Here is a 56793-nt window from a genome sequence, read left to right on the forward strand (position 1 = left end):
GGGTGAGGGTGGGAGTTGCGGGACCCGGCACTACGGGTGCGAGAGGCGCGGGTGCGACGGGCGCGGCTGCTGGTGGAGCGGGTGCGACGGGCGCGGGTTCCGGGGTTTGGCGTTCCGGGGTTTGGGGTTCCGGGGTTTGGGGTTCCGGGGTTGGTGGTCGCTCGTCCGGTTGGAGTTGCGGGGGTGCGTTGCCGGCGAGGAAGTGGTGCCACCAGGTGTCGTCGCGGGCGGTGCGGGTGAAGTACGTGCGGTAGACCCACTGGGAGCGGCCGCTGCCGACGGTTTCCTGGACGCGGCGCAGGTGGCCGGCTGTGGAGAGGTGGGTGAGGGCCGAGCGTACGGCTTGCTGGCCGTAGCGGGGCTGGGCGGCGGCGAGGGTTTTCACGTCCATGGCGGCGCCGTCGGGGAGCCGGTCGATGAAGCCGGCGAGGTACGCCTCGCGTTCCGGGAGGTGGGAGAAGTGCCCTGGGCGGCGGCGATTCTGGTCCGGCGCGGAGCGTTTGCCGTAGCCGGGGGCCGCGCGGCGAGGAGGGCGGGGGTGGGAGTCGGTGGGCGCGCAAGGCGCCGTAGTAAGTTGGGCGTCAGCCATTGAGATCGTCCTTGTTCCGATCTTGGAGGTTAGGCCCCGGTTTGGTGTTGGCGCACCTGCCGGGGTCGTTTGTTGTGCGTGTGCTACTTGCTGCGGCGAACGCTAGAGGTTGGCGACGGTCGGTTGCAAGCCGGTCGCGGAAAGTCATGTGCGCTGGTACGCGCGAGGGTTGGGAGGGTGGGTGGGTTGTGCCAACCCACCCGTTCCTTGGATAAGGGGCTCGGCGTTCGCCGCCCGACGCCCGGAGCTCAAGCCCCGGAGGGAAAAGGGCTGGCAGGCCGCACAGGCATGTACGGGTAGGCCGAGTCGGGAGGCCCGGACTCGCCAGGCGGCCTACAGCTCCTCCATCACCCTGCGGATGAACTCGTCACTGTCCTCCATCCCCAGCGCCTGCATGCGGATCGTGCCGAAGGCCCTGCACTGGCGACTCACGTCACCCGAATCGGATTGCAGTGTGCTGACTCCCTGGCCAGGCAGGTATGCGTACGTCTCGTGTTCTTCGGTCTCGACAAGGATGATCGGACCGGCCAACGCCACGTAGGGGGCGCGGTCAGCCGGCAGCACCTGCACGCAGACATTGCGCATCCGCTGCACCTCCAGCAGTCGCCCCAGTTGACGCCGCATCACGTCGGCGCCACCCACCATCGTGCGCAACGCAGCTTCGTAGACGATGAAGTTGAACGCCGTGTCGGACTTGCCGTCCAACAGAGCCTGCCGCCGGAGACGCTTGGTGATGCGCTCTTCCACTGTCTCGTCGTCCAGCGGCGGAAGGCCGCGGTTCATCAGCTCGTGCACATACTCCTCGGTTTGCAGCAAGCCCGGCATGTAGAGGGTTTCGTACCAGTACAGCCCGATTGCAGTTTCTTCGAGTTCCATGAACTCACCGATGGGCCGTACGGACTTCTCGGGCTTCAGGTATTGGTCCGCCGCCTCCAACATGCCGTGCGCGCGACACACCTGATCAGCGATGCGGAGCATCCGCAGCGTCGGCCTCCGACGCCCCTGCTCCATGGACTTGACGTACTCCGCGTCGTAGTCCGATTCCTTCGCGATTTCCTCGCGGGAGATACCCGCGTACATGCGCCACAGCTTGAGTTGGTCGCCACAGTAGCGCCACGTCATAGGCAGTTGGGTTGGTTCTTTCGGCACCGGCCCCCCATTTCACTGGCACGACCGGTACACCCTGACGCGTACCCTCGTCGCGGCTGATGACCGTACGCTCGCGCCGACATGCTCGGATTGTGAACGACGGAAATTCCCCCCTTACGAACGAATGGTGGCTGCCGCTCCGCCCTCGGAGCGCGCGGCGGGCCCGTGCGTACCTGCGCGTCCTGGCGGACGTGTGGCGGTTGCAGGACGAGGTGACGGAGACGGCCGTGCTGATTCTCAGTGAGCTGACGGCCAACGCCTGTGTGCACGCGCGGGTTCCGCGTGGGCGGTATGTGCGGACGCGGTGCCTGCTGTTCGCGGGGCGGCTGCGAATCGAGGTGGCCGACGCGAACGACTCGATGCCCGAGCCCCGGGTGGCGGGGCCCGACGACGAGGGCGGGCGCGGGCTGGCGCTGGTCGCGGCGCTGGCGGACGACTGGGGTACGTACCCGCGCCCGTACGGGATCGGGAAGGTCGTGTGGTTCGAGTTGAAGGTGGCGTCCAGCCACCCCAGCACCGAGGCGCCTTTTCTTGAACGATCGGTCACGTAACCCGTAGGGTGCTCGCATGGGCAGAACCAAGGAGTTCGACCCGGGCGCGACACTTCAGGCTGCCCTGGAGCTGTTCTGGCGCAAGGGGTACGAAGCCACGTCGATGCAGGACCTGGTCGATCACCTCGGCATCAACCGGGGCAGCATCTACGCGACGTACGGCAGCAAGCACGAGCTGTACCTGCGCGCGCTCGACCGGTACTGCGAGAACGAAGGGACGGCGGCGCTGGAGTGGCTGAACCGGCCGGGGCCGGCGCTGCCCGCCGTACGGGAGTTCCTGCGCGCGTTCGCCGACGAAGCACTGGCGGACGCGGACCGCAAGGGCTGCCTGGTCACGAACACCGCCGTGGAGCTGCTGCCGGAGGACGAGAAGGCACAGCGGCGGGTCGAGACGGCCTTTCACGAGGTGGAGTCGGCGATCACGGGTGCCCTGATCAGGGCGAAGGCACAGGGGGAGCTGACGGAAGGGGCGGACGTACGCGCGCAGGCCCGGTTCCTGGTCACCTTCATCCAGGGGCTGCGCGTCATCGGCAAGACGGGTGATGAGCGGCGGATCAATGACGCCGTGGAGCAGGCGATGACGATCCTGCGCTGACCCCTGCACGCCTTCCCTCCCCCGCTACGGCGGGGGTTTCTTTCGGGTAATTACTGGAACGATCGGTTAGGAAAAGAGGGGGATCATGCGCGTACCACGCGCCGTGTACGTCCTGGCCCTGGGCATCTTCGCCATGGTGACCAGCGAATTCGCCGTCGCCGGGCTGATGCCGCAGATGGCGGACGGGCTGGGTGCCACCGTGCCGGAGATCGGCTACCTGATCACGGCCTTCGCGGTGGCCATGGCCGTCGGCGGGCCGTTCCTGACGGTCGGCGTGCTGCGGCTGCAGCAGAAGCGGGCGCTGGGAGTGCTGTTCGGGGTGTTCCTGGCCGGGAACGTGCTGGCGGCCGTCGCGCCGGATTACTGGACGATGGTGGTCGCGCGCGTCGTCACCGGGGTCGCCTCGCAGGCCTTCTTCGGCGTGGCGCTCTCCGTATGCGCCCAGCTGACGCGGCCGGAAGCGCGCGGCCGGGCGGTCGCGGTGGCCATGAACGGGCTGATGCTCGGCACGCTGCTCGGCCTGCCGCTGTCCACGCTGATCGGTGAACACCTGGGCTGGCGGGCCGCGTTCTGGGCCGTGGCCGTCCTGACGGTGGGCGCGGCGGTGTGCACGGCCGTCGGCGTACCGCGGCTGGAGCAGGCGGACGCGGGCGGCGGCATACGGGAGGAGCTGGGCGCGTTCCGCAATCCGCGGCTGTGGCTGGCGCTGGCCACCAGCACGCTGATCATCGGAGCGACCTTCGCCGTCTTCAGCTACTTCAACCCGATCCTGACCGAGGTCACCGGGTTCGGTACCGGGACCGTACCCCTGCTGCTCGTGGCGTACGGGGCCGCGACCGTCGTCGGGAACACCGTGGTCGGCCGCCTCGCCGACCGGCACACGGTCGCTGTTCTGTTCTGCGGGCTGGCGCTGAACCTGGGGTTTCTGGTCGGGTTCGCGCTGTTCGCGCAGCTGCCCGTGCCCGCTGTGGTGTTCATGATGGGGATCGGGCTGGTCGGGGTGACGATGAACCCGGCGATGGTGACCCGCGTCCAGCGGGCCGGGAACGCGCGGGCGCTGGTGAACACCGTGCACTCGTCGTTCATCACGCTCGGCGTGATCGTGGGGTCGCTGGTCGGCGGCATGGCCATCAGCGCGTACGGGCTGCGGGCGACGATCTGGCTGGGGGCCGGGCTGGCGGCGCTGGGGATCGTGTCGCTGGTGCCGGAGCTCGGGGGGCGGGAGGGGCGTCGCCGTACGAGTCGGATCGTCGCGAGCGGGCCTGTGGAACCCGCCCCCGCCACCCCCTGCGTCACACCAACCGCCGAGCCGTAGCCCAGCGCGTCAGCTCGTGCCGGTTGGAGAGCTGGAGCTTGCGCAGCACCGCCGAGACGTGGGACTCGACCGTCTTGACCGAGATGAAGAGCTGCTTGGCGATCTCCTTGTAGGCGTAGCCGCGGGCGATCAGGCGCAGTACCTCGCGCTCGCGCTGGGTGAGGCGGTCCAGGTCCTCGTCGACCGGCGGGGCGTCGGTGGAGGCGAAGGCGTCCAGGACGAAGCCGGCCAGGCGCGGGGAGAAGACCGCGTCGCCCTCGGAGACCCGGAAGATCGCGTCGACCAGGTCCGTACCGGTGATCGTCTTGGTGACGTAACCACGGGCGCCGCCGCGGATGACACCGATGACGTCCTCGGCGGCGTCCGACACGGACAGCGCGAGGAAGCGGACCGGGCGTTCGGGGTCGGCCATCATCGAGGCGGAGCGGCGCAGCACCTCGACCCCGCCGCCGCCCGGGAGGTGCACGTCCAGCAGGACCACCTCGGGGCGGGTGGCGGTGATGACCGTGACGGCCTGGTCCACGTCGGCGGCCTCGCCGACGACCTCCACGCCCGTCTCGTCGGTGCGGCCGATCTCGGCCTGGACGCCCGTACGGAACATGCGGTGGTCGTCGACGAGGACGACCCGTACCGTGCGGGCGGGGCCGCCGGCCTGGGCGTCCTGTGCGGCGTCACTGTTCATCTCGTCCGTCCGTCCCTCGTTGACGTTGCCAGTTGCCTCTGGCGTGGTTCCCCATCATCCGGCATCCGGCTCATCCGCCGTCATCCGGCAGGCGCTCCGCCTCCAGCTCGACCACGGTGCCGCCGTCCGGCGCGGAGCGCAGCCGGGCCGTGCCGCCGTTGCGCTGCATGCGTCCGATGATGGACTCGCGTACGCCCATCCGGTCGCCGGGGACCGCGTCCAGGTCGAAGCCGGGACCCCGGTCGCGTACGGAGACGAAGACCGTACGGCCCTCGACCTCGGCGTACACCTGCACGGCACCGCCCTCGCCACCGTACTTGGCGGCGTTGACCATCGCCTCGCGCGCGGCCTGCATCTGCGCGCCCAGCCGTTCGTCCAGCGGGCAGTCGCCGACGACCACGACCTCGATGGGTACGCCGTGGTGGTCCTCGACCTCGGCGGCGGCCTTGCGTACCGCCTCGGCGAGGGTGTCCGGCTCCTGCTCCTCGTCCTTGCCGCGCCCCTCCGGCTTGTAGAGCCAGGCGCGCAGTTCGCGCTCCTGGGCGCGGGCGAGGCGGGCCACCTCGCGCGGGTCCTCGGCGTTGCGCTGGATCAGGGTGAGGGTGTGCAGGACGGAGTCGTGGACGTGCGCGGCGACTTCGGCGCGTTCCTGCGCGCGGATGCGCATCAGGCGCTCCTCGGACAGGTCCTGCGTCAGGCGGACGAGGTAGGGGCCCGCGAGCAGCGCGATGCCGACCAGGACGGCGAGGGCAGCCTGGAGCACCGAGCCGAGGTGCCGGACGGAGCTTTGCAGTACGACGATGCCGGTGACGCCGACGCCGACCAGCACCACCCCGGCCGCGCCGCGCAGGACCGGCAGCAGGCCCTTGCGGCGGCCCATCTCCCGCCACTGCGCGCGGCGCGCGTTGTCCGCCTGGCGCCAGACCAGCGCGACGCCCGCGCCGATCAGCAGGACCGGCCAGACGTACGCGTTGGCGCGGCCCAGCTGGAACTTCGAGGCGACGACGGCCGCGCCGGCGAGCAGCGTGAGCAGGGCGAGTATCTGGCCCTTGTCGGCCTTGCGGCCCGTACGGCCGCGGGCCTTGCCGAGGAGGCCGGGGGCGGGGGCGGAGGCGTTCGCGCGCGCCGCGTCCACGCCGCCGACGCCCAGCGGGACGATGAACCAGAACGCCGCGTACAGCAGCGCGCCCATGCCCTCGGCCATGAACAGCGCGACGAACACCACCCGTACCCAGGAGACCGGCAGGCCGAGATGCCCGGCGAGCCCGCGTGCGACGCCTCCGAGCATCCGGCCGTCGGCACTGCGGTAGAGCTTGCGCAGGGGCGGATCATCGGGGTCGGGCGCCGGGGCGTAGCTCGCCTCGGGCCGGGGCGGTGCGGTGGTCATGGCACCGATCGTCACACGGGAGGTGGGGTCGGGGCATCAGGGTGGACCCTTAGGGCGGCCCTGAAGTGCGTCTCTGGGGGCGGTCCTGGGGTGCGTCTCCGGGGTGGCCCTGCGATGCGTCTCTGGGGCGGTCCTGGGGTGCGGTTTCTGGGGCAGCCCTGCGGTACGTCTTTGAGGCGGCCCTGGGGTGTGCCTCGTACCCGCGTTAGCCGGGTGTTAGCGGAGCGGCAGCCGGGCGCTAAGACCCTCGGACAGATTGGGTGACGTACCGAGCAGACAACGACACCAACTGTCCCGGGGGGACCGGAAATGAACTCCAGCACCGTCGTGCGCACCGCTCGCCGCCGCACTCTCCGTATCGCCGCCGCGGCCCTGACCGCCGCCGCCGGTCTGACCCTGACCGCCTGCTCAGGTTCGGACGCGGGCGGCAGCAAGGCCGCGGCCCACCTGGACACGGAGGCGGCTGCCGCGGACACGTCCAGCGGTGCGGGGTCCTCCGGGGACGGACAGGGCTCCGACGCGAAGGCCGGGTCCGACGGCAAGACCGGGTCCGACGGCAAGGCCGGGGGCGCGGCGGGAACCGAGGGCAAGGCGGGCGCCACGGGTCAGAAGTCGTCCCGCTCGCACTCCGGGGGCGGCGGCAAGGCTAGCGGCTCCGGCAGTCAGCGCTGCCACACCTCCGACCTCAAGGCAGCCTTCGCCACCGGCGAGGACGCGACCCCCGACCCCAACGCCGGCGGCGGGACGACCACCAGCATCGTGCTCACGAACAAGAGCAGCCGCACCTGCAAGATCGGCGGCTTTGCGGGCGTGGACCTCAAGCCGGATGCCGGCGGCCCCGGCTGGTCGCTGGCCCGCTCCTCCGCCAAGCACGGCTCGATCACTCTCGGCCCCGGGGACAGCACCGACTTCACCATCAACCTGGGCATGGCCAAGGAGAACGAGGAAGGCTCCTGGAAGCCCGCCACCGTGGCCGTCACCCCGCCCAACGAGACCACCTCGCTGACGCTGAAGTGGCCTTGGGGTCCGCTCGTCCACCAGGACGGCGCCACCCACCCCGCCACCTTCGTCAACCCCATCGGCTGACGTTCCGCGACGGTTACTGCCCGTTCTGCCCGTTCTGCTCGCCCTGTCGGCCCTGTCCGCCCTGCCCGCCTTGGTCGCGGTCCTCGGGCAGGCGGAGGCCGGCCAGGACGTTGTCGAAGACCTTCTTGTAGCGATCCCACTCGGCGGACGGCGCGGAGAGGTAGATGGCGTACTCCTTCTCGCCGGGACGGCCGAAGCCCAGGTCTATGGCGCGGAAGTCGCGCTTGCTGCCCGACCACTTCCACTCCCACAGCGCCGCGGGCCGGTCCCGGAAGACCGTGCTCTGCATCCGCAGTTGCTGGTAACCGGGGAACTTGCCCTCGTTGAGGGCGGCGCGCTCGTTGTCCTTCCAGCGCCGCAGTGGGTCCACGCCCGCGAAGTCGAGCGTCTCGATGCGCAGACCGACCAGTTGGTTCGGGTTGAGGTAGGTGTAGCCGTTCGACTGCTTCTGGCGGGTCCAGCCGTCCGGGAGGGGGAATTCGACATCGGCCGCCGGGTCCTTGACCCGGTGGTAGCCCGCGGGGACCGGGCGCGGGGTGGGCTTGGCCTTGGGCTTCGACGGGGAGAGCGACGGTTCCTCGGACCGGGGCGTGCGGCCGTCGGACGCCTGCGCGTTCCCGTCCGGCCGCAAGCCGAGGGCGTACAGGGTGCCGCCCACGAGGACCAGTGCGGCGACCACGGAGACGGTGGTGAGCAGGACCGTGCGGCGGCGTCTGCCGGGCTTCTTCTCGGAGGGGGGCGCGGTGGCGGCCGGGGCGGTGGTCGAGGCGGTGGTCGAGGCAGCGGCCGGGTGGCTGACCGGTGCGGTGGGGCCGGTGGGGCCGGTGGCGAATCCGCCGGTGGCGGCCAGGTTGCCGGTGGTGGCCGTACCACCCGTAACACCCGTACTGCTCCTAGCCGGACTCGTACCGCTCGTACCGCTCGTGGTCGGAGGTGCCAGGTGGTACGAGCCGGTGGCCGAAGGGGGAGCCGGAGCAGGGGCCTGGGCCGGGGCCGGGGCGGACATACGGTCGCCCTGGGCCGGTGGCGTCGTACCGGCTGTGGTGGTGGCGGTGCCGTTGTCCGCCGTCGCCCCGTACGTGCTTGCACCGCTCAGCCATGCCGTGTCCGTGTGCGCGGCGGGTGCGCGCAGGGCCTGTTCCACGGCCTGGGCCGAGGGGCGGTCCGCGGGCTCCTTGGCCAGGAGGGCTTCGATCAGCCCGGTCAGCGCACCGGCCTTGCGCGGCGGGTCCAGCGGGTCCACGGCGATGGAGTACGCCGTCTCGACCGCCGTGAGCTTGCGGAACGGGGGCCGCCCCTCCAGCGCCTGGTAGAGCGTGGCGCCCAGCGCCCACAGGTCGGAGGCCGGTCCGGGGGTGCCGCCCCGAACCCGTTCGGGGGCCAGGTAGTCGATGGAGCCGATCAGCTCGCCGGTCTTGGTGAGGGTGGAGGTACCGGTGGCGACCGCGATGCCGAAGTCCGTGAGGACGACCCGGCCGTCCTCACCGAGCAGGACGTTGCCGGGCTTCACGTCACGGTGCAGGACGCCGGCGGAGTGTGCCGCCCGCAGCGCGGCGACCATGCCGCGGCCGATCCGGGCCACCTCGCCCAGCGGCACCGCCTCGTCCGAGAGCGTGGCCTCCTTGATCAGGTCGCCGAGCGTCACCGACGGCACGTACTCCATGACGATGCACGGCAGCCCGGCGTCGTCCACGACGTCGTGGACGCTGACCACGTTGGGGTGGTTGATACGGGCGGCGGACTGGGCCTCGCGGCGGGTGCGCTCGTTGCGGCGGGCCAGCTCGTCGGCCTCCAGCCCCGGGGAGACGTGCAGCCGCTTGACCGCGACCTGCCGGCCGAGCAGTTCGTCGTAGGACCGCCAGACGGTCCCCATCCCGCCCCGGCCTATCTCCTCGACCAGGCGGTACCGCCCGGCGACCAGTCGCCCGTCGTCCACCGCCGCCTCCGTCACCGCGCCGTGCCCCTTGCCCCTTCGGTTCCCCCGTACAGGTGTCCGGCGCAACGATAGTCGTCCGGCGGGCGTCGGCGGGGGACCGGGGCGCGGTCTCCGGGCGTGTGCCGCGCACGACCCGGAGGTCGGCGCTCACACGGAAGACTCTGCGACCCGCGCACGGTCGCTCTCGCCCTCCGAGAGGAACGCCGCCAGCTCCTGTCCCTGCTCGGTCACGGCGGTGCGCTCGGCCCGGGAGAAAGGGCGCAGCGGGGTGGCCGTCACGGTGCCGTCCTCGACGGTCCAGGTCGCGGCGACCCGGCCGTCGACCAGGACGACGCGGGCGCCGGCGACCGAGAGGCCGCGGTGGGCGTCGTCGATGATCCGGCCGCGGTCCTGGTAGCCGAGGATCGCGTTGTCGAACGCGGGCAGGAACCGTACCGGCGCGGGCGTATCGGGATCGGGGCGCGGAGCGTCGGGGAGGTCGAGCAGTTCCCGGCCGCGCTCGTCGCGGAAGGTGATCAGCTCCTCGCGTACGGCGGCGACCGCGGCCGGCAGTCCGGCGAGGCCGCACCAGGCGCGCAGGTCGGCGGAGGCGGCGGGGCCGTAGGCAGCGAGGTAGCGGCGTATCAGGGCCGCGCCCACCGGGTCGGGGCCGTCCGGGGTGTCCGGGGTGTCCGGGTCGATGCCGTTCCGGGCGGCCGGCGGGTCGATGTCGCGGCCGAGCCAGGTGGCGAGCGGCAGGTACCGGGCGCCCGCCCTCGCCCGCCACACTCCGCGCGGCGGCAGCTGCACCATCGGGATCAGGGCGGCGACCAGCATCTCCCCCAGCGGCCGCAGCCCGGGCTCGGGCCAGCGGTCGGCGACCGCCCGTGCCAGCTCGGGCATCGAGCGGGGCTCGCCGTCGGCCATGACCGCGCGGCCCGCGGCGGCGAGTTCGTCGAAGTCCACCCCGTCGAGTTCGCGGCGGTAGGCGCCTTGTGCGCGTTGGCGCAGCATGGCGTCGTGGCGGGCGCGCCAGGCCAGTGCGTCGTCAGCGGTGACGAGGTGGACGGTGCGGCGCATGAGGTGCGTACGGACGACGCGCCGTCCGGTCAGCAGGTCGGAGAGCGACGACGGGTCGAAGGCGCGCAGCCGCGACCAGAGCCCGATGAACGGTTCCTGCGGTTCCTGCGCCTGGAGGCCGCAGAGGTGCCCGACGGCGTCGAGGACCGGCAGATCGGCGCGGTCGAGGAGCAACTGACGGGCGAGGGTGGCGCGGTTGAGGGCCCGGTTGTCGAGAACGGTCATGTGCGTCCTTGCCTTGTGCCTGCTGCTCGGTGGCCTTGTGGCCCAGTCATGTCGTGATGTTGCGGCCAGGTGGCCTGGTGATGGCCAGGCGGCCTGGTGGTGGCCCGGCGGTGCGATGGTGGTCATCTTGCCGGACGTAGCGGACAGGTTGTGTCCTCTATGGCAGGCAGCATGGGGCCATGCAGAAGACTTCAGCGCGGCTGCTCGCCCTGCTCTCGCTGCTCCAGACGCGCCGGGACTGGCCGGGAGCACTGCTGGCCGAGCGGCTGGACATCAGCGCGCGCACCGTACGCCGTGACGTCGACCGCTTGCGGGAACTCGGCTACCCCATCGCCTCGACCAAGGGCCCCGACGGCGGCTACCGGCTCGGGGCCGGGTCGGAGCTGCCCCCGTTGCTCTTCGATGACGAGCAGGCCGTCGCCCTGGTCGTGGCGCTGCGGAACGCCACCACCACCGGGGCCGGTGTCGAGGAGGCCGCGGCGCGCGCTCTGCACACCGTCCGGCAGGTCATGCCCGCGCGCTTGCGCCACCGGATCGACACCTTCCAGGTCACTGCTGTCGAGCGACCGATGGCGCGGCCGCATCCGCGCGTGGAGAGTGGTGTGCTGATGGCGCTCAGCGCTGCGGTGCACGCCCGGGAGGTACTGCGGTTCGATTACGCGCGGGTGTCCTCACCGGACGCTTCGGCGCCCCCGCCAGACACTCCGGCGTCCTCACCGGCCACTTCGGCGTCCCCGCCGGTCACTCCGGCGCCCCCGCCGCGCCGGGTGGAGCCCCATCACCTGGTCACCTGGGGAGGCCGCTGGTACCTCGTCGCCTGGGATCTCGACCGGGCGGACTGGCGTACGTTCCGGGCGGACCGGATCGGCGCGCCACGTACGCCTACGGGGCCACGCTTCGCCCCGCGCGACCTGCCGGGAGGGGATATCGCCGCCTTCGTCGCCGGGCGTTTTCAGGGATCCGACGGGCCGGGCGGATGGCCCTGCCGGGGCGAGGTGGTCCTCGGGCTGCCCGCCGCTGCCGTGTCCCCGTACCTCCGTGACGGTGTCGTGGAGGAGCTGGGACCGGACCGGTGCCGGCTGGTGTCGGGGTCCTGGTCGTGGGCTGCCCTGGCCGCCGATATCGGCAGGTTCGACGCGGACATCGAGGTGGTGGGGCCGGGCGAGCTGCGGGAGGCGTTCGGGCGGTTGGCCCGGCGGTACGCCGATGCCGCGGGCGGTCCATCGGCGTAGTCGCCGGGGGTCGGGGACGGCCCCGGATGATCTCAGGGACCAACCAGGGTTCCCACGGATGCCGTCCGTCCGCGCGGCTTGCCACCATGGGCGCATGAACGATGCCGCCCCCGCCGACAACACGACGGGCCCCGCCGGGGACGCGTCCGGCCCCACGGGCACCCCGCCGGCCCCCGACGCCACCCGCCCGGCGCCGCAGACGCACCCGCGCCGCAGCCGGCGGCACAAGGTGATCGCCGGGGTGTGCGGGGGCCTGGGCCGGCACTGGGACCTGGACCCGGTGATCTTCCGGATCGTGCTGGCCGTGCTGGCGGCCTCCGGCGGCATCGGCCTGATCGTGTACGGCTTCGCCTGGCTGCTGATCCCGCAGGAGGGCGAGGACGAGAACGAGGGGCGCCGGCTGCTGTCCGGCCGGGTCGAGGGCACGGCGCTGACCGCCCTGCTGTTCGCGCTGGTCGGCTGCGGCTTCTTCCTCACCTCCCTCGCCAACCGCGGCGTGCTGGCTTTCACCGTCATGCTCGCGCTGGCGGTGGGCGGTTCGGCGTACTGGTCGCGGCAGCGCCGTACGGCCGGGCCGGACGGGCCCGGAGCGATGGACCCGGCGACCGCCCAGGCCGTCGCGGACGCGCCGCCCGAGACGATGGCGCCGCCCACCCGTAACGGCCCGTCCTGGTGGCGGGACCCGCTCTCCAAGGAAGGGACGGCCGGCGTGGGCTATCTGTGGGGGCCGGACGGCGCTTCGCACGGGGCCTCGTACGGGTCTTCGTACGGAGCTTCGTATGGGCATGAGCAGGCGTACGGCGACAAGGCCGGAGCGGGTGGCCGCCCGTCCGGCGCGACGGCGTGGGGCGGTCCCGGGGGGCCGCGTACCGGCGTACCCGCCAAGCGCCGCCGGGCGGGCCGGCCGATCGGTGGCTGGACGTTCCTGCTGGCGGTGATCGCGGCCATGGCGGCGGGCGGGGCCGCGGCGGAGCACCACCAGCCGTCCACCGTCCTCGTCGCCGGTCTCTCCGCGGCGCTCGTGGTCTTCGGGCTCGGACTGGTGATCAGCGCCTGGTGGGGGCGGACCGGCGGCGGCACGGTCTTCATGGTGATCCTGACGTCCCTGCTGCTGGCGGGCGCCGCCGTGCTGCCCCCGAACGTCACCACCGACTGGCACAACCGGGTATGGGCGCCGATGGACGCCGCTTCCGTACGGGAGAGTTACGACATCGGGGCCGGGCGCGGGGAGCTGGACCTGTCCAACATCCCGTTCAAGAACGGGCAGACGGTACGGACGCGGGCCTCGGTCGGCGCCGGGCAGCTCCAGGTGACCATGCCCGAAGGCGTCACGGCGCGGCTGCGCATCGACGTGGGGCTGGGCGACGTACGGCTGCCGGGCGAAACATCGAAGGACTTTGACCTCACGGCCGACCAGGAGCAGACCATCACCCTGCCGGCCACGGGGCTGAAGGACGGCGAGAAGCCGCACGGCACGCTCGATCTCGACCTGAAGGTGGGGGCGGGGCAGGTGTCGGTGGAGCGGAAGGCTCCTACGGGGGCGTCGGCGTCCGCCACTCCGTCGCCGTCGCCATCGGCCTCGGCCTCGGCCGGGGACGCGCCCGCAGCGGCCGACACTCCCGAGGCGGCCGCGGTTCCCGCGGGAGCCTCGGTTCCCGCGGCGGCCGACGCCCCCGCCGTGCCCACAGCGGCCTCGCCCGCCGTCCCGTCCCGAGGAGAGCACCAGTGAAGCGCCATCGTTTCGAGCCCGCCCGGCTCATCACCGGTCTGACCGCGCTCGGCGTGGGCGGGGCCTACGCGTGCGAAGCGGCCGGGGTGGTGGACCTGCCGGGCGCGCTGCCCGTACTGGCCGTACCGGCGGGACTGTGCCTGGCCGGTGCGACGGCGGCCGTCTGGAGCGTGGTCCGGCGGCAGCGTTCGGCGTCATCCGCGGCGCGCGACTGAGATCCGCGACCGGCGTCTCCGCGACCGGCGTCTTCGCGATTGGCGTGTCCGCGACCGACGTGTCCAAGACCAGCGCCGCTCAGCCGAACAGCTGCCGACCCTGCCTACTGCGCCGTGCCGCCAGCGCCGCGTCCACGGACAGCATCGGTGCCCCGGCGAGCACCAGCGGCAGCCACGCCATCAGGTAGGCCAGGTCGTTGCCGTAGTAGTAGGGCTCGGTCGACCAGCTCACGGTGAGCCACAGGCTCAGCGAGATCAGCGCGCCGCCAAGCGCGGCGACGCGCGCGAACAGCCCGGCCAGCGTGCCGATGCCGACCGCCAGCTCCCCTGCCGCGATGGCGTACCCGAAGCTCGCCGGGTCCTTGAGCGCCAGGTCCACCAGCTGGGGCACGGCCGAGGTGCCCCGTATCTGCTGCATCAGCGCGCCGATCGACCCGCTGCCGCTCGCCGCGAAGAACGCCGGGTCGGTCAGCTTGTCCAGGCCCGCGTAGACGAAGGTGACGCCGAGGAAGATCCGCAGCGGCAGCAGCGCGTAGCGCGCCATCGCGTCGCGCGGCCCGCCGCCCCTGCCCGTTCCGGGCCCCACCGGGCCGGCACCGACCGCACGATCCGCGTGAGCCATGGCATCCGCCTCTCCGTCACCGCCGGACGCAGACGATTGTGCCTGCGCCGGTGCGTTCCGCAAGGGATACGGATGTGTTCGGGCGGGGCGTTCAGTCGTATGCGAAGACCCGCCCGGTCAGTCCTGTACGTCGATGGCGTAGCTGTTCGTCTCCACGCCCGCGGCCGTGACGACCCGGACCTCCACCCGGCCCGGCTCCACGTCCGCCGGTACGGGCACGGTCAGCAGCCCGTCCGTGGGGTTCCCGAAGCCGCCGGCGACCGGCACGAGCGGTACGTGCACGTGCACCGGGCCGATCCGTACGACGGTGCGCGCCAGCAGGTCCGGGGCCTGGGCGCCGGGCGGTACGAAGCCGGTGCCGCGGATCTCGATGTCGTCGCCGGTACGGATCGGCGCGGCCAGGTCGCCCGGCTCCCGGGCCCGTACGACGGACAGGACGACCGGACGGCCGCCCTCCGCGTACTTGCCCGCCACGTACATGAGCGCCCCGATGACCACGATGACGCCGAACGTCCACGGCAGGTCCGGCAGCCGGGACGGGTCGCGGGCCAGGCGTACCAGGGCGAAGGAGAGGGCCGCGACGTTCAGCAGCAGGTACTGGGTGTCGGTGAGGCTCGCGCGCCCCGCGTCGTCCGTGAGCAGGTCGCCCGCGCGCGGCCGTTCCGCGCGCACCTTCTGGAGGCGGCGCCCCTGGATGCGTACGACGACGACCCGGCGGACGAGCACCGCCACCGCGCAGGTGACGGCCAGTACGGCCAGCAGTGCGGCACCGTCGGGGAGTTGCAGCCCGTCGACGAGTGCGGCGCGGGTGTCCGCGTCCGTCACCACGGCCAGCTGGACGGCCTGTACGAGGACGGCGTACGCGACGAGCAGCAGCCAGCCCGCGGCCACCGTGCGCGAGGTCGAGAGCCGGTTGTCCTCGCCGATCAGCGGCGCGAGCAGGCCGCCGCGGGCGCGGTGGCGCCACGCCGCGCCGGTCAGGGCGAGCGTGAGGGCCGCCGCGGCGGCCAGTCCCGCCGTACGCTGCACCGTCCAGCCGGTGCCGATCGCGGTCAGGGCCTGGACGAGCAGGAGCACGCCGAGGCCGCCCCACATCACCAGCAGCGAGCACCGCCATACGGCGTCCAGCCAGGCCGTGCCCTCGGCGGCGGCGCGCTCGGCGACCGTACGGGCCGAGAGGGCCAGTTCGTCCGAGACCCACTGCCGCGCGGCACCCGCCGAGTGCGCGAGCGCGGCCGGTACGCCGCGGCCGGCGGCGTACTCCTCGCGCAGCGCCATGAACGCGGCGACCGCCCGGCGGTGCCCCTCACGCGCGCCGCGCGGGCACTTGCCGCAGGTGCAGTCACCACCACCGCCGCCACTCCCACCGGGCTCCCCGGCTCCCGGCCCGCCGGCCGCCCGGAACCCTTCGGCCCCTCCGCTCCCCGAACCGCCTCCGGGCACTCCGGGCGCTCCCGCCGCCCCGCCCGCCGTCTCCACCGACACGTCCGCTCCGCCCCGACCCACCAGTCGTCGTCAACTTCACCTTACTGAGAGGGAATTGTGCCGTACGGGGAAAGGCCGGGAAGCCGTGCGCCAGGGTTTACGGGCGGTGATGAGGTGGCGCGGTGTTGACGCCCGGGGGCTCGGGGCTCTGGGGTTCGGGGCTCCGGGGGCTCAGTCGAACAGTTCCGGTTCGCTGCGGGCGATCTGCTGGTACAGGGGCTGGTAGTTGATCCACGCGACCAGGTCGTTGCCCAGCTGTTCCCGGGTGTGCACGGCGTTCTCGTGGTCGATCAGTACGGGTTTGCCGGCGGCGCGTGCGGTCAGCTGCACCTGGCAGGAACGTTCCATCGTGATGAACCACCAGGCCGCCGCGTCCACCGAGTCGCCAACCGTCAACAGGCCGTGGTTGCGCAGGATCACGGCCTTGTGCGGCCCGAGCGCGAGTGCGATGCGCCGCCCTTCCTCCTCGTCCACGACGACCCCGGTGTATGCGTCGTAGAGGGCGTGATCCTCGTAAAAGGCGCAGACGTCCTGGGTGATCGGGTCCAGCAGCTCGCCGAGGGCGGACAGGGCGCGGCCGTACACGGAATGGCTGTGCGCGGCGGCGATCACGTCCGGGCGGGCCTGGTGGACCTGTGAATGGATCGCGAACGCCGCCTGGTTGACGTGATAGCGCCCCTCGACGACCTTGCCCTCGTGATTGACGAGGATCAGGTCGCCGACCGTGATCTGCTTGAACGACATCCCGAAAGGATTCACCCAGAAGCAGTCGGTGAACTCCGGATCCCGCGCGGTGATGTGCCCCGCCACCCCCTCCTCGAACCCGAACCGCCCGAAGAGGCGCAGCGCCGCCGCGAGGCGCTCCTTGCGGTGGCGCCGCTCCTCCTCGACGGTCGCGTGCTGGGGCGGCATGGCGAAGTGGAGTTGGTCGGCCGGTACGGGGGTGGGCGCCACGGGGGTGGGCGGTTGGCCAGGCGGCGAAGCTGGCGGCGGAGTGGGCTGGGGCATGGGGCTACCTCCTCGCGCGTACGGCTCGGGCCGGGTCGGCTCAGCTCGGCCCGAAGCGGAAGCTACCTGGCGGTAGTGAGGGTGACCAGTGGTACGGCAGCGCCGATTCCGGATCACCGGCCGCGATAAGTGATCATCCGGTCCGGCTCGATCCGGGCCCAGGAGTGCGCGCTCCTGCGGTCCTCCCACGCCTCGCGCCCGTACACACCGATCAGGAAGGCCTCCAGCCCGGGGTCGTCCGCCGGAAGGACCTCCGCCGCCCGGCCGTGCACCGTGATCTGCAGCCGCTCGCCGTCGATCACCGAGGCCGACACGGCGGAGCGGGCGCGGAGGTGGCGGAAACGCAGGGAGCCCACGCCCGAGTAGAAGTACAGGCGACCCCGGTAGAACAGCCCGTCGACAGGGCCGACCCGGGGCTCGCCGCCGGATGTCGAGGTGGCCAGCGCCATGACACGTATGGCCCCCATCTCCGCGACGACACCCGCGGCGTCCAGGCGGCGCTCCGCGGCGATGACGGAACGGAGGTACGGGCCCGCCGCGGCGTACGAGTCGTCGAGCAGGCGTTGCAGTCGCTTCATGTCCTCGGGCGTCTCATGCATGGCGTCAGCCTGCCAGGCGTGGATCAACGTCTCCACGCCGTCGGGCCCCTACGCGACCGCCTCAACCTGCGGGGATCTGAGCACCTCGGTGATGACGGCCTGGGCGTCGCGGACGGCCTCGGCGATCGTCGGCACCTCCGCATGCTGCTCATTGCGCGACACTTCCACCTGTTTCCGCATGGCAGATCGTCGTCATCGCCATGCGGAATTCTTCAAGAAAGCCTCATTGACACACGTCAACGCTCACGGGAGGGCGATCTCTGTGAGGTCGATGTCGATGTCGAAGGGGGCGCTCAGCTTCACCTGCTCCCGGAAGGTGTCCACGGAGCGGTAGGTGCGGGTCTCCCCGTCCAGATCGAAGGCCTGGACGAGGGGGTAGCCGCCAGGCCTGGCTTTCTCGACCCGCCAGAAATGCGGAATGCCTGCGTTTGCGTATTTGTGCGGCTTGGTGTCGCGGTCCCGTGACTCGGATTCGGGGGAAACCACTTCGACGGCGAGCAGGACGTCCCGCACCTGGAAATGCGTCTGGTCCGAGTGACGTACCGCCGCGGCCCGTACCACCGTGATGTCCGGCTCGGGACCGTTGCGCTCGTCGATCAACACCGTCATGTCGCGCGCGACTGTCAGTTCCGGCGGCGCCGTGCGCCGCAGCCCGCTGACCAACGCATCGATCACGACGCTGTGGAAATACCTCTGTGGGCTCACAAAAACCAGACTCCCGTCGAGCAACTCCGTATGCGGCGGGAGGTCTGGCAGGGTCAGCAGGTCGTCCACGGTGTAACCGTCCGGCGGGGGCACGGGCCAGTGGTGTGCGGTCTCAGCGGTCATGAGTCCTCCCATGGACGGGATTCTGGGCCGTACGGCCAGCGTACCCACCAAGAACGCCGCAGTCGCCGCTCAAACTGATGAGCGACGGCTGCGGCGTTGACCTGGGGAGGGCCCTACGGAGGGGTCACTCCCACTCGATGGTGCCCGGCGGCTTGCTGGTGACGTCGAGGACGACGCGGTTGACCTCGGCGACCTCGTTGGTGATGCGGGTCGTGCGGCTGTTGTCCGAAGGAGCATGAGGCCGGCTCAGGGAGGTGCGGGGTCCCGTCGGTCATCGGCGGCGGTCGATCGCGGTCAGGTCGATGTCGATGGCGTAGGGCTCCGCGAGCTTGAGGCGGTTGTGGTGGATTCCCGTCGGGACGTAGGCCCTGGTCGCGGGGTCGAGCTCGTAGACGTACACGACCGGGAGGCCCTCACTGCTCTCCTCCACCCGCCAGAAGTGCCTGATGCCGTGGGCGGCGTACTTGCGGGGCTTGGTATCGCGATCCCGCTCGACGGAGTCTTCCGAGACGACCTCGACCGCCAGGATGACGTCTTCGGGTTTGAGGCAGGTCCGCTTCGGACCGGTGTCCGCGCCCAGAGGAACCACCAGCACATCGGGCTCCGGGCGGTTGCGCTCGTTCAGCTTGACGCCGAACTCCCTGAAGACGTCGAGGTCGTCCGGCGCCTGGTCCAGCAGCGCCCGTTCCAGAAGTCGCATGGCTCGCATGTGAAAAGTGGTCTGCGGACTCATGAAGACGAGGCTCCCGTCGATCAGCTCCGTGTGCCCGGGCAGATGGGGGAGCTGATCAAGGGCGTCCGCGGTCCAGCCTCCAGGCGGCGGAACGGGATAAGTGCACCCCTCGTACCGCTCGTACTGCCAGTCCTGCTCGTCTCCGGGTGCGGCGCTCATCATGGTTGCTCCCATGCGACGGAGTCTCACCTGTACGGCCAGCGTACCCACCAAGAACGCCGCAGCCGCCGCTCAAACTGATGAGCGACGGCTGCGGCGTTGACCTGGGCGGGGGACCTACGGAGGGGTCACTCCCACTCGATGGTGCCCGGCGGCTTGCTGGTGACGTCGAGGACGACGCGGTTGACCTCGGCGACCTCGTTGGTGATGCGGGTGCACGATGGGGTGGCCGTAGGAGCGGCCGTCGCCCTGGACGCCGACGGAGCGGACGTCCGCGAGCAGCACCACCGGGCACTGCCAGATCTCGCGGTCCAGGCCGGCCGCGGTCAGCTCCTCGCGGGCGATGGCGTCGGCCTCGCGGAGGAGGTCGAGGCGCTCCTTGGTGACCTCGCCGACGATGCGGATGCCCAGGCCGGGGCCGGGGAAGGGCTGGCGCTGGACGATCTCGTCCGGCAGGCCCAGCTCGGCGCCGACCGCGCGGACCTCGTCCTTGAAGAGCTGGCGCAGCGGCTCGACGAGCTCGAACTCCAGGTCCTCGGGGAGGCCGCCGACGTTGTGGTGGGACTTGATGTTCGCGGTGCCGGTGCCGCCGCCGGACTCCACGATGTCCGGGTACAGCGTGCCCTGGACCAGGAACTTCACGGGCTCGCCCGCCGCGCCCGACTCGGCGACGATCTCCGCCTGGGCCTGCTCGAAGACCCGGATGAACTCACGGCCGATGATCTTGCGCTTCTCCTCCGGGTCGGAGACCCCGGCCAGCGCCTTCAGGAAGCGCTCGGAGGCGTCGACGACCTTGAGCTGGACGCCGGTGGCGGCCACGAAGTCCTTCTCGACCTGCTCGGTCTCGCCCTTGCGCATCAGGCCGTGATCGACGTATACGCAGGTCAGCTGGTCGCCGATGGCCTTCTGGACGAGGGCCGCGGCCACCGCGGAGTCCACGCCGCCGGACAGGCCGCAGATCGCCCGCGCGCTGCCGACCTGCTCACGGATGGCCGCCACCTGCTCGTCGACAACGTTGGTGGTGGTCCACACCGGCTCGATGCCCGCTCCCCGGTAGAGGAAGTGCTCCAGGACCTGCTGGCCGTGCGTGGAGTGCATCACCTCGGGGTGGTACTGCACGCCGTACAGCTTCTTCTCGTCGTTCTCGAAGGCGGCGACCGGGACCATGTCGGTGGAGGCCGTGACGGTGAAGCCCTCGGGCGCGGCGGAGCAGGCGTCGCCGTGCGACATCCACACGGGCTGCTCGGCCGGGGTGCCCTCGAAGAGGGTCGAGGCGTTCTTGGAGACGTGCAGGTCGGTACGGCCGTACTCACGGGCGCCGGTGTTGTCGACCGTGCCGCCGAGGGTGGTGGCCATGAGCTGGAAGCCGTAGCACATGCCGAAGACCGGGACGCCGGCCTCGAACAGGGAGCGGTCCAGGCTGGGCGCGTCCTCGGCGTAGACCGACGACGGGCCGCCGGAGAGGATGATCGCCTTGGGGTTCTTGGCGAGCATCTCGGCCACCGGCATGGTGGACGGGACGATCTCGCTGTAGACCCGGGCCTCGCGTACGCGGCGGGCGATGAGCTGGGCGTACTGCGCGCCGAAGTCGACTACCAGGACGACGTCGGGGGCGGCAGCAGGTGACGCTGATGGCACTTCGGCGGCCTTCCGGCGGTGGTGGTGCATGGGGTTGGACTTTCGATTCTAACGGGCTCATACTGAGCGCCATGTACAAGCAGCTGACCTTCGTCTTTACCTATGGCACCGGCCCGTCCGGCTGCCATGGTCGTGCTGCTTGATCAACTGACGAGCGACTTCCCAGGCGCCCCGGGCCGACAAGGCCCGGGGCGCTCTGCATTTCACGGGGCGGCGGGGCCGAGGCGGTACGTACGGCGGCTGCGGGGTCCGGAACCCCAGGAGTGACGGACATGAGCGGTATGAGTGGCGTCCAGGCTGTGACGGATCTGACGAGCGCCTCCGCGGCGGCCCCTGCCAAATCCTCAGCGGCCCCGGCCAAGGCCCCGGCGACCCCCGACACCGGCGCCCGCACCGACGCGGCGGCCGGTGTGATCACCGACGCCAGGGCGCGGATCGACGATCTCGACGGCCGGATCATCGGCCTCGTACAGGAACGCATGGCGGTCTCGGCCGTCATCCAGCGCGAACGCATCGGCTCCGGCGGGCGCCGGGTCAACCTGTCCCGCGAGATGCAGATCCTGGAGCACTACAGGGGGCAGCTCGGCCGGCCCGGCACCGCGCTGGCCATGACACTGCTGGAGCTGTGCCGCGGCCGCATCTGAAGGGCGTGCGGACCGGCCGGGTGCAAGGGGGCTGCGGACCGGGCGCAAGGGCCTGCGGACCGGGCGCAAGGGGTCTGCGGACCGGGCGTACGGGCGCGCCGGGCGTACGGACAGGCCCGTCGTACGGACGCGCCCGGCGCACCGGCGACTCACCCGTACGGCGCCGTGACCGGCCCCCGCCGGGCTTCGTTGTTCCGGGTGCCACGCCAGCCAGGTGCGGTCTGCAGGACTACGCGTAGACGCCGCCCGTGGGCGGATCCGCCGCAGCGATGAGACGTCGGCCGACTTGGAGCGGCCCGCGTCGTGGGACCTCGCTACGGTGTTGTGGCCGGTCAGCAGGGGACAGCAGCCCGGCCACATCCGATGGGGCGGCCGGTTCCGGGGACGCCTGGGGCCGGCCGCATCCGGTCGGTGCAGGGCCGCCCGGAGCCACTGGCGCGAAGGCGACGCACCCCGCTCCCCCTCGCGGACGGCGCCCCGGGGCCCTTCGCCGCATCTCGCACCCTGATGGCGCCCGTCACTTCCGTGGCCCGCGGCGAACTGTGCAACCTTTTCCGGCCAGCGCCGGTCAGTATCTGCAATCGCCCGGCCATCCCGCGCCCCACCGCGACGGCCTGTCTCCTGAACTCACGCTGTGATCACGGCACTTCGGTCCCGAGAGGTCTTCACGATGAAGCTCCGCCGCGCCCTGGCCGCCGTCTCCGCGACGGCCGCCATAGCCCCCGCCGCCTTGCTGGCGGCACCCGCCGCGTACGCCGCCGAGCCCCCGGGCCAGGCCCCGGCGGCCACCGCGACCGGCACTCCCACGACCACACCCACACCCACGACCACGCCGACGCCGGGTACGACCCCGTCCCCGGGCACGCCGACGCCCGGCCGGAGCAGCACCTCGGGCGGCAAGGACGCCGAACCCGGCCCGGCCGCCGAGAAGACACCGCCTGCCGACAAGACACCGCCCGCCAAGAAGACCGGGACGGACACGCCGACCGCCACGCCCACGACCTCCCCCACCGACGGGACCGAGTGTGAGGACTACTCCAGCGAGCGGGCGGTCCGTACCGAACTCCGGGGCCTGCCCAGCAAGATCGTGGCCGGTTCCGGGTGGGTGGACTTCACCTTCCGTGCCACCAACATCTCCGGGAAGCACATCACGTCCGTGGGTGCCTTCGCGCTGGTCTACGCCCTGAAGGACCCGACCACCGACGACGTGTCGGACCATCTGACCCTCCAGTGGTTCGACGCGAAGACGGGGGCCTGGAAGCGGGTGCCCGGCGCCGAGGAGAACGACGGGTTCTTCGCTTCCCTCGGTGGCCGCGACGGGCTGCGTCCCGGTGAGTACGCGGAGGCCAGGCTGCGCCTGAAGGCCGACGCGAAGACGCCCGCCGCCTACGGCGGCGCGGTCAGCGTGGGCTGGTACGTGAACGCGGACCACGAGTGCGGCTTCTCGGAAGCCGTGGACTACGACTTCACCATCCTGCCCGCGGGCAGCGGCAGGCCGGGCACCCACGTTCCGGACGCGCAGGGCAAGCCCGGCAAGCGCCCCAACCGCCCGGTGCCGCAGGGCGGTACGAAGCAGCAGGTCCAGCTGCCGGTCACCGGGAAGCTGGCCGAGACCGGTGCGTCCTCCGGACTGCCGACGATGGCGCTGGCGGGCGGCGCGGCGGTCGCGCTCGGTGCGGGCGCGGTGTTCGTCGTACGCCGCCGGAAGGGCTCCGACGCGTCCTGAGGCGGGGCGGTACAGGGCGAGGCGGTACAGGGCGGGGCGCGGGACAGGGCGGGGCTACCGGGGCGGCGGCGGTACGGCCGGTACCGGGAGCAGCGGGAGCCGCAGGGCCGCGAACGCTTCCTCGGGGACGGCCGGCCGGCGCGGTGCCACCGCGGACAGCCGCCGGTACGGGCGGCCCGGCGCGGGGCGGGTGTCCTCCTCGCCCTTGTTCGGCCAGAAGGACATGGCGCGTTCGGCCTGTGCGGTGATGGTCAGCGACGGGTTGACGCCGAGGTTCGCGGAGACCGCGGAGCCGTCCACCACCGAGATGCCGGGGTGCCCGTACAGGCGGTGGTACGGGTCGATCACACCGTGGTCCGCGTCCGCGCCGATCGGGCAGCCGCCCAGGAAGTGCGCGGTCAGCGGGGTGCCCATCAGCTCGCCGACGTTGCTGCCCGCGAAGCCGTTGATCTCCTGGGCGAGCAGGGTGGCGGCCTCGGTGGCCTCCGGTATCTGCTGCGGGTTGGGGGCGCCGTGGCCCTGGCGGGCGGTGAGCAGGCCCTTTCCGAGGCCGCCCGGTTTGCGGTACGTGGTCAGCGAGTTGTCCAGGGACTGCATGACCAGGCCGATGATGGTGCGTTCGGACCAGCGGCGGTTGGAGAGTGAGCGCAGCAGCAGGAGCGGGTGGCGGGCGCAGTTGGCCGCCCAGGCGAGGGCGCGGGGCGCGCGCTTGGAGATCGGGACCTGGAGGACGGACAGGCTGCCCATCGCGTTGGAGCCCTTGCCGTAGCGCACCGGCTCGATGTGGGTGTCGGCGTTGGGGTGGACGGACGAGGTGATGGCGACGCCGCGGGTGAAGTCGGCCTTCGGGGCGCCGTGCGCCTTGCGGTAGCGGCGGTCGTCGGTCTGCGCGCCCACCAGCGCCTCGGAGTTGGTGCGGGTCAGCTCGCCGAGCCGGGCGGATATGTGCGGCAGCAGGCCGCTGTCCTTCATCTTGTGCAGCAGGGTCTGGGTGCCGTAGGTGCCGGCGGCGACGATCACCCGCCGGGCCGTGAAGGTGCGGCCCCGGCCCTTGCGCTTGTCGTCGGTGGGCAGCGTGCCGACGGCGAAGCCGCCGCGGGAATCCTCGGTGACGGTCACGACGGAGGTCATCGGATGGATGACGGCGCCCGCCCGCTCGGCGAGGTGGAGGTAGTTCTCGGTGAGGGTGTTCTTGGCGCCGTGCCGGCAGCCGGTCATGCACTCGCCGCATTCGGTGCAGGCCCGGCGGGCGGGTCCGGCGCCGCCGAAGTACGGGTCGGGGACCTCGGCGCCGGGTGTGGCCTTCGCCGTGCCGTCGGAGTCCTCGCCGTCCCCGAAGAAGACGCCGACCGGCGCCAGGTGGAAGGTGTCGCCGACGCCCATCTTCTCGGCGGCGGCCTTCAGGTGGACGTCCGAGGGGGTCATGGTCGGGTTCAGGCGTACGCCGAGCATGCGCCGCGCCTGGTCGTAGTACGGCTTGAGCTCGTCCTGCCAGTCGGTGATGTGCCCCCACTGCCGGTCCTCGAAGAACCGTTTCGGCGGTACGTAGAGGGTGTTGGCGTAGTTGAGCGAGCCACCGCCGACCCCGGCGCCGGCCAGGACCATGACGTTGCCGAGCAGGTGGACACGCTGGATGCCGTAGCAGCCGAGGGCGGGCGCCCACAGGTAGTTCTTCAGGTCCCACGAATTCTTCGGCAGGGTGGCGCGGGTGAAGCGGCGCCCGGCCTCCAGGACGCCGACGCGGTAGCCCTTCTCGGTCAGGCGGAGCGCGGAGACGGAGCCGCCGAAGCCGGAGCCGATGACGAGGACGTCGTAGTCGTGGCCGTCCTCCCCGGCCGACTCGGCCGCATCGCGCTGGTTCCGGGCAGGGTTGTCCTGGGGCACTGGCACTCCCTCGGTCTCGGCGGGCTGTCGGCCCGGCTCTCAGCGCAGGCGGAACGCCTTCATCGCGCGCAGGCTGCGGGTCATGAACGCGGCGTACTTCTCGTCGTCCATGCCGAACGACGGGGCGAGCGGCATCAGGCGCTGGTGGGCGACGGTCTGCGCCTCGGTGTACTTGAGGATGCCCTCGGAGCCGTGACGGCGGCCGAGGCCGGAGTCGCCCATGCCACCCATCGGGGACTGGACGCTGCCGTAGCCCGCGGCGTACGCCTCGTTGACGTTGACCGTGCCGGTGCGCAGGCGCGCGGCGACGGCCCGGCCGCGGCGGCCGTCCTGGGTCCAGACGCTGGAGTTCAGGCCGTACGGGGTGGCGTTGGCGCGGGCGACCGCCTCGTCCTCGTCACGGAAGCGGTAGACCGAGACGACCGGGCCAAAGGTTTCTTCCTCGCACACGGCCATCGGGGGCTCGACGCCGTCGAGGATGGTGGGCTCGTAGAACAGCGGGCCGATGTCGGGGCGGTGGCGGCCCCCGGCGACGAGCTTGGCGCCCTTGGCGACGGCCTCGTCGACGTGCCGGGTGACGATTTCCAGCTGGCGCTCGCCGACCAGCGAGCCCATGTCCGCGCCGTAGGCGAGGGCGTTGCCCAGGCGCAGGGCCTTCGTGCGGGCGGCGAAGCGCTCCACGAAGGCGTCGGCCATGGACTCGTGGACGTACAGCCGCTCTATGGAGATGCACAGCTGGCCCGCGGAGGAGAAGCAGCCGCGCACGGCGCCCGCCGCTGCCTTGTCCACGTCGGCGTCGTGCAGCACCAGCATGGCGTTCTTGCCGCCGAGTTCGAGGGAGACGCCGACCAGGCGGGCGGCGGCGCCCTGGGCGACCTCGCGGCCGGTGCGGGTGGAGCCGGTGAAGGAGACGTAGTCGGCGTGCTTGACGACCTCGGGGCCGATGACGGGCCCGTCGCCGAGGACGACCTGCCAGACCTCCGGCGGCAGCCCGGCCTCGACGAGCTGTTCGCGGGCCCACAGGGCGGTCAGCGCGGTCTCGGTGTCGGGCTTCATGACGACGGCGTTGCCTGCGGCGAAGGCGGGCAGCGCGTCGCCGACGGACAGCTCGAAGGGGTAGTTCCAGGGGGCTATCTGCCCTATGACGCCGCGGGGGTGGCGCAGTTCGGTGACCTTGGTCAGGGTCGGTACGACGCCGGTGTGGCCGCGGGGGCGCAGGTACGCGGGGGCCTTGCGGCCGTAGTGGCGGGCGGCGACGGCGACGGCCTGGATCTCCTCGTGGGCGTGCAGCCGGGCCTTGCCGGTCTCCAGCTGGATCAGGTCCAGCACCTCGGCCTGGCGGCGCAGGACGAGGTCGTGGAAGCGCAGCAGGACGGCCGCGCGCTGCCGTACGGGAACCTCGGCCCAGGCACGCTGGGCGGCGCGGGCGCGCTCGAAGGCGGTCGCCACGTCCTCGGGGGTGGACTCCGGCAGGTCCGCCAGCTTCTCGCCGGTGAAGGGCGTGTGGTTGGCGGTACGGCCGCTGCCGATGACGCCGCGGGTGAGGCGGGCCGCCAGATGCGGCGTGACCACGTCGGCGGCGGTACGGGTGCCGGCAGCGGCGCGGGCGACGGGGTTGCCGCCCGCGGGAGCCTCGGCGGGGGCGTGGCCGGCGGGTGCGGAGGTGCGGGTTCCGGTGTCCTGCGAGTCCGTCATGCGGGCGAGCGTATGCCGCGCCGGACGCTTTGGGTACCCACCGGTAACGAGTTTTCACGCGGTACGCACAATCGCGCCAGTAATTGCTGGCCACGAGGGGGCTGTCCTGCGGGATTGCGGGGCGGGACGGCTCGGGCGACCGGTGTCCGGACCGCCCGGCCGCTCTCAGAGTCCCTGGATCCTCAGGAACTTCACCACGTTCGTGAACAGCTCGTCGCCGTCCTCGCGGGCCGCGCCCTTGGCGGGCATGGTCACCGTCAGGACCCAGGCCGACTTCTTCTTCCGGTCGACGTAGAGCTGCTGGAGGCGGCGGGAGCGGATGGAGTCCTCGCTCGGGCTGTAGGGCAGGTAGTCGGTGTCGATGCGCATCGCCGCCTGGTCCTGCTGCGTCGAAGCGGACGCCGAGCTGTGCACGCCGGACATCTCCGTACCGTTCTCGCCGCCCTTCTTGTAGTGGTCGACCAGGCCCTGGGCCTCGTCCTCCAGGCTGCCGATCTCCTCGTGCTCCAGCGCGAGTTCGACCTTGAAGACACCGCTGGGATCGGCGAAGCTCACGTACGACTCGTCGGACTTGACGGTGCGCTTGTAGTCGTCGGGCACCGCCAGCGACGCCCGGACCACCTCGCCCTCCGGGCGGACCACCCAGCCCTCGGGGATCTCGTCACCGGCGAACGGGTTGGCGAAGGCGAGCAGTACGGCCACCACCACGGCCAGCACACCTACGCCCAGCCCGGCCTGGGCCTTGCGGTTCCGCTGAAGAATGGGCGGGACCAGCGCGCTGCCGCCCGTCGTCGGGTAACCGCGTACCTGCCCGGCGGTCGGCTGCGGCGGCCGGGCCACCGACTCCAGCGCCTGCCTGACCTCGGCGGCGCCGGGCCGGGCCGACGGCTCCTTGCGCAGCAGCTGCATGATCACCGCGCCCAGCGCGCCGGAGCCGCGGGCCGGGGTCTGCGGCTCCGCGGAGAGCACGGCCTGGAGGGTCGCCGGGGTGTTGGTGCGGCGGAACGGGGACATGCCCTCGACGGCCGCGTACAGCACGACGCCCAGCGACCACAGGTCGGACTCCGGGCCGGGGTGCTGCCCCAGCACCCGTTCCGGCGCGGTGAACTCGGGCGATCCGACGAACGCGCCGGTCTCGGTCAGGCCCTGCTCGCCCTCGACCTGCGCGATGCCGAAGTCGGTGAGCACCACCCGGTCGTGCCGGCCGAGCAGCACGTTGTCCGGCTTGACGTCGCGGTGCAGCACCCCCGCGTCGTGGGCCGCGGTCAGCGCGCCGAGGACGGCGAGGCCGATCCGGGCCGCCTCGCGCGGGGCGAGGGTGCCCTCCTTGAGGCGGTCGCCGAGCGACTGGCCCCGTACCAGCTCCATGACGATCCACGGGCGGCCGTCCTCGACCACCACGTCGTGCACGGAGACCACCGACGGGTGGTCGATACGGGCGGCGGCCCGTGCCTCGCGCTGCATGCGCTGGTAGACCGTGCGCTTCTGCCGCTCCGGGAGGTGGTCCGGGACGCGCGGCTCCTTCACGGCGACATCGCGGTCCACGATCTCGTCGCGGGCGGTCCAGACCGTACCCATGCCGCCGTGGCCGAGCCGGGAGCGCAGGCGGTAGCGGCCGCCGAGGAGACGGCCGAGCTGCGGGTCGTCGGGGTCCACGGGCACCGGGCGTGCCGCGTCCGGGGCGGCGGCCCGGGTCGGCGTGTACGAGTCCCGTGCGGGCGCGGGGCTGTCCGGGGCGGGCTGCGCCGGCGGCCGGAGCCCGTAGCTGGTGGGCTCGTCCGCGTGTCCCCCGTGTCCCCCGTGTTGCGTCATGCCCCCATCATTACTTGCCGGGGAGGGACGGCCTCCACTCAGGTCCGCGGCGGTACGGCCTTGTGACACTCCCCCGGCACCACACCCGCGCAGAACGGGACCAGCCGCCCGGACCGGCCGCCATCCGGGGAAAAGCGCGACTCCGGAGTCGAGGCGGGCGAGGTGGAGGAGGTGGTGGTGGAGGTGGAAGAGGCGGACGAAGGAGACGTACGGGATGCGCCCGAACGTTCCTGCGAGGGGCGCGACCGGGTAGGTGCGGGGTCGCCGTCCTTCCCGTCCCCGCCCCTGGAGACCAGCACCGCGATGCCGAGGCCCATGCCCGCCAGCACACACACGGCCACACCCACGATGAGCGCGGTGCGTGCGCGTCCGGTGCGCGGGCGGGCCGCGGCGGCGAGCGCGCGGTCCGCTATGGCTTCCGGTATGGGGACGCCGTGCGTACGGCCCGGTATGGGGACGCCAGGGGTCCGGTCCGGCTCGTGGGCGGGCGCCGGGTGTTCGGTGGCGGGTGGCGCAGGAGGCGGTGTCTCGGGGGCGCGGCCCGACTGGAGGTAGCCGCGCAGCAGGCGTTCGGTGGCGGTGACGTCCAGGCGCCGGGCCGGATCGCGTTCCAGGAGGCCGCGGACGACGGCCAGGAGGGGGCGGGCCGGTTCGGGCAGTTCGATCTCGTCGTCCACGACCGCGCTCAGCACGCCGCCCAGCGAATCCCGGTGGAACGGCGTCTCCCCGCTGAGCGCCGCGCACAGCAGCACGCCCACCGACCACAGGTCCGCGGCCGGTCCGGCGGGGCCGCCGGCCATCCGCTCGGGCGCGGTGTACTCGGGCGAGCCGACGAAGCCGCCGGACTCGGTCAGCGTCGTACTGCCGGCGACCTTGGCGACCCCGAAGTCGGTGAGGACGACCCGGCCGGTGCCCTCCTCCAGCAGGACGTTGGCGGGCTTGATGTCGCGGTGCAGCACGCCGAGCGCGTGGGAGGCCCTGAGGGCGCCCAGCAGGGCGAGGCCGATGCGGGCCGCTTCGCGGGGCGCGAGCGGCCCGCCGCCGATGAGCCGGTCGGCCAGGGACCGGCCGTCGACCAGTTCCATGACGATCCAGGCGCGGCCGTCCTGTTCGACGACGTCGTGCACGACGTTCACGTTCGGGTGCCTGATCCGTGCGAGGGTGCGGGCCTCGCGCACCGCCCGGTCCCGCTGGGCCGCGGCGTCGCTCCTGCCGGTCCCGCCGCCCTGATCGCTCAGGCCGTCGGTCTCCTCGTACACGTGCAGGACCTTCACCGCGACCTGGCGCCCCAGCAGTTCGTCGGTGGCGCGCCAGACCGTGCCCATGCCGCCGTGGCCGAGCCGTTCGCCCAGGCGGTAGCGGCCGGCGATGAGCCGGCCCTCGCCCCCGAAGCTCCCCATGAAGTCATCTTGCCCCAGCTCCCGTGATCCGGCGCCGGTGCCGCGAGTGGTACGCACGGGTTGCACGGGGCGGGTGCGCACGATTGCGGCGCGCGCCCGTGGGCAGAGGGTGAGGAGCCCGGCCGTACGGAGAGCGGCCGGCGCGGCGGTGCCGGACACGGACCGTGCCTCACGACACACGGAAGGGAACCTCCGCCGCCTGTGTCGCCGTCCTTGAAACAGTGAGGCGGCAGCAGCACACGGCAGCGTAACCGGGCAGCAATCAGTGGGCAGTCGGCAGCACACGGGCCGGCGCGGGTGAGCACGGCGCGGCGGATCGGGGGTCGGACATGGTGATGCAGGACGGCGGTGCGGTGGACGTCCGGCCCGGCCCCGACCCCGGCCGGGCGGCATCCGAGCACGCGCGCGCTTACCGCACGGCGGGGGCCGCCCTCGCCGTCTACGGAGGCGCGCTGACCGCCTGGACGGTCTACGGGATCATCCAGGGCGACGGCAGCGTCTGGGACTTCTTCGAAGGGCTCTTCAACCCGCGCGCCTCCTTCTTCATGTGGACGCTCGGGCCCGGCGAATGGGCGCTGGTCGTCGCGCTGCTGGCGGTCGCTGCCGGGGCGCTGGCACTGCGGCGGGTGGCGCGGACGGGCGCGCTGCTGCTCGGCTGGGTGATCCTGGCCCAGTCCGCGCGCGAGATCGTCGGCCTGTGCCACGCGGGCTACCGGCAGGTGTACGCCACCGAGGCGCTCGGCGGCTGGGTGCTGGCCACCCGCACCCTGGGCCTGGTGGCGGCGCTGGTCGTGGTCGTGGCGCTGCTGCCCGCCGTCGAGCGGGCGGGCGGGGGCGCGGAGACCGCGCGCGCGGAGGCGCGCGACGGCCTCCGGCCCGCCGTGGCACAACGGTCGTGCGCCGACGCCGACTCCTGGTGGCGGCGCCGGCTCTCCCGTATCTGCGGCGTGCTCTTCCTGGGGATGGCCGCACTGCGGCTCGCCTGGACGGTGTGGGGCATGACCGAGGAGCGCATGGACGTGGGCACGTACCTGCGCAGCGCGGTGGACGGCGCGGCCGCCGGCTCCGTCCAGCTGTCCCACTCCAGTGAGTTCACCACGCTGTCGTCGGTGGCGATCCTGCTGGTGCTGGGCGTGCTCGCGGTCCGCGGCAACCGGGACGTGCGCGGCGCGCTCCTGGTGTTCGCCGCCGTGGAGCTGTACCTGACCGTGCGGACCGTGGTGCTGCTGACCGTCACCGGCTTCTTCGGCGGCCCGTTCGTCACCGGCGAGAGCACGCTGTCCCTGGTGATGACCGCGTACGAGCTGGCCGCCACGACCTCCGTGGTGGTCCTGGCGACCGGCCGGTCGTTCAGTGCGTACGGTTCCTACGAGGACCGGCTCAGCGGCCCGTGTGCCGGTGGAACCCGTCGATCATGGCCTGACGGCCGGGCAGGTTGAACTCCTTGCCCAGCGTGCGCATGATCGAGTCGGCAGTCGGCCGGTAGAGGCCGCGCGGGTAGTAGCCGCCGCCCTCGAAGGCGCCGACCTTGCCGCCGTCCGGCGAGTTCTGGCCCAGGTAGCGGTACCACTTCGCCTTCTTGGCCTTCATCTCCGCCACGCTCATCTTGGTGATGTTGGGCGCGCTCGGCTCGGCGCCCGTGTACGTGCCGTTGGTGTCGTAGACGTACTCGTCGGCCAGCTTGCCGAGCGAGTGCCCGGTCTCGTGGACCGCCACCTGCGCGGAGTCGGGGTGGTCGGAGGAGGCGGTGGCGATGCCGTCGTAGCCGACCGGCGACGTGATGTCGTTGTAGCCCGCGCCGCCGTACTTGCGGGAGTTGCCGAGCACGATGACCAGGTCGGCGTCCGGGGCCTTGCCCGCGTACGACTCGACCTTGCCGGTGTCCACGCACAGCAGCCGCTCGATGCCGTCGCACCAGAAGTGCGCGTCCAGCGCGGTGTCCTTGACCACGTCCTTGCCCGGGTCGCCGGAGACGCCGGACTGGTTGGAGACGGCGTCCACCGTCCACACGTTGAACAGCTTGCGGTTCGAGGCGTACGGCTCGACCTTGGAGATCTGCGCCCACTTCGCCTTGGCGTCGGCGTGGAAGTCCTTCTGCTGGGCGAGGGTGTAGCCGTCGCCGATGAAGACGACGTCGACCTTCTTGGCGGTGGCGCCGTTACGGATGACCGAGGTCACGTCGCCGTCGGCGGCCAGCTCGGCGGCGGAGCGGGCCCGCTGGGGGCCGGCCAGGCGCTTGGGGGTGGCGACCGGCACGGTGGTGTGGCGGGGGTGGCCGTCCGGGCCGAAGTACTCGACCTGCTGGGCGCCGGAGGCCGCGGGCGGGGGCGCCGAGGCGGGCGCTGCGGAGTCCGCGGGGGAGGCCGAGGCGGTGGCGGCGAGGCCGGTGACGAGCGCGAGACCGGCCGCGGCGGCGGTCAGGCGCAGCCGCGTACGGCCGCGGCCGGCCGCCCGGGTGCGTATTCGGGCCCGTATGCCCGCGGATGCCGGAGCGTCGGAAGGGGTGGGGGAACGCCGGGGTCTGTGCTGCACGGAAAGCCTCCGGTGAGATGCCGAGCCGTGCCCCTGAGGGCCGTGCTCCGAGGGGGGTTGAGGCCCGCGGAACGCCGTACGGACCGGCGCGCGGCGGACCGCGCACAACCTAGAGGCGGCAGTTACGGGAGGCAACGGTTGGGGGGCAAGTTGTCCCGGAGGTGAGCAAAATCCTGTCGTGGACGCCGATCCGCAGGGTGGAGAGCGGCGGTGGCCGCCGGGGCCCGGAGGCGAGTTGGCGTAGGTACGGTGACGGCCGCCGCGTGTGGGGGTCGCGGCGGCCGTCGGAGCCCGTGCCGAACGCCCGGGCCGGGCTTCCGGCGCAGGTTCTCACTGTGAGCTGCACCGCGTGGTCGGCTTGTGGCCCCCTCGGTGGTGCAGCATGAAAGGCACTCTGCCCGCGGGCGCCACCTCACGGCATCCTCCGCAGGTCGTGCACCGACCCCCGCCGTCCGGCGGGGGTGACGGCACGCGAGCGGCGGGCAGGCCCGAGGACGGCGATGCAGGAAGGGGCGGCCGGTGATCCGTGTCGCGGTGGTGGACGACGAGCGGCTGGTCAGATCCGGGCTGCGGATGATCCTGGGCACCGCCCCGGACATCCGGCTGGTCGCGGACTGCGGCGGCGCCGAGGCCGTGGACACGGTGCTGGGCAACGCGGCGGACGTCGTCCTGCTCGACATCCGGATGCCGGACGTGGACGGGCTGACCGTACTGCGCCGGCTGCGCGCCGCCCCCGAACCGCCCGCGGTGGCCATGCTGACGACGTTCGACGCGCAGGAGTACCTGACCGCGGCGCTGCGCGAGGGCGCGGCCGGGTTCCTGCTCAAGGACTCCGACCCCGAGCAACTGGTCCGGGCCGTACGGACGCTGGCCGGGGGCGGCAGCGTGCTGGACCCGGGCGTCACCCGGGCCGTGATCGGCGGCTACCTGACCGCCGAGGACCAGGCCGCGGCGGTCCGCGCCGTACGGGCCCTGACGCCGCGGGAGTCGGAGGTGCTGGCCCTGCTGGGCGAGGGCCTGGGCAACGCGGGGATCGCGGAGCGGATGGGGCTGGCACCGAGCACGGTCAAGGACCATGTACGGGCGCTGCTGGGCAAGCTGGGCGGGCTCAACCGCGTCCAGGCGGCGATCCTCGCGGACCGCGCCGGGCTGGTCTCGGGCGGGCCGCGGTGAAACGATCCGGCAGATTTTTCGGCTTCCCCGGCTTCCCCGGCTTCCCCGGCTTCCCCGGTTTTCTCGGCGTCTCCGGCCTCCGCGGCCTTCCCACCTCCCCCGGCGGCATCCGCCGGGCCCTGTCCCTGGCCGTGCCGGTGCTGCTGTCCATGGTGGACGCCTTCCTCGTCAACGGCCTCGACATGGGCCTGGAACTGGGCGTCTCCCTGATCGCCGCCGCCGCACTGCTGCTGCGGCGCCGACTGCCGCTCACCGTCTTCCTCGGCACGCTCCCCGGCCTGTACATCGGCTACATCTGGTTCGCGCCGATGATCGCCCTGTACACGCTCGCCGCGCTCCGGGCGGGCCGCCTCCGGCTCGGCGTCTGCGCCGTCCTGCTGATCGCCGCGCACTTCCTCCCGTACCCGATCTCGGACCTCGACCCGGGCGCGCACCGCGAGAACGTGCAGGTGCTGATCGACGCGACGGTCACCTCGGCCGCGCCCATCGCGCTGGGCCTGCTGGTGCGCACCCGCCGCGAACTCGCCGCGCGCGTCGCCGACCTGACCCACAGCCGGCGCCGCGAGGACCGGCTGATCGCGGAACGGGTGCTGGCGACCGAGCGGGCCCGGCTGGCCCGGGAGATGCACGACGTGGTGGCCCACCAGGTCAGCCTGATCAGCCTGCAGGCCGGTGCGGTGCAGGTGAGCACCGGGGAGGAGGCGGCGCGCGAGTCGGCCCGCACGATCCGCGAGCTGTCCGTGCGGACGCTGGAGGAGCTGCGGCACATGGTCGGCATCCTGCGGGCGGCCGGCGGCGGCGCCACGGACGCCCGGGACCTGGCGCCGCAGCCGGACCTCGCCGAACTGCCGCGGCTGATCGAGATGAGCGCGCTGGACGTCGACTACGAGCACGAGGTGCCGGACGGCGCGGGCGGCGCGAAGGCGGTGGAGCGGGCGGCGTTCCGTACGGTGCAGGAGGCGCTGACGAACGTACGCAAGCATGCGCCGGGGGCGCGGGTGCGGGTCCGGGTCGCGGCGGTGCACGACGGGCGGGCGGCCGACGGGGACGACGGGCCGGGGACGCCGCGGGGCTTGCGGGTGGAGGTACGCAACGGGCCGCCGGACGCCTCGGCGCCCGCCCCGGCGCTCCCGGGCGGCGGCCACGGCCTGGTCGGCCTGCGCGAACGCGCCCAGAGCCTGGGCGGGCTGCTGGAGGCCGGGCACACGGCGGACGGAGGGTTTCTGGTGCGGGCGGAATTCCCGGGCGGGGGGAGTTGAGGGTTTCGGAGGGCGAGGATGGCGCCATGCCAGCTTGGATGGCTTTATGCCGGTTTTTGCTTCTCGTCGCGAATGAGGCTTTACGCGAGACCGTCGCGCCGTACGCGTAACAAAAGGTGACCGCCGTGCGACTCAAGGCGACACGGGAGAGAAAGCCGGACCCGTCCCCGCAGGCACCCGGGAAGGCCTGGCGTGAAGAGTTACGCGGAAAGCGGCGCTGCCGTCTCGTCCACCGCCGTGCTCAGATCCGGGTAGACCTCGAAGAGGCGGCGTACGCCGAGGGCCGCGAGCACCCGGTTGACGTGCGAGCCGTCCACCGCGCCCTGCGCCGGGAGGATCAGCCGCAGCCGCCCCTGGCAGGACCGCATCAGCCGGCGGGCGGCGATCAGCACGCCGACGCCGCTGGAGTCGCAGAAGCGGACCTCGGAGAGGTCGAGGACCAGGCTGCGACGGCCGTCGGCGACCGCGTCGTGCACGTGCTGGCGCACCGCCGGCGATGTGACCAGGTCCATCTCGCCGGAGACCTGCAGGACGGCCCAGCGGCCCTGCTCGCCTTCTGCCACCTTCAACGACACGCGCTCGAAGCCTTTCGCTCGCTTGCGGACGGACACCCCCGGAGCAAACCGGAATGTGCCCTTCCCGCCTCGACTGCCCGGCCGTTCTCCCCTGAAACTCATCAGAATTGTTTGCGCAACGGGCCGTTCCTCTCCAAGGCTATGCCCAGTGAGTGAGGAACTTTCTCCCGGAACCGGTCACACACGCATAACACATCGGCAGATACAGAAGCGAACGGTCGCGCTTCGATCCGCGACGAGCGGGCATCACCACCAAAAGTGACCGCCTCCATACCATCCGTCAGCCACCCGCAGTGCGGGTTTGCCGCAAAGGGGCGTCAATGTCGGACCGGAGCACTACATTCGATGGCACGGTGGAGTGCTGTGCCGTGCCGGGGCACGGCGGCGGTGAAGGAGGGGGGCCGGATGGGACATGACGCACCGCCGCGCTGGGACAGGCGGATGCAGCAGCGGCTGGCGCGCGGCGAGGCGGCCGCGCTCGGCGAGCTGTACGACCGCTTCGCTTCGCTTGTGCACAGCCTTGCCCGCCGGGTGCTGGGGGACGAAACCGCCGCCGACCGCATCACCCGTGAAGTCTTCGGCTACATCTGGGAGAACCCCGACTCCTACGACCCCAAGCAGGGCTCGCTGCGCTCCTGGGTGGCCCAGCTCGCCCACCGCCAGTCCGTGCACCGGCTGCGCCAGGCCGGGGCCGCCTCGGCCCTGGACCGCGGCGCGGACGCCCCCGGGCCCGCCGAGACGGAGCGCCAGATCCGCGAAGCGTCCACCGCCGCCCGCGCCGATTACATCGTCACCTCCATGCCCGCCCCGCTGCGCGCCGCCCTGGAGCTGGCGTACTTCCAGCGCCGTGACTACCGCCAGACCGCCGCCGACCTGGGCGTCACCGAGGACGAGGCCCGGCGCCGGCTGCGCCTGGGCCTGCAGCTGCTGTCCACCGCGCACAACCACCGGACGCTGCCGCCCGCCCCACCCGCCGAGCCCCCACCGCGCGGCCCCGGATACGGACGGCAGCTGTGAACGGCTCGGAGGGCCGGGACCCGTACGACCCGCGGGAGCCGGGCGGCCCGCGCGACGGGCAGGGGCCGGGCGGCCCGCAGGGGCCGGGCAGCGGCGGCCCGTCCCGCTCCGGCGGCCGGCCGCGCATCCCGTCCCCGCGTACCGCCGCCGAGGACAATGGACCACTGCCCGACGCGCCACCGCCCGCGGCGCCGGGCGTCCGCACGGACGCGGCGGAGACGGCAGACGCGGCGGACGCGGACGCACCCGCGGACACCACCGGACCGGACACCACCGGACCGGACGCCGCCACCCCCGCCCCTCCCCCGCACCGGGTCCTGAAGTCGCTGCTCGGCGCCTGGGCCCTGGCCGCCTGCTCCGCCGAGGAAACGGCCGCCGTCGAAACACACCTCACGGACTGCGCGGCCTGCGCCGACGAGGCGCTGCGCCTGCGCGACGCGGTCGGCCTGCTGCATCCCGCCGACCCCCTCGACCTGGACCCGCTGCTGCGCTCGCGCGTCCTGGAGGGCTGCCTCGGGCGGCGCCCGGCCCGTATCCCGGTGCCCGGGTGGACCGCGCCGTACGACGCCGAGACGGCGAAGCTGGACGCGCTGCTGAGCGACATGGGCGAGGCGGAGTGGCGGGCGCCGGTACGGCTGCGCTGGTTCGAGGGCGAGCGGCCGGCCGAGCGGCGCACGACCGTCGCCGGGGTGATCGGGCATCTGATGGCGGTGGACGGTCTGGTCGCCACCGCGCTCGGGCTGGGCGACCCGCTGGGCGCCGCGGCCCCGCACGGCCCGGCCGGGCCCACCGACCGTACGGAAGCCTGCTGGCAGGCGATGGCGGACGGCCGCAGCCCGCACGCCACCCGCGGCCCGTGGCGCGACCAGAGCCACACCCTGATCCGCACGGTGTCCTTCGCCGGCCGGGGAGTCGCCGAACTGCCCGTGCCGTACGGCGACGTCCGGCTGCCGATGCGCGACTCCTTACTGGACCGCGCCTTCGAGTGCTGGGTGCACGCGGGCGACATCGCCGAGGCGGTGGACTATCCGTACGAGCCCCCGGTCGCCGGGCACCTGCACCAGATGGTCGACCTGGCGGCCCGGCTGCTGCCCGCCGTGCTGGCCGGCCGGCGCCGGGCCGGGCTGGCGACGCCGCCGCGGCGCCTGGTCGAGGCGGGCGCGCCCGGCCGTACGCTGCACCTGGAGGTGGAGGGGGCCGGCGGCGGCCACTGGTACATAGCCCTGGACTCGCCGGGCGCGCTCGGCACCCCGGACCGCACGGTCGCGCACATCGCGCTGGACAGCATCGAGTTCTGCCAGCTGGCGGCCGGTCACGTACCGCCCCAGGAGGCGGTCGCCGGGCAGCACGGCGAGCAGGACGCGATCCGCGACGTGCTGTTCGCGACGGCTTCGCTCTCGCGGCTGTGAGGACGCCGGCGGCCGCGGCCCCACCGGGCGCGGCCACCGGCGTACGGACTACGCGAAGACGACGGTGCGCGTGCCGTTGAGCAGGACGCGGCGCTCGCTGTGCCACTTCACGGCGCGCGCCAGGGCCTGGCACTCCACGTCCCGGCCGACGGCCACGAGCTGGTCCGGGGTGACGCCGTGTCCGACGCGCTCGACCTCCTGCTCGATGATCGGGCCCTCGTCGAGGTCCGCCGTCACGTAGTGCGCGGTGGCGCCGATGAGCTTGACGCCACGGGCGTGCGCCTGGTGGTAGGGCTTGGCGCCCTTGAAGCTCGGCAGGAAGGAGTGGTGGATGTTGATGATCCGCCCGGACAGCGCCTTGCACAGGTCGTCGGAGAGCACCTGCATGTAGCGGGCCAGCACGACCAGCTCGACGTTCTCCTCCCGCACCAGCTCCAGCAGCCGCGCCTCGGCGGCGGCCTTGGTGTCCTTGGTGACCGGGATGTGGTGGAAGGGGACGCCGTACGAGCCGACCAGCTCGGCGAAGTCGGTGTGGTTGGAGACCACGGCCGCGATCTCGACCGGCAGCGCGCCGATGCGGGAGCGGAAGAGCAGGTCGTTGAGGCAGTGCCCGAACTTGGACACCATCAGGACGATGCGCATCTTGTCGTCGGCGTGGTGGATCTGCCAGTCCATCTGGAAGGAGTCGCCGACCGCGGCGAAGCTGGCGCGCAGCTTCTCCAGGCTGACCGTGGCGTCCGCGCCGAAGTGGACCCGCATGAAGAAGAGCCCGGTGTCGTGGTCCCCGAACTGCTGACTGTCCTCGATGTTGCACCCGGTCATGAACAGGTAGCTGGACACCGCGTGCACGATGCCCTGCTTGTCCGGGCAGGAGAGGGTGAGGACGTACTGGTCGGGGGTATCGGGCTGCGAGGCGCTCATGACCTCATAGGGTCGCACATCCCCGGCGGTGCTCCGTCCCGCCGCCTCCGGTCGCACGGCTCAGACCGACGCCTGCGTCATGATCGCCAGGACTTCCAGCGAGTGCGGGGGCACGTCCGGGTCCTCGCCGTCCGCCGTCGTCAGCCGTACGTGCGCGTCGCGCGCGGCCCGTACGGTCTCGGCCCAGCCGTGGTGCTCCAGGTAGGCGGTCACCGGGGCGTCCGGGCCGACCTGGTGCATGATCCGCAGCACCCGCAGCACGGCGACGTCCACCAGGGCCGCCTCCTGGGAGTCGCGGAAGATCGTGCCCACGTACTTCTCGGCGGACCAGTTGTCCAGCCAGGTGTCCTCGACGAGCCGGTAGACGGCGTCGGTGACGTCGCCGTACCCCGGGCGGCCGGCCAGCCAGGTCTCCCGCTGGAAGACGGGGTCGGAGAGCATGTGCAGCGCGGAGCGCACATTGCTGCGCCAGCGCCACCACGGCATGTCGTTGAGCGGCATGGCGCCCATGGTGGTCGAGCGACGGCCGCGACGGGAAGACTTCTCCGAACCTTGCACAGTATTCGATCGTACGTTCTCGGCCGGTGATCATCTCCGGACCCCCGGAGTTCACCCGGCCGTCACGTTCCGGTCCATCGTCGTCACTCACGCGTTCCGGGCGAACCGGAATGCTCCGGCCACATGACCGGACGGCGACGCCCCTCCCCCCGCCCCTTCCCCCGCGCCTCCGCAGCCGGCACGGCTGTCACGGCCTGTACGGCGGCCCTGGCGTCACTGCTCTCGGCCTGCGGCTCCCTCCCCGGCACCTCGGGAAGGCCCGGGGAGAAGGAGCCGCTCACCGTCATGACCTGGGCGCCGGTGGACACCAAGGCGACCAACATGCCGGGGATGCCCGCCATGGCGCAGGCGTACGCGCGCTGGGTCAACTCCCGCGGCGGGCTCGACGGCCACCAGCTGAAGGTCCTGACCTGCAACGACCGCAACGATTCGGTGGGCGCCGCGCGGTGCGCGCAGCGGGCGGTCGACGCGAAGGTGATCGCGGTCGTCGGCTCGTACAGCCAGTTCGGCCGCTCGTTCATCTCACCGCTGGAGATCCACGGCATCCCCTACATCGGCGGCTACGGCGCCTCCGACGAGGAGTTCGCCAGCCCCCTGTCGTACCCGGTCAACGGCGGACAGGCGTCGCTCCTGGCCGGCAACGGGCGCCAGCTGGCGAGCGTCTGCGAGCGGGTCTCGCTGGTGCGCCCGGACACCCTCCAGGGCGACCGGATGCCCGCGCTCCTCAACACCGGCCTCACCGACGGCAGCCGCCGCCCCGCCCACGACGTACGCGCGCCCGAGGACGGCACCGACTACGACGACGCGGCCCGGCGCGCCCTGGAGGCGGTGGGCGCCCCACCGGACGGAACCGGAACCGGAACCGGAGGCGCGAAGGGGGCGGGCGGCTGTGTGACGGCCACCCTCGGCGAGCGCACCGACACCTTCTTCGACTCCTTCCGCCGCCTGCAGCCCGCCGACTCCAAGGTGCGGATCGCCTCGGTACTGGGCAGCGCCGGGCAGGCGCTGGTGGACCGTACGGGCGGCCGGTCCGGGCCGCTGGAGGGCGCGTACCTGACCGGCTGGTACCCGGTCGCGAGCGACCCGCGCTGGAACCCGATGCGCAAGGTCATCAACGACCACGCCTTCGGCGACAACCGCATCGACCCGGCCGACCCGGGCGTGCAGACCACGTGGATCGCCTACACGGTGCTGCGCTCGGTCGTCGAGGAACTCGGCGAGCAGGGCACCGACGAGATCACGGCACAGGCCGTGCAGCAGACGCTGGACCGCGGCGACCGGGCGGTGGACACCGGCGGCCTGACGCCGAAGCTGCGCTGGCGCTCCGGCGACATGCTCGCGGTGCCGGACTACCCGCGCACAGTGAACGGACTGGTGACGTATCAGGCCGTACGGGACGGGCAGCTGGTGGCGGCGAAGCAGGGCTTCGTGGACGTCACGGGGACGCTGGAGCGGCCGCGGGGGGACGGCTGACGTTCCGGGCGGCTGTCATTCCGGGCGGGTGCCTTACGGGCGGGCGCCTTAAAGGCGGGTGCTTTACGGGCGACCGGGGTGGCGCCTGAGCGTCAGAGCTGTTCCGGGCGGCGTTCGGTCAGGCCGTACTTCTGCGCGATCGGGTTCCACAGCTGCGCCGCCTGCTGCTTGGCCTTGGTGGCCCGCCCGCTGGCCGCGTTGCCCTGGGCGGCCGCCTTGCCGCCGCGCGCCTTGCCCTTGGGGCAGCCCTTCTTGTCCTTCACCTGGCCGGCCCAGGCGGCATAGTGGTTGTCGGCCGCGGCGGAGGACTTCCACGCCTCGTTGAGCGACGCGGTCAGGTCGCCGCTGCCCGGCAGCTTGTCGACGGTGAGCTTGGACAGGCGGCTGACCAGCTGGTTGCGCTGCTCGGCGGCGCCCCTGAGGTCCTTGGCCGCATTGTCGAGGTTGTCGCACGACTTGATGCTGTTGACCGCGCCGATCACGGCGGAGCGGCTGTTGTTGCTGTCCTTCAGGAGCGCGTCGAGGTCCTTGGCCTGGGCGGCCACCGGGTCGGCGGACGGCGACTGCTCCTTGGCGCCCTGGTCCCCCTTGCCCGCCTTGTCGTCCTTCCCCGCGCCCGGCGCCCCGCCGCTCTCCTGCTTGTTCTTGGCGGAGCCGTCCTCACCGCCCCCGCTGAGCGCATAGCCGACGCCCAGCCCGGCGCCCGCCAGAGCGAGCACGCTGACGCCGATGATGACGGCGGGGGCGATGCGGCGGCGCTTGCCGCCGCCGTCCGACCCGTGACCCGGCTGCGGCGCGAACTGGTCGTACTGCTGCTGGCCGTACGGCTGTTGACCGTACGGACCCGGCTGCTCCGCGTCGTCGAAGCGCGGCAGCGGCGCGGTCGCGTCCGGAATGTTGCCCGCGGCGGGGGCAGCCCCGGCGGGACCGGAGCGGAACAGGCCGTCGAACTCGGCCGGTGTCGCACGCTCCCCGGGCGCGCCGGGCGGGGCACCGAAGGGGGCGCCGGGCGGCGGGGCGGTGCCTGCGCCGATCGGCGGGATGAATTGGGTGGCTTCGGAGTCCGGGTTGGGCTGCGGGGGCTGCCCGGGGTGTCCGGGATGTGGCGACTGTCCGGGCTGCTGCGCGGGCTGCCCGGTCTGCGCGTTCCGAGCCGGGCCCGGCTGCGGGCCGGTCGGCTTGATCGGGCGCAGCGTACGGGTGGACTCGCTGGGCGATTCGGGGCGGGCGGTGCCGGCTGCGGGCGGGAGGGGGGCGGCGCCGGGCATCGGGCCGGGCTGCGCGGGCTGTCCGGGCTGCCCGTTTCCGCCCGTACGTCCGGACTGCCCGCCCACCGGGCGCAGCAGGGCCGTTGCCTCCGGGTCACCCGCCGCGGGCGGCATCGGCGCACTGGCCTGCGGCGTCGCGGGGACGATCTGACCCTGTGCGGCCGGGCCGTCCGCCTGCGCGTCGAACGGCGATATCAGCGCGGTCGCCTCCATGTCCGGGGACGGCGCAGGACCGCCCGGCCGACTCGGGTTCGGCATGGGCGGCTGCGCCTGGGGAGGCAGCGGTATGGCGGCCGGGGGCTGCTGCTGGAACGACGGGTGCGGCTGCTGCGCCGTGGGGGCCGTCGGGGGGACCGGGGGCATGGAGGGCTGCTGGGCAGGGGGCTGCTGGGCGTACGGCTGCGGCTGGCCGGGGGCCTGCTGGCTCGACATCGGCTGGCCCGGCATCGGCTGCCCACCGTACGACTGTCCCTGAGGCTGCTGCCCCTGAGGCAGCTGCCCCTGCATGGGCGGCCCCTGAGGCGCCGGTCCAGGCCCCTGCCCCGGCCCCTGTCCCTGCCCTTGCTGCGCCCCCGGCGCCGCCTGCTGATCGGGGCCCCACGGCTGCCCCCAGGGCTGGCCCGCGGGCGGTGCGGCCTGCCGGCCGGGAACCCACGGATCACCGTGAGCGGGCAGCACAACGCCCTCTCGCGCGGGCTCGCCCGCGGAATTGTGCGGGTCGTTGCCCTGTCCGCTCTGCGTCACCGGGACTCCTACGATCTGCTGACTTACGGAAGCGTCGGTCACGCTACCGGGTCGCAGTCGCGTTCGACCATGTCCCCTGGTCACCACCCACGCAGGGCGCGCAGAGAGGCGCCGGGCGGGCCATGGCGGCCCGCCCGGCGACAGGACGAGGCGGCCCGTGCGCCGCCCAGCCCACCCCCGGCTGCGACGGGCCGCGAATCCGCTACGCGGCTGCCCGCAATTCCAGCCGGGCACCGAACTCCCGCACCACCGGCTCGTCCCGGTACGGCTCCAGCCTCAGCTGGAAGTCCTCCAGGTATTCCGCACCACGGTTCGAGCGCAGTCCGCTCAGCAACTCCACGGCCTGCGTGCCCGTATGGCACGCCTGCTCGATCTCGCGCTGCTGCACCTGCGCGCTGGCCAGCAGCACCAGTCCGATGGCGCGGCGCCGCGCCCGCCCCTCGGGATGGCCGTCGACCGCTTCCTGCGCGCGCTGGCGAGCGGCACCGGCCTGCCCCAAGTCGCGATGGCAGTGCGCGAGTTCATCAGCGAGATACGCCTCGTCGAAGTGCGCGATCCACGCGGGGTCCTCGCCGGTGCCGGAGGCGGCCCCGGCACGCTCCATCGCGCTTACGGCACGGCCCGCCACGACCTGGAAAGCGCGCGCGTCGCCCATCAGCGCGTGCCCGCGCGCTTCCGCGGCGAAGAACATCGCCTCCGCGCGCGGCGTGACGTGCCCGCGCGCGCCTTCCTGTGCGGCCTTGGCGAGCTGTGAGATCTCCCGGGGGTTGCCCAGCGAGGCGGCGAGGTGGCTCATGCTGGCGGCCAGTACGTAACCGCCGTACCCCCGGTCGCCCGCCGCCTGAGCGAGCCGCAGCGCCTGGATGTAGTAGCGCTGCGCCAGCCCCGGCTGGCCGGTGTCGACGGCCATGTAGCCGCCCAGTTCCGTCAGCCGGGCGACGGCCGCGAACAGTTCGCGCCCGACCGACTCACGGTACGAGCCGGCCAGCAGCCCGGAGACGACGCTGTTGAGGTAGTGGACGACGACCGGCCGGACGTGGCCGCTGCCGTAGCGGTGGTCCAGTTCGCTGAGGGCGGTGGTCATGGCCCGTACGGCTTCGACGTCCGAGATGCCCACCCGGGCGCCGGCGTTGCGCGCCACCTGCGGGTCGGCGCTGGTGATGAGCCAGTCGCGGCTCGGTTCGACCAGCGCGGACGCGGCCACGGTGGAGCCGCTGAGGAAATCGCGGCGGCCGACGTCGCTGCGCCACAGCTCACAGACCTGTTCGATCGCGCCGAGGACGGTGGGCGAGAACTGCAGCCCCACACCGGACGCGAGGTTCTTGCCGTCGGCCATCCCGATCTCGTCGATGGTGACCGTGCGCCCCAGTTTGCGGCCCAGCGCCTCCGCGATGATGGCCGGGGCCCGGCCCCGCGGCTGCTGGCCGCGCAGCCAGCGGGCGACCGAGGTCTTGTCGTAGCGCAGGTCGAGGCCGTGTTCGGCGCCGCACATGTTGACGCGGCGGGCGAGTCCGGCGTTGGAACAGGCGGCTTCCTGGATGAGCGCCTGCAGCCGTTCGTTCGGCTGCCGCGCGACGAGTGGCCTGGCGGCCATGCTGCACCCCCTGATTACTGCTGCGCGTTCACCAGCGAACGCCGTACCCGTTGATCAATTCCCCGCGCATATGCCGGATATCCGGAGATATCTCAGATGTGCGTCATGTGTGCCAAAGCCTTGACATCCCCTGGAACGGAGTGGACGGACCGGCCGGCCGGCGGATCGCTCCGCCGGATTGCGGTGTCCGGTAAGCCCTGCCGCTCCGCTCTTCGATGGGACGGTGATTCCGGGGAATCGACGCTCCGGGACCCGGCGTGCGGTGCCCGCGTTCCGCTCGCGGCGCCGCCGCCCCGGACGGGCCCGGCGTTCGCTCCGGGACCGTCACGGCTGTACCGCGACCTTGCCGCCGGGCGGCCTCTCCGCCCGTCACGCAGGTGGCTACCCGTTCTCCGGACGCCACCCCGCACGCGCCCCCGGACATGCTTCCATGCGCCCCACGTGCGGGAACGATGCGCCGGGGTGGTGCACGTGTCGGCCGTAACCCTTGGTGACAGGGGAAGTTGTCCACCACGTGGAAGACACCATCGGAGTCACAGGAGCCTCTCAGGTCACCGAGCAGCGAGGCGAGCTGTTGATCGAAACTGCGGTGCGTTACGCGGAAGAGCGGCACTGGGACGTCCTGCCCGGCGCATGGCTCGAAGACGAGGGCGAAGTGCCGCGCTGCTCGTGCGGCGCGGCCGACTGCCCCGCGCCCGGCGCGCACCCCACGGCCCCCGGCTGGGCCGGCCACGCCACCGGCAGCGCGACGGCCGCCCGCCGCCTGTGGAGCAGGAATCCACGCGCCTCGATCCTGTTGCCGACCGGCCGTACGTTCGAGGCGATCGACGTGCCCGAGACGGCCGGCTGCCTGGCCCTGGCCCGGATGGAACGCATGGGCCTGCAGCTCGGCCCGGTCACCAGCACCCCCGGCCGCCGGATGCTCTTCTTCGTGCTGCCCGGCGCCTCGGCCAAGGTGCCCGACCTGGTGCGGCACCTGGGCTGGTCGCCCGCGGCGCTGGACCTGATCACCCGGGGCGACGGCGACTACGTCGCCGCGCCGCCCACGCGCACGGGGGCGCACGGGGCGGTGCAGTGGGCGCGCAGGCCCACCGCCGCCAACCGGTGGCTGCCGGACGCGGAGGAACTGATCAGCCCGCTCGCGTACGCCTGCGCACGGGAAGCGGTGGCGGCGCGGGGGCGGTAGGGCCGATAGGGCCGCAGGCTGGCCCCCCGGACATCGGCTCGGTCCAGCCGTACGGCGAACGTGCGCCCTCCCGTGCCCCCGGCACGCGCGCCGGGCGCGTCACCTGCTCCGCGCGCTCCCCACGTGCTCCGTCCGCTCGTCCAACCGGCCGCACGGCCGCGTCGCACACCCGCCCGTATCGTGGACGCCGGACGGGGGCACGACCGGCCCCTGCGGGGACGTGGAAGGGCAGGCCCGGTGGCCAACGAACCGGAACACATCGACCAGTCGGCCGTGGCCGGCACGGCACCGGCGGGACCGGACGGCGGGCGGGACGGGGCCGTGCCGCCCGCCGTCCGCGTGCGGGGACTGTGGAAGAAGTACGGCGAACAGATCGCCGTCGCGGGCATCGATCTGACGCTGCCCGCGGGCCGGTTCATCGGCCTGGTCGGCCCCAACGGCGCGGGCAAGACCACCACCCTGTCGATGGTCACCGGCCTGCTGCGCCCGGACGCCGGACAGGTGGAGATCGGCGGCCACGACGTGTGGCAGGACCCGGTCGCGGTGAAGTCCCGGATCGGCGTACTGCCCGAGGGACTGCGCCTGTTCGAGCGGCTGTCCGGCCGTGAACTGCTGTCGTACATCGGGCGGCTGCGGGGGCTGCCCGGTGCCGAGGTCGACAAGCGCGCCGACCAGCTGCTCGAAGTCCTGGACCTGTCCGGCGCGCAGAACAAGCTCGTCGTGGACTACTCGACCGGTATGCGCAAGAAGATCGGTCTGGCGGCGGCGCTGCTGCACAACCCGGAGATCCTCTTCCTGGACGAGCCGTTCGAGGGCGTGGACCCGGTGTCCGCGCAGACCATCCGCGGCGTCCTGGAGCGCTACACCTCGTCCGGTGCCACCGTCGTCTTCTCCAGCCACGTCATGGAGCTGGTGGAGTCGCTGTGCGACTGGGTGGCGGTGATCGCCGGCGGGCGCATCCGCTCGGACGGACCGCTCGCGGAGGTACGCGGCGACGCGCCGAGCCTCCAGGACGCGTTCCTCGAACTGGTCGGCGCGGGTGACCGCGCCGCCGGACACGACCTGGACTGGCTGGGCGGCGGGAGCGCCCGATGACCACCTCCCCCTCCTCCGCGGCGCCCACCCGCGCACCCGGCGGTCCCGCCGCCGCGGCGCCGGGCACGTCGCTCACTCCCGTCTTCGTCCGCCTCAAGCTGTCCCTGCTGCGCAACGGGCTGCGCCAGTCGACCGGCCGGACCGTCGCGTATGTGGCGTCGCTGCTGCTGTCCCTGCTGTGCGCGGCGGGCGTGCTGGTCGGCCTGGTGGCCCTGCGCGGCGTCGAGCACGCGGGCGCGCTGGGCGTGCTGCTGGTGGCGCTGCTGACGCTGGGATGGGCGGTGATGCCGCTGTTCTTCCCGGGCGGCGACGAGACCCTGGACCCGACCCGGCTGGTCATGCTGCCGCTGCGGCCCCGCCCGCTGATCTTCTCGATGCTGATCGTGTCCCTGGTGGGTATCGGCCCGGTCTTCACCCTGGCGCTGGCCGTCGGCTCGGTGATCATGCTGGCGCACGGCGCGGCGGCCGCGGTGACCGGTGTGCTCGCGGTGGTCCTGGTCATCCTGGTGTGCGTGGCGCTGGCGCGGGCCGTGGCCACCGCCAACGTACGGCTGCTGACCAGCCGCCGGGGCCGCGACCTGGCCGTACTGAGCGGCCTGTTCATCGCGCTCGGCGGACAGGCCGTGAACCTCGCCTCGCAGAAGCTGTTCGGGGCGGGGGCGGCCGGGCTGTCCGCCCTGGAGCCCGCGTCCGACGTGGTGCGGTGGATTCCGCCCGCCTCGGCCGTGGACGCGGTACGCGCCGCGAGCGAGGGCGCGTACGGACGCGCCGTACTGGGCCTGGCGCTCGCCGCGGTGGCGCTCTTCCTGCTGCTGTGGTGGTGGCGGCGCACGCTGACGACGGTGATGACCTCACCCGACTCGTCCACCCTCCAGGCCGTCGAGAAGGACAGCGGGCGCAAGCAGCGCGCCGCGGGCGGCGGGCTGCAACGGCTGCTGCCGGAGAGCCGTACGGGCACGGTCATGCTGCGGATGCTGCGCTACGCCTGGCGCGACCCGAAGACGAAGATGGGCTGGGCGATGGCGTTCGGCGTCGGCCTGCTGATCCCGGTCGTCTCCGTCGTCCAGGGCAACGGCAGCATCTACACGGCGTTCTCCGCCTCGGCCCTGCTGGGCATGCAGATGTACAACCAGTTCGGGCAGGACACCTCGGCGTTCTGGATGGTTGCCTCGACGATCTCCACACCGCGCGACGCCTATCTGGAGCTGCGCGGGCGGGCGTTGGGTCTGGCGCTGGCCGCGGTGCCGTTCGTGACGGTGGTCGTAATCGGCGCGGCGGCCCTCCTCGGACCGTGGTCCGCGTTCTGGGACGTCTACGGACTGTCGCTGGCGCTGCTCGGCTCGCTGGTGGCGACGGGCGCGCTGGCCTCGGCCGTGTTCCCGTACTCGATCCCCTCGGAGGGCAACAAGAACATCGCCCCGGGCCAGGGGGCCATCGCCTGGTTCAGCCTGCTCGGCGGGATGCTGGTGAGCGCCGTGTTCGCGGCCCCGATGGCCGGGCTGACGATCTGGCTGCACGTGGCGGGCCTGCACGGCCTGCTGTGGCTGCTGGTGCCGGTGGGGGCGGCGTACGGGATCGGCGTCGCGTTCCTGGGGATGCGGATGGCCGCTCCCCGGGTGGTGGCCCGGCTGCCGGAGATCCTGGCGGCGGTCAGCAAGGGATGAGGGAAGGGGCGGCGGAGGTCCGGGGGCCCGCGCCCGCGGACCTCGGGGGCGCGTCCCGGTGGGGCCTCCGGCAGCGCTGGGGGCGGCTGCCGGTGTGGGCGCGGTGGGTCGCCGTGGTGTACGCGGTCGGCTTCGCCCAAGGCGCGTGCGCCCACCTCCTCGACCTGGTACGCGGCGGCATCCACGCCTATGCGTCGTACCCGCACGTGGCCTACCAGGTGTACTTCATCAGCCTGGTGGTCCTGGACCCGTTGGCCGCGCTGCTGGTGGTGCGGCTGCGGCGAGCAGGGGTGTGGCTGGCGTGCGGTGTGATGATCACGGACGTCACCGCGAACTGGACCGGCAACTGGCCGTGGATACGGGACGATCCGGCGCAGCTGCTGCGCCCGGTCGGCCTGCTGCCCATCACGCTCTTCGGCCTGTTCGTCGTGGTGACGAACCGGTCCTTGCGCCGGGCGTTCAGCCGGACCGCGACGCGCGTGAGCCGGACGCCTGGCCCGCGATGACCGCACGTTCCTCCTCGGGCGTGTACCCGAGGCGGAGCGGCGGCTCGCCGCGGGCGCGATCCCAGGCCAGGACGTCGGCCGCGGTGACCTCCAACGGCGTCGCGGGAAGGCCCGCGCGCCGGGCGCGGGCGGCGCTGCGCTGCTGGGTCGGCCAGTTCGGGCGGACGAGCGGGAACATCGGCGGCGCGCCCTCGGAAGGGACCGGGACGATCTCGACCTGGGTGCCGGCGGCCCGCGCGCACGTCTCGATCAGCCCGCCGAGCGTCGTCGGCTCCGCCGGGCCCACCGCCTGGAACGCCCCGGGGCGGTCGTCGGCGAGCAACCGCACCACCAGGCGGGCCAGGTCCCGCGAGTCGACGACCTGCACCGGCTGCGCGGGGTCGCCCGGCAGCGCCACCCGGCCGCCGCGCGCGGCACGGCGTACCCAGTACGTGAACGTGTCCATCGAGTCGTGCGGCCCGGCCACCTTCCCCGGCCGCACGATCGTCGCCCGCGCGCCGTAACGGGCCGTCACATCGTCCTCGCAGGCCACTTTGAGCGGGCCGTATGTGGCCTCGCTCAGCTCCTCGGTGTGCCGTACGGGCGGGCGGCGCGGGGTGTCCTCGTCGCTGCCGGGGGCCAGGCCCGTACGTTCGTAGACCGCGTGGCTGGAGATGAACAGATACCGGCCGACGCGGTCGCCGAGGACCTCCATCGCCTGCCCGACGTGGCGCGGGACATAGCCGCTGACATCCACGACGGCGTCCCAGGAGCCCTCGCGCAGCGCCGTGTAGTCGCCGGTTTCCCGGTCGCCGATGCGGCGGGCCAGCCGGGGGAACAGGTCCGGGTTGGTGCGGCCCCGGCCGAACAGGGTCACTTCGGCACCGGTACGCAGGGCATCCTCGACGATGGCGCGCCCGACGAAGGACGTGCCGCCCAGTACAAGAAGGTGCATGGTCACCGACCCTAGTGGGGTTCCGGTGGCCGCGGCCGGGAAATCCGGGCGGGTCCGCGGCCCCGGGTGAACTGTGCGGCCCCGGGTGAGCCGTGCGATGCGGGATGGGCTGCGCGGTTCGGGTGGTTCGGGTGGTTCAGGTGGTTCGGATGGGGCGGGCTGCGGGGGCGTGGGGTCAGGTCGGGAGGGCGGATTCCAGGAAGGGGTCCAGGACGGCCCGCCATTCCTCGGGTGCCTCCCAGGGGAGCCAGTGGCCGGCGTCCGGTATCTCGGCGTAGACGCCGCGGGGCAGGACGCGGACCATCTCCTGGGCCTCGGCGCGGCCCAGCTCGCCGTCCAGGCCGCGGACCACGAGCGTGGGGCACTGCACCAGGGCGAGGTCTTCCCAGTGCGCGTCGTGGACCCATGTCTCGCGGGCGCTGAGCATCTGGTGGCGGGAGAAGACCGGCCGCCAGCCGTCCGCGCGCTCGGCCATGACCTCGGCGAAGAACTCGCCGCGGGCCGGCTTGGGGCGCTCCAGGGTGGGGTCGTCCTCGCCGAACCATTTGCGGACGTCCGCGAGCGTGGCGAACGGGACCGGCCAGGAGCGGAACCAGTCCGCCCACTCCTGCTGCGAGGCCGCGCCCAGGGCCGAGGCCCGCATGTCGCAGACGACCAGCGCGCTGACGAGGTCGGGGCGGCGGGCGGCCATCTGCCAGGCCGTCAGGGCGCCCATCGAGTGGCCTATCAGGACGGCGGGGGCCAGGCCGAGCTGCTCGACGGCGGCGATGCCGTCGGCGACGTACGCCTCACGGTCGTACGGGCCGTCCTGGGGCTTCTCGCTGCGGCCGTGGCCGCGCTGGTCCAGTCCGACGGGGCGGCACCGGGAGCCGAGCCAGCGGGCGGTCTCGGCCCAGTGCGACGCACGCCCCATGAGGCCGTGCAGCAGGAGCACCCCCGGGCGGCCCCGCTCGCCTTCCTGCCCTCCCCCGCCGGGCTTCGGCGGATCGGTGAACTCCCAGGCGGCGAGCCGGACGCCGCCGGCACCCGTCACGTCGATACGGCGCACCACGATCCCTGGCACCCCCATTCGGTCTTCGAGCAGCCCCACACTATCGAACCTCTATTCGAATAGGCCGTTTCTGCGCCCAATAACCCTCGTTCGGGTGACCACGCCCAAGGGTTGCCGGTCTGCGCCGAGGGGAGACACGTAGCGGGAGGCGGGCCCCACCGGGAAGGGGGCCCACGGGGAAAGACCCTGAGAGCTCGGGGCTCCGGGTCTTGGCGGGGGGACATGGGGAGGCGGGGCCCCGGCTGCTCGCAGCGCCGGGGCCCCGGATGTGCGCGGGGCGACGGACGCCGGACCGCCGCACGAACCGGAACCGCTGGCGACTTGCCGAAGTCGCGGTGGGCGCGAAGACCACGACAAGCGCGAGGGCCGCGGTACATGCGAAGCCCGCGGTACGCGCGAAGCCCGCGCTGCACGCGAAGGCCGCGGCACGCGCAAAGGTCGCGGTACGCGCGGAGCGGGCCGTACGTACGAGCGCGATACGCGGTCCGGGCGCCGAACTCCCCACCTCCGGCAGCGGCGTTCGCGGTCGCCGGACCGGGGATTGCGGTGGACCGCCCCTCACCCGAGCCCCCTCCCCGGCCCGGGCCCACGGCGGCAGGGAGCATCCCTCCCGGTCCGTCCTCAGCTGCCTCGCCCAGGCCTCAGGCACCACACGTCATGAGCCGCTGTGCTCGCGCGCACCTGCGCCGCGCGGCCCCCGGCCGCCTTCGCGCACATGCTCAGCGCCAGGGTGACACGCCACCGGCCGCTCCGCTCGCGGTTCGCCAAGTCCGTCCGGCGGCGCGGCAGTTGAACGCCACGCCGGACCGTCCGTCGCGCCAGGTCAGCCGGGGGACGGACGGCCGTACGGGATCAGCGCTTGGCCACGAAAACGTGTGCGGCGATCTCGGACTCCAGTTCCGCGGCCTCGCCGCTGCTGCCGATGAGCACGCCGGAGGGCGACTCGGTCACGCTGACCACCGCGCCCGGCTGCACACCGGCCCGCCGCAGCGTGTACATCAGCTGGGCGTCCGCCTGGATGGGCTCGCCGATGCGGCGCACCACGACCGTCTTGCCGTCCGCGCCGGCCTCCAGGTCCGACAGGCTCACCATGCCGGCGTCCAGGAACGGGTCGGCCTCGGCCTTCTCGCCCAGCTCCTCCAGGCCCGGGATCGGGTTGCCGTACGGCGACTCCGTCGGATGCCGCAGCAGCTCGACGACGCGGCGCTCGACCGCCTCGCTCATCACGTGCTCCCAGCGGCACGCCTCGGCGTGCACCTGCTCCCACTCCAGGCCGATGACGTCGACGAGCAGGCACTCGGCGAGGCGGTGCTTGCGCATGACCCGGGTCGCCAGCCGACGGCCCTCCTCGGTCAGCTCCAGATGGCGGTCGCCCGCGACCGTGAGCAGACCGTCGCGCTCCATGCGCGCCACGGTCTGGCTGACCGTCGGGCCGCTCTGTTCGAGCCGCTCGGCGATCCGGGCGCGCATCGGGACCACACCTTCCTCTTCCAGCTCAAGGATGGTGCGGAGATACATCTCCGTGGTGTCGATCAGTCCGGACATGCGTGCCCCTCGATGTGTCGTGCGGTGGCCCTGACCTCAATTCTGACGCATCCCACCGACAACGGTTCCGCGTCCGCTCCGGCCACCGCCTCCCGGGCCCCCGGTACGGCGGCCGCCACCCTGCGGCGGGACGGCAACCGGGCGACGCCCGGGCGGCCGGAAGGTTGCCACCCGGTCGCGAGCGGCGGCGTACACCGTATTGACAGGGCACTGGTCCAGACCGCAACGTGATCCGCGCCACGGGCGAGGACCGATGAGGACCGGCGGGGACTGGCGGGGGCGGCGCTTTCCGGCGCCGGCCGGGCGCCGGTACGTGCCGGAACACACCGGAACACGTCAGAACACTTCAGAACGTGGACAAACGTACGAGGACCAACGTACAAGACCGAGGAACACCGACGAGAGGGGCCCCGCGGCGATGGGCGAGAGCAACCGGTTGGCCGGGCAGTACTTCGACGCCGCGATCGACCTGCTGCGCCGGGTGCGCGACGAGGAGGACGAGCGGATCGGCGCGGCCGGCACGCTGATCGCCGACACCGTCGAGGCCGGCGGCCGGGTCTTCGTCTTCGGCGCCGGACACTCCTCGCTGCCCGCGCAGGACACCGTCTACCGGGCCGGCGGGCTCGCGATCATGAACCTGCTGACCGTCCCGGGCGTCGTCGGCGTCGACGTACGGCCCGCGACGCTCGGCAGCGCGCTGGAGCGGGTGGACGGACTGGCCGGGGCGGTGCTGGACACCAGCCCCCTGGAGGCCGGCGACGTGCTGATCGTCATCTCGCTCTCCGGGCGCAACTCGCTGCCCGTCGAGATGGCGATGAACGCGCGGGCGCTGGGCCTGAAGGTCATCGGGCTGACCTCGGTGGCGTACGCGGACGAGACCAGGTCGCGGCACGTCTCCGGCAGCTATCTCAAGGACCACTGCGACCTCGTCCTGGACAGCAAGATCCCGGTAGGCGACGCGGAGTTGACGGTGCCGGGCATCGAGGCGCCGTTCGCGCCCGCCTCCACGGTCGTCACCAGCGCGATCATGCAGTCGGTGGTCGCGACGGCCGCCGGGGTGCTGGCCGAGCGGGGCATCGAGCCGCCGCTGCTGCGCTCCGGGAACGTGGACGGCGGGCACGACTGGAACGGGCGCGTGATGCGGGAGTACGCGGACCGGATCTACTACCGGCAGTAGGGACCTGCCGCCGGGCGCGGGCCGTGGACCCCGCGAAGGTTCACGGCCCGCGCCCGGCGGGGTCTACGGCTCCCGCCCGGCGGCGTCTACGGCTCCCGCCCGGCCGGGCCTCCCGCCAGGTCCGCCAGGTCCAGCGCCGCCGCGATCCGGGACGCGACATCCTCCGCGTACGACGCGTCCGCGCGGTCGAACGGGCGCCGGGAGGGGCCGCGCAGGAACGTCGCCACGCCCAGCGTCCGGCCCCGGCTGCGCAGCACCACGCACAGGCCGTGCACCGTGCCGTCCGGCCACTTGCGGGCCGCGGCCCAGCCCTCCGCGATCGCCGGGCCCGCGCCGGCCCGTACCGAACCACACCGTTCCAGCGCCTGGGCGGCCGGATGGCCGGGACCGTAGGCCACCGGGATGCCGGTCGGCGGCATGGCTTCGGAGGGGCCGGGCGCGCCGGCGGGTGAGGCGATGGCCCGTACGAGGGCGGACGGGCCGTCCTCGGGCGCGCCGCCCTCACCGCCACCGGACCCGCCCCCCACCACATCGATCAGCCCGTGATCGGCGAACCCCGCCAGGGCGAAGTCGAGGTGGACCGCCGCCGCCTCCATCGGGTCCTCGCACTCCCCCGCCGCCCGGCCCGCGCGGTGCAGCTGCTGGGCGCGGAAGCGCAGCAGCGAGGCCTCCTGCTCGGCGCGTTTGGCGTCCGTGACGTCCTGGAAGATCCAGCCCACGCCGAGCGGTACGGGCTCCTCGGCCAGCGGCGAGGCCAGCCGCACGAAGCCGCTGCGCCAGCACCGGCGGGTCTGTTCGACCTCGTCGGACCGGAGCATCACCCACAGCTCGGCGGCGGCCGGCGGCGTGCCCTCGGCCAGGACGTGCGTCAGGGCGCTCTCCAGCTCCTCCACGCCCTGGGTCAGCAGATCGCCCAGCGGGCGCCCCAGCACGGCCGTACGGCCCATGCCCAGGGCGCGCGCGGCGTGCGCGTTGACGACGGCGGGCCGCAGGTCGGCGTCGACCAGCACCACGCCCCAGGAGGCGTCCACGAAGAGGGCCTCGCTCAGGGCGATGGAGCGCTCCAGGTCGATCTGGGCGTGCACCTCGCTGAACGCGCAGTACACGCCCGCCGCCCGGCCGTCGGGCCCGAGCACGGCGGAGGACTGCGTACGCACCAGGACGCGGCGCCCGTCCTTCGTCAGCAGCGCGAACTCGTGGACCTGACGCCCGGGCGAGCGCGTCGCCGCCAGCAGGTCGGCCTCGACCTCGTCGGCGTCCTCCTTGCGGACCGCCCAGCCGGCCAGCCCCTGCCTGCCGACCGCCTCGGCCGCCGTCCAGCCGAGGAGCCGCTCGGCCTCGCGGTTCCAGTGGGTGACCGCGCCGTCCGCGCCGAAGGCGCACAGCGCGGCGTCCATCCCGTCCAGCAGGGCGGCGAGCAGGCCGGAGTCCTCGCTCTCCGGCTGCGGGTCCGGACCGTCGCCGGGCGGGCCGCCCGCGTACCCGTCCTCCGGCGGGCCGCCCCGGTCCGCGGACCGGCCCGGCCCCCCGGGCGGTACGGGCTCGAAGCGGTGCGACGAGGACGACGAAGACGAAGAGGACGACGAAGACGAAGCAGCCACTGGCACCCCCTACGAACCCGGCGGACCCAAGAAATACGGCCGCACGTGCTGCATGTCGGATCATTCAACTGGAACGTGACGCGGGCCACACCCCATTCGCCGAAATCGCTGCCCCGGGAAATTCGGTTGTGCGGCCCCGGGGCCGGTTCCTAGGGTGTGGGGCACACGAGAAGGGAGGTGGTTCGGCAGATGATTTCTCACCGGACGCGTGAGGTGACTGCGGGCTAGCGGCCCGTCGTCGCACTCAGTGTGCAGCGCCGGACCAGCGCGGGGAACAGCCGCGCAGCCGGCCCAATCCCAAGCAGTCACCCGACCCGTGGGCTGCCGGTTCGTCCGACCGGCCCCTCGCGCCTCAGGCGCGGGGAAGCCCGCGGGTCGCCTGCGTTCACGGACGCTTCCACCAGCGCAGCGCCTCGCGGGCGCGGCGCCTCACGGGCGTGGACGCCGCGCCGTACCCGCCGCGCCCCTCAGGGCGCCAGCCGTACGACGGACCAGCCGTCCCCGTCCCCCTGCCGCTCGTAGCGCAGCCGGTCGTGCAGCCGGTTCTCCCGGCCCTGCCAGAACTCGACGGTCTCCGCGACGACCCGGAAACCGCCCCAGTGCGGCGGCGCCGGCACCTGCTCGCCCTCCGGGTAGCGGGCCGCCAGCTCGGCCCAGCCGCGCTCCAGTTCGGCGCGGGAGGCGACCGGCGCGGACTGGTCGCTGGCCCAGGCACCCAGCTGCGAACCGTGCGGGCGGGTACGGAAGTACGCGGCGGTCTCGTCGCGTCCGATGCGGGTGGCCGGGCCGGTCACGATCACCTGGCGGGCGAGCGGGTGCCACGGGAAGAGCAGCGAGGCGTAAGGGTTCTCCGCCAGGTCGCGGCCCTTGCGGCTGGTGTAGTTGGTGAAGAACACGAAGCCGTGCTCGTCGAACCGCTTGAGCAGCACGGTCCTTGAGCTGGGGCGGCCGGCGGCGTCGGCGGTCGAGACGACCATCGCGTTCGGTTCGTGCAGTCCGCTCGCGGCCGCTTCCTTGAACCAGCGCGCGAACTGGTCGTACGGGCTGAGGGCGAGGTCTGTCGCGTCGAGTCCCTCGGCGCGGTACTGCGCCCGCATGGCGGAAGGATCGAACGGATCGGGGAGCGGCGTGTCGGCGGAGTGCACGGCCACATCTTGCAGCATGAAGGCCTGTTGGGGCAGCCGGGTGGCAGGGAAGTCTGCCCTTGGACGGCGGTGCGTAACCCTCCCGTAAGCGAATCGCCCGGTGTGCCGGATCTCACGCTTCCCGGTAAGTGCCGGACCGGCCAAAATCGTGCCGCGCGCCACTGTGGCGCGGCGACAACGAGGGATATCGTGTCCGCCCTGAAGTGATCGAAGTGACGTGCTCCGGGCGGGACGCCACGGGCGCCGGTCGGGTGACCAACGCCCGCGCGGGGCATGACGGGAGTGACCGGTACGGACCGCGAGCCGCAGGGTGGCCGCGTAACCGGACCGGTGCCCGGCCGGCCGCGCGGTGTCCGCGAACCGCCGCCCCGACCAGCCTGACC

General features: G+C 72.9%; 46 protein-coding genes and 3 pseudogenes. 20 read left to right on the top strand and 29 right to left on the bottom strand.

Going from position 1 to position 56793, the window contains the following annotated elements:
• Together IH45_RS1000000148770 and IH45_RS0118855 are read right to left on the bottom strand one after the other, a co-directional pair.
• Positions 1–589 (bottom strand): annotated as a pseudogene (locus tag IH45_RS1000000148770) (MarR family transcriptional regulator); the annotation flags it as partial.
• 333 nt (positions 590–922) lie between these two features.
• Positions 923–1711, bottom strand: coding sequence for a helix-turn-helix domain-containing protein (locus IH45_RS0118855; RefSeq protein ID WP_030669243.1), 789 nt, complete (start codon positions 1709–1711; stop codon positions 923–925).
• A gap of 86 nt (positions 1712–1797) precedes the next feature.
• Here IH45_RS0118855 and IH45_RS0118860 point away from each other — a divergent pair, with 86 nt between their 5' ends.
• The 3 genes from IH45_RS0118860 (at position 1798) to IH45_RS0118870 (ending at position 4199) form a co-directional block, all read left to right on the top strand.
• Positions 1798–2289: an ATP-binding protein gene (locus tag IH45_RS0118860; protein WP_078897649.1), complete on the top strand. Its 492-nt coding sequence runs from the start codon at positions 1798–1800 to the stop codon at positions 2287–2289.
• Between the two features lie 16 nt (positions 2290–2305).
• Complete coding sequence (locus tag IH45_RS0118865) at positions 2306–2884, top strand: TetR/AcrR family transcriptional regulator (protein ID WP_030669245.1); 579 nt, start codon at positions 2306–2308, stop codon at positions 2882–2884.
• A gap of 85 nt (positions 2885–2969) precedes the next feature.
• Positions 2970–4199, top strand: a complete 1230-nt coding sequence (locus IH45_RS0118870; RefSeq protein ID WP_030669246.1) for an MFS transporter — start codon at positions 2970–2972, stop codon at positions 4197–4199.
• Here IH45_RS0118870 and IH45_RS0118875 read toward each other — a convergent pair.
• Positions 4177–4881: a LuxR C-terminal-related transcriptional regulator gene (locus IH45_RS0118875; RefSeq protein ID WP_030669247.1), complete on the bottom strand. Its 705-nt coding sequence runs from the start codon at positions 4879–4881 to the stop codon at positions 4177–4179. The two genes, IH45_RS0118870 and IH45_RS0118875, sit on opposite strands and share 23 nt — an antisense overlap.
• A gap of 70 nt (positions 4882–4951) precedes the next feature.
• Complete coding sequence (locus tag IH45_RS0118880) at positions 4952–6268, bottom strand: ATP-binding protein (protein ID WP_030669248.1); 1317 nt, start codon at positions 6266–6268, stop codon at positions 4952–4954.
• Between the two features lie 309 nt (positions 6269–6577).
• On the opposite strand from IH45_RS0118880, the gene IH45_RS0118885 reads away from it, so the two are divergent.
• Positions 6578–7354 carry a DUF4232 domain-containing protein gene (locus tag IH45_RS0118885; protein WP_030669250.1) on the top strand — a complete coding sequence of 259 codons (777 nt, stop codon included), beginning with the start codon at positions 6578–6580 and terminating at the stop codon, positions 7352–7354.
• A gap of 13 nt (positions 7355–7367) precedes the next feature.
• Here the strand turns inward: IH45_RS0118885 and IH45_RS0118890 are convergent, their stop codons facing one another.
• Together IH45_RS0118890 and IH45_RS0118895 are read right to left on the bottom strand one after the other, a co-directional pair.
• A complete protein-coding gene (locus IH45_RS0118890; protein ID WP_234440593.1) occupies positions 7368–9227 on the bottom strand; it encodes a serine/threonine-protein kinase in 1860 nt (619 codons plus the stop codon).
• A 210-nt stretch (positions 9228–9437) separates the two neighbouring features.
• On the bottom strand, positions 9438–10574 hold the full coding sequence (locus IH45_RS0118895; protein ID WP_030669256.1) for a winged helix DNA-binding domain-containing protein: 1137 nt from the start codon (positions 10572–10574) through the stop codon (positions 9438–9440).
• Between the two features lie 179 nt (positions 10575–10753).
• Here IH45_RS0118895 and IH45_RS0118900 point away from each other — a divergent pair, with 179 nt between their 5' ends.
• The 3 genes from IH45_RS0118900 (at position 10754) to IH45_RS0118910 (ending at position 13750) form a co-directional block, all read left to right on the top strand.
• Complete coding sequence (locus IH45_RS0118900) at positions 10754–11806, top strand: helix-turn-helix transcriptional regulator (protein WP_030669259.1); 1053 nt, start codon at positions 10754–10756, stop codon at positions 11804–11806.
• A gap of 94 nt (positions 11807–11900) precedes the next feature.
• The gene (locus IH45_RS0118905; protein ID WP_063763022.1) at positions 11901–13535 is read left to right on the top strand and encodes a PspC domain-containing protein; all 1635 of its coding nucleotides are present in this window, start codon (positions 11901–11903) and stop codon (positions 13533–13535) included.
• Positions 13532–13750, top strand: coding sequence for a hypothetical protein (locus tag IH45_RS0118910; protein WP_030669263.1), 219 nt, complete (start codon positions 13532–13534; stop codon positions 13748–13750). Before IH45_RS0118905 ends, IH45_RS0118910 begins: the two co-directional genes overlap by 4 nt.
• Positions 13751–13829: 79 nt before the next feature.
• Here the strand turns inward: IH45_RS0118910 and IH45_RS0118915 are convergent, their stop codons facing one another.
• From IH45_RS0118915 to guaA, 8 genes and pseudogenes are all read right to left on the bottom strand, one after another.
• Complete coding sequence (locus tag IH45_RS0118915) at positions 13830–14372, bottom strand: DoxX family protein (RefSeq protein ID WP_050514974.1); 543 nt, start codon at positions 14370–14372, stop codon at positions 13830–13832.
• A gap of 117 nt (positions 14373–14489) precedes the next feature.
• On the bottom strand, positions 14490–15650 hold the full coding sequence (locus tag IH45_RS0118920; protein ID WP_030669266.1) for a hypothetical protein: 1161 nt from the start codon (positions 15648–15650) through the stop codon (positions 14490–14492).
• Positions 15651–16028: 378 nt separating this feature from the next.
• On the bottom strand, positions 16029–16865 hold the full coding sequence (locus IH45_RS0118925) for a class II aldolase/adducin family protein (protein ID WP_078897652.1): 837 nt from the start codon (positions 16863–16865) through the stop codon (positions 16029–16031).
• Between the two features lie 113 nt (positions 16866–16978).
• Entirely contained in the window at positions 16979–17464 is a 486-nt protein-coding gene (locus tag IH45_RS0118930) for a pyridoxamine 5'-phosphate oxidase family protein (protein ID WP_030669271.1), read from the bottom strand.
• A gap of 243 nt (positions 17465–17707) precedes the next feature.
• On the bottom strand, positions 17708–18304 hold the full coding sequence (locus IH45_RS0118940) for a Uma2 family endonuclease (RefSeq protein WP_107058673.1): 597 nt from the start codon (positions 18302–18304) through the stop codon (positions 17708–17710).
• A 112-nt stretch (positions 18305–18416) separates the two neighbouring features.
• Positions 18417–18506 (bottom strand): annotated as a pseudogene (locus IH45_RS1000000151040) (GMP synthase (glutamine-hydrolyzing)); the annotation flags it as partial.
• Between the two features lie 57 nt (positions 18507–18563).
• Positions 18564–19184, bottom strand: a complete 621-nt coding sequence (locus IH45_RS0118950; protein WP_030669275.1) for a Uma2 family endonuclease — start codon at positions 19182–19184, stop codon at positions 18564–18566.
• A gap of 128 nt (positions 19185–19312) precedes the next feature.
• Positions 19313–20822: pseudogene (guaA, locus tag IH45_RS01000000143785) on the bottom strand (glutamine-hydrolyzing GMP synthase).
• Between the two features lie 272 nt (positions 20823–21094).
• Between guaA and IH45_RS0118960 the strand changes: the two are divergent.
• Both IH45_RS0118960 and IH45_RS0118965 read left to right on the top strand, forming a co-directional pair.
• On the top strand, positions 21095–21466 hold the full coding sequence (locus IH45_RS0118960) for a chorismate mutase (protein ID WP_107058675.1): 372 nt from the start codon (positions 21095–21097) through the stop codon (positions 21464–21466).
• A gap of 670 nt (positions 21467–22136) precedes the next feature.
• Complete coding sequence (locus IH45_RS0118965; protein ID WP_030669280.1) at positions 22137–23192, top strand: LPXTG cell wall anchor domain-containing protein; 1056 nt, start codon at positions 22137–22139, stop codon at positions 23190–23192.
• A gap of 54 nt (positions 23193–23246) precedes the next feature.
• Here IH45_RS0118965 and IH45_RS0118970 read toward each other — a convergent pair whose 3' ends face one another.
• The 4 genes from IH45_RS0118970 to IH45_RS1000000150815 all read right to left on the bottom strand — a co-directional run bounded on the left by IH45_RS0118970 (position 23247) and on the right by IH45_RS1000000150815 (position 29983).
• On the bottom strand, positions 23247–25076 hold the full coding sequence (locus IH45_RS0118970; protein ID WP_030669283.1) for a GMC family oxidoreductase N-terminal domain-containing protein: 1830 nt from the start codon (positions 25074–25076) through the stop codon (positions 23247–23249).
• 39 nt (positions 25077–25115) lie between these two features.
• A complete protein-coding gene (locus IH45_RS0118975) occupies positions 25116–26771 on the bottom strand; it encodes a succinic semialdehyde dehydrogenase (protein ID WP_030669286.1) in 1656 nt (551 codons plus the stop codon).
• 165 nt (positions 26772–26936) lie between these two features.
• Positions 26937–28583, bottom strand: coding sequence for a serine/threonine-protein kinase (locus IH45_RS0118980; RefSeq protein WP_030669288.1), 1647 nt, complete (start codon positions 28581–28583; stop codon positions 26937–26939).
• A 38-nt stretch (positions 28584–28621) separates the two neighbouring features.
• A complete protein-coding gene (locus tag IH45_RS1000000150815; protein WP_078897653.1) occupies positions 28622–29983 on the bottom strand; it encodes a serine/threonine-protein kinase in 1362 nt (453 codons plus the stop codon).
• A gap of 329 nt (positions 29984–30312) precedes the next feature.
• On the opposite strand from IH45_RS1000000150815, the gene IH45_RS0118990 reads away from it, so the two are divergent.
• Complete coding sequence (locus IH45_RS0118990) at positions 30313–31422, top strand: hypothetical protein (protein ID WP_030669295.1); 1110 nt, start codon at positions 30313–30315, stop codon at positions 31420–31422.
• Here IH45_RS0118990 and IH45_RS0118995 read toward each other — a convergent pair.
• A complete protein-coding gene (locus tag IH45_RS0118995; protein WP_030669298.1) occupies positions 31364–32515 on the bottom strand; it encodes a M64 family metallopeptidase in 1152 nt (383 codons plus the stop codon). The two genes, IH45_RS0118990 and IH45_RS0118995, sit on opposite strands and share 59 nt — an antisense overlap.
• A gap of 519 nt (positions 32516–33034) precedes the next feature.
• Here IH45_RS0118995 and IH45_RS0119000 point away from each other — a divergent pair.
• Both IH45_RS0119000 and IH45_RS0119005 read left to right on the top strand, forming a co-directional pair.
• Positions 33035–33688, top strand: coding sequence for a response regulator (locus IH45_RS0119000; protein ID WP_030669300.1), 654 nt, complete (start codon positions 33035–33037; stop codon positions 33686–33688).
• The gene (locus tag IH45_RS0119005) at positions 33685–34947 is read left to right on the top strand and encodes a sensor histidine kinase (protein WP_078897654.1); all 1263 of its coding nucleotides are present in this window, start codon (positions 33685–33687) and stop codon (positions 34945–34947) included. The genes IH45_RS0119000 and IH45_RS0119005 overlap by 4 nt, the downstream gene beginning before the upstream one ends.
• A gap of 200 nt (positions 34948–35147) precedes the next feature.
• Here IH45_RS0119005 and IH45_RS0119010 read toward each other — a convergent pair whose 3' ends face one another.
• Positions 35148–35522 (bottom strand): STAS domain-containing protein, encoded by a 375-nt coding sequence (locus IH45_RS0119010; protein WP_030598432.1) that lies wholly within the window; start codon positions 35520–35522, stop codon positions 35148–35150.
• Between the two features lie 405 nt (positions 35523–35927).
• Here IH45_RS0119010 and IH45_RS0119015 point away from each other — a divergent pair, with 405 nt between their 5' ends.
• Positions 35928–36539 carry a sigma-70 family RNA polymerase sigma factor gene (locus tag IH45_RS0119015; RefSeq protein ID WP_030669306.1) on the top strand — a complete coding sequence of 204 codons (612 nt, stop codon included), beginning with the start codon at positions 35928–35930 and terminating at the stop codon, positions 36537–36539.
• A complete protein-coding gene (locus IH45_RS0119020) occupies positions 36536–37948 on the top strand; it encodes a zf-HC2 domain-containing protein (RefSeq protein ID WP_030669310.1) in 1413 nt (470 codons plus the stop codon). Before IH45_RS0119015 ends, IH45_RS0119020 begins: the two co-directional genes overlap by 4 nt.
• 48 nt (positions 37949–37996) lie before the next feature.
• On the opposite strand, the gene purU is transcribed toward IH45_RS0119020, so the two are convergent.
• Positions 37997–38869, bottom strand: coding sequence for a formyltetrahydrofolate deformylase (gene purU / locus IH45_RS0119025; RefSeq protein ID WP_030669313.1), 873 nt, complete (start codon positions 38867–38869; stop codon positions 37997–37999).
• A 60-nt stretch (positions 38870–38929) separates the two neighbouring features.
• Entirely contained in the window at positions 38930–39370 is a 441-nt protein-coding gene (locus IH45_RS0119030) for an SCO4402 family protein (RefSeq protein WP_234440588.1), read from the bottom strand.
• A gap of 180 nt (positions 39371–39550) precedes the next feature.
• Between IH45_RS0119030 and IH45_RS0119035 the strand changes: the two genes are divergently transcribed.
• Entirely contained in the window at positions 39551–40900 is a 1350-nt protein-coding gene (locus IH45_RS0119035; protein ID WP_030669319.1) for an ABC transporter substrate-binding protein, read from the top strand.
• Positions 40901–40992: 92 nt separating this feature from the next.
• On the opposite strand, the gene IH45_RS0119040 is transcribed toward IH45_RS0119035, so the two are convergent.
• Positions 40993–42675 (bottom strand): hypothetical protein, encoded by a 1683-nt coding sequence (locus tag IH45_RS0119040; protein WP_234440589.1) that lies wholly within the window; start codon positions 42673–42675, stop codon positions 40993–40995.
• 439 nt (positions 42676–43114) lie between these two features.
• On the bottom strand, positions 43115–44506 hold the full coding sequence (locus IH45_RS0119045) for a hypothetical protein (RefSeq protein WP_030669324.1): 1392 nt from the start codon (positions 44504–44506) through the stop codon (positions 43115–43117).
• Positions 44507–45020: 514 nt separating this feature from the next.
• Between IH45_RS0119045 and IH45_RS0119050 the strand changes: the two genes are divergently transcribed.
• The 4 genes from IH45_RS0119050 to IH45_RS0119065 all read left to right on the top strand — a co-directional run bounded on the left by IH45_RS0119050 (position 45021) and on the right by IH45_RS0119065 (position 48957).
• Positions 45021–45692, top strand: a complete 672-nt coding sequence (locus tag IH45_RS0119050) for a bifunctional DNA primase/polymerase (protein ID WP_030669327.1) — start codon at positions 45021–45023, stop codon at positions 45690–45692.
• Positions 45693–45929: 237 nt separating this feature from the next.
• Complete coding sequence (locus tag IH45_RS0119055) at positions 45930–46787, top strand: ABC transporter ATP-binding protein (RefSeq protein WP_030669330.1); 858 nt, start codon at positions 45930–45932, stop codon at positions 46785–46787.
• A complete protein-coding gene (locus IH45_RS0119060) occupies positions 46784–48451 on the top strand; it encodes a hypothetical protein (protein WP_030669332.1) in 1668 nt (555 codons plus the stop codon). Before IH45_RS0119055 ends, IH45_RS0119060 begins: the two co-directional genes overlap by 4 nt.
• Positions 48448–48957 (top strand): hypothetical protein, encoded by a 510-nt coding sequence (locus IH45_RS0119065; RefSeq protein ID WP_234440590.1) that lies wholly within the window; start codon positions 48448–48450, stop codon positions 48955–48957. Before IH45_RS0119060 ends, IH45_RS0119065 begins: the two co-directional genes overlap by 4 nt.
• Here the strand turns inward: IH45_RS0119065 and IH45_RS0119070 are convergent.
• The 3 genes from IH45_RS0119070 to IH45_RS0119085 form a co-directional block, all read right to left on the bottom strand.
• A complete protein-coding gene (locus IH45_RS0119070) occupies positions 48911–49891 on the bottom strand; it encodes an NAD-dependent epimerase/dehydratase family protein (RefSeq protein WP_030669339.1) in 981 nt (326 codons plus the stop codon). The two genes, IH45_RS0119065 and IH45_RS0119070, sit on opposite strands and share 47 nt — an antisense overlap.
• Before the next feature lie 175 nt (positions 49892–50066).
• Positions 50067–50942: an alpha/beta fold hydrolase gene (locus IH45_RS0119075; RefSeq protein WP_030669343.1), complete on the bottom strand. Its 876-nt coding sequence runs from the start codon at positions 50940–50942 to the stop codon at positions 50067–50069.
• A gap of 852 nt (positions 50943–51794) precedes the next feature.
• Positions 51795–52487, bottom strand: coding sequence for a metal-dependent transcriptional regulator (locus IH45_RS0119085; protein ID WP_030669345.1), 693 nt, complete (start codon positions 52485–52487; stop codon positions 51795–51797).
• Positions 52488–52905: 418 nt separating this feature from the next.
• Here IH45_RS0119085 and IH45_RS0119090 point away from each other — a divergent pair, with 418 nt between their 5' ends.
• Positions 52906–53664: an SIS domain-containing protein gene (locus IH45_RS0119090; RefSeq protein ID WP_030669348.1), complete on the top strand. Its 759-nt coding sequence runs from the start codon at positions 52906–52908 to the stop codon at positions 53662–53664.
• An 86-nt stretch (positions 53665–53750) separates the two neighbouring features.
• On the opposite strand, the gene IH45_RS0119095 is transcribed toward IH45_RS0119090, so the two are convergent.
• Complete coding sequence (locus IH45_RS0119095) at positions 53751–55085, bottom strand: PAS domain-containing protein (protein ID WP_078897659.1); 1335 nt, start codon at positions 55083–55085, stop codon at positions 53751–53753.
• A gap of 647 nt (positions 55086–55732) precedes the next feature.
• On the bottom strand, positions 55733–56428 hold the full coding sequence (pdxH, locus tag IH45_RS0119100; RefSeq protein ID WP_234440591.1) for a pyridoxamine 5'-phosphate oxidase: 696 nt from the start codon (positions 56426–56428) through the stop codon (positions 55733–55735).
• Positions 56429–56793 lie beyond the last annotated feature (365 nt).

The organism is Streptomyces rimosus subsp. rimosus, from assembly GCF_000720725.1.
Lineage (GTDB): Bacteria > Actinomycetota > Actinomycetes > Streptomycetales > Streptomycetaceae > Streptomyces > Streptomyces rimosus_A.

Bases quoted from the DNA above. Each gene is read 5' to 3' on its own strand.
- IH45_RS0118855 (WP_030669243.1), bottom strand. From the start codon at position 1,711: ATGACGTGGCGCTACTGTGGCGACCAACTCAAGCTGTGGCGCATGTAC.
- IH45_RS0118860 (WP_078897649.1), top strand. From the start codon at position 1,798: ATGACCGTACGCTCGCGCCGACATGCTCGGATTGTGAACGACGGAAAT.
- IH45_RS0118865 (WP_030669245.1), top strand. From the start codon at position 2,306: ATGGGCAGAACCAAGGAGTTCGACCCGGGCGCGACACTTCAGGCTGCC.
- IH45_RS0118870 (WP_030669246.1), top strand. From the start codon at position 2,970: ATGCGCGTACCACGCGCCGTGTACGTCCTGGCCCTGGGCATCTTCGCC.
- IH45_RS0118875 (WP_030669247.1), bottom strand. From the start codon at position 4,881: ATGAACAGTGACGCCGCACAGGACGCCCAGGCCGGCGGCCCCGCCCGC.
- IH45_RS0118880 (WP_030669248.1), bottom strand. From the start codon at position 6,268: ATGACCACCGCACCGCCCCGGCCCGAGGCGAGCTACGCCCCGGCGCCC.
- IH45_RS0118885 (WP_030669250.1), top strand. From the start codon at position 6,578: ATGAACTCCAGCACCGTCGTGCGCACCGCTCGCCGCCGCACTCTCCGT.
- IH45_RS0118890 (WP_234440593.1), bottom strand. From the start codon at position 9,227: ATGGGGACCGTCTGGCGGTCCTACGACGAACTGCTCGGCCGGCAGGTC.
- IH45_RS0118895 (WP_030669256.1), bottom strand. From the start codon at position 10,574: ATGACCGTTCTCGACAACCGGGCCCTCAACCGCGCCACCCTCGCCCGT.
- IH45_RS0118900 (WP_030669259.1), top strand. From the start codon at position 10,754: ATGCAGAAGACTTCAGCGCGGCTGCTCGCCCTGCTCTCGCTGCTCCAG.
- IH45_RS0118905 (WP_063763022.1), top strand. From the start codon at position 11,901: ATGAACGATGCCGCCCCCGCCGACAACACGACGGGCCCCGCCGGGGAC.
- IH45_RS0118915 (WP_050514974.1), bottom strand. From the start codon at position 14,372: ATGGCTCACGCGGATCGTGCGGTCGGTGCCGGCCCGGTGGGGCCCGGA.
- IH45_RS0118920 (WP_030669266.1), bottom strand. From the start codon at position 15,650: ATGGCGCTGCGCGAGGAGTACGCCGCCGGCCGCGGCGTACCGGCCGCG.
- IH45_RS0118925 (WP_078897652.1), bottom strand. From the start codon at position 16,865: ATGCCCCAGCCCACTCCGCCGCCAGCTTCGCCGCCTGGCCAACCGCCC.
- IH45_RS0118930 (WP_030669271.1), bottom strand. From the start codon at position 17,464: ATGCATGAGACGCCCGAGGACATGAAGCGACTGCAACGCCTGCTCGAC.
- IH45_RS0118940 (WP_107058673.1), bottom strand. From the start codon at position 18,304: ATGGGAGGACTCATGACCGCTGAGACCGCACACCACTGGCCCGTGCCC.
- IH45_RS0118950 (WP_030669275.1), bottom strand. From the start codon at position 19,184: ATGAGCGCCGCACCCGGAGACGAGCAGGACTGGCAGTACGAGCGGTAC.
- IH45_RS0118960 (WP_107058675.1), top strand. From the start codon at position 21,095: ATGAGCGGTATGAGTGGCGTCCAGGCTGTGACGGATCTGACGAGCGCC.
- IH45_RS0118965 (WP_030669280.1), top strand. From the start codon at position 22,137: ATGAAGCTCCGCCGCGCCCTGGCCGCCGTCTCCGCGACGGCCGCCATA.
- IH45_RS0118975 (WP_030669286.1), bottom strand. From the start codon at position 26,771: ATGACGGACTCGCAGGACACCGGAACCCGCACCTCCGCACCCGCCGGC.
- IH45_RS0118980 (WP_030669288.1), bottom strand. From the start codon at position 28,583: ATGACGCAACACGGGGGACACGGGGGACACGCGGACGAGCCCACCAGC.
- IH45_RS1000000150815 (WP_078897653.1), bottom strand. From the start codon at position 29,983: ATGGGGAGCTTCGGGGGCGAGGGCCGGCTCATCGCCGGCCGCTACCGC.
- IH45_RS0118990 (WP_030669295.1), top strand. From the start codon at position 30,313: ATGGTGATGCAGGACGGCGGTGCGGTGGACGTCCGGCCCGGCCCCGAC.
- IH45_RS0119015 (WP_030669306.1), top strand. From the start codon at position 35,928: ATGGGACATGACGCACCGCCGCGCTGGGACAGGCGGATGCAGCAGCGG.
- purU (WP_030669313.1), bottom strand. From the start codon at position 38,869: ATGAGCGCCTCGCAGCCCGATACCCCCGACCAGTACGTCCTCACCCTC.
- IH45_RS0119030 (WP_234440588.1), bottom strand. From the start codon at position 39,370: ATGCCGCTCAACGACATGCCGTGGTGGCGCTGGCGCAGCAATGTGCGC.
- IH45_RS0119035 (WP_030669319.1), top strand. From the start codon at position 39,551: ATGACCGGACGGCGACGCCCCTCCCCCCGCCCCTTCCCCCGCGCCTCC.
- IH45_RS0119040 (WP_234440589.1), bottom strand. From the start codon at position 42,675: ATGCAGGGGCAGCTGCCTCAGGGGCAGCAGCCTCAGGGACAGTCGTAC.
- IH45_RS0119045 (WP_030669324.1), bottom strand. From the start codon at position 44,506: ATGGCCGCCAGGCCACTCGTCGCGCGGCAGCCGAACGAACGGCTGCAG.
- IH45_RS0119060 (WP_030669332.1), top strand. From the start codon at position 46,784: ATGACCACCTCCCCCTCCTCCGCGGCGCCCACCCGCGCACCCGGCGGT.
- IH45_RS0119065 (WP_234440590.1), top strand. From the start codon at position 48,448: ATGAGGGAAGGGGCGGCGGAGGTCCGGGGGCCCGCGCCCGCGGACCTC.
- IH45_RS0119070 (WP_030669339.1), bottom strand. From the start codon at position 49,891: ATGCACCTTCTTGTACTGGGCGGCACGTCCTTCGTCGGGCGCGCCATC.
- IH45_RS0119085 (WP_030669345.1), bottom strand. From the start codon at position 52,487: ATGTCCGGACTGATCGACACCACGGAGATGTATCTCCGCACCATCCTT.
- IH45_RS0119090 (WP_030669348.1), top strand. From the start codon at position 52,906: ATGGGCGAGAGCAACCGGTTGGCCGGGCAGTACTTCGACGCCGCGATC.
- pdxH (WP_234440591.1), bottom strand. From the start codon at position 56,428: ATGCTGCAAGATGTGGCCGTGCACTCCGCCGACACGCCGCTCCCCGAT.